Origin of the sequence: Nonomuraea sp. NPDC049695 (assembly GCF_040674955.1) — a bacterium.
GTDB lineage: Bacteria > Actinomycetota > Actinomycetes > Streptosporangiales > Streptosporangiaceae > Nonomuraea > Nonomuraea helvata.
The window spans coordinates 112,331-168,251 of the sequence record NZ_JBFANV010000014.1; the positions used below are offsets into that span (position 1 = coordinate 112,331).

43 protein-coding genes (1 of these 43 only partly in view) are annotated in these 55,921 nt (G+C 70.3%); 14 read left to right on the forward strand and 29 right to left on the reverse strand.

Going from position 1 to position 55,921, the window contains the following annotated elements:
- A protein-coding gene (gene helR / locus AB0J64_RS15520; protein WP_364026517.1) for an RNA polymerase recycling motor ATPase HelR crosses the window boundary here: on the forward strand, positions 1-657 show its final stretch. The gene continues 1,494 nt to the left of window position 1, outside the view; only the last 657 of its 2,151 coding nucleotides appear in the window; the start codon falls outside the window, past its left edge; it ends in the stop codon at positions 655-657.
- Positions 658-684: 27 nt separating this feature from the next.
- Here the strand turns inward: helR and AB0J64_RS15525 are convergent, their stop codons facing one another.
- The 4 genes from AB0J64_RS15525 to AB0J64_RS15540 all read right to left on the reverse strand — a co-directional run bounded on the left by AB0J64_RS15525 (position 685) and on the right by AB0J64_RS15540 (position 3,634).
- The gene (locus AB0J64_RS15525; protein ID WP_364026520.1) at positions 685-888 is read right to left on the reverse strand and encodes a hypothetical protein; all 204 of its coding nucleotides are present in this window, start codon (positions 886-888) and stop codon (positions 685-687) included.
- Positions 889-962: 74 nt separating this feature from the next.
- Complete coding sequence (locus AB0J64_RS15530) at positions 963-1,352, reverse strand: STAS domain-containing protein (RefSeq protein ID WP_364026523.1); 390 nt, start codon at positions 1,350-1,352, stop codon at positions 963-965.
- A gap of 132 nt (positions 1,353-1,484) precedes the next feature.
- Positions 1,485-1,949, reverse strand: coding sequence for a DUF5994 family protein (locus tag AB0J64_RS15535; RefSeq protein WP_364026526.1), 465 nt, complete (start codon positions 1,947-1,949; stop codon positions 1,485-1,487).
- A 356-nt stretch (positions 1,950-2,305) separates the two neighbouring features.
- Positions 2,306-3,634, reverse strand: coding sequence for a cellulose binding domain-containing protein (locus AB0J64_RS15540; protein ID WP_364026529.1), 1,329 nt, complete (start codon positions 3,632-3,634; stop codon positions 2,306-2,308).
- Positions 3,635-3,798: 164 nt separating this feature from the next.
- On the opposite strand from AB0J64_RS15540, the gene AB0J64_RS15545 reads away from it, so the two are divergent.
- On the forward strand, positions 3,799-4,962 hold the full coding sequence (locus AB0J64_RS15545) for a hypothetical protein (protein ID WP_364026532.1): 1,164 nt from the start codon (positions 3,799-3,801) through the stop codon (positions 4,960-4,962).
- A 38-nt stretch (positions 4,963-5,000) separates the two neighbouring features.
- On the opposite strand, the gene AB0J64_RS15550 is transcribed toward AB0J64_RS15545, so the two are convergent.
- Complete coding sequence (locus AB0J64_RS15550; protein ID WP_364026535.1) at positions 5,001-5,186, reverse strand: hypothetical protein; 186 nt, start codon at positions 5,184-5,186, stop codon at positions 5,001-5,003.
- 183 nt (positions 5,187-5,369) lie between these two features.
- Here AB0J64_RS15550 and AB0J64_RS15555 point away from each other — a divergent pair, with 183 nt between their 5' ends.
- The gene (locus tag AB0J64_RS15555; protein WP_364026537.1) at positions 5,370-9,350 is read left to right on the forward strand and encodes an AAA family ATPase; all 3,981 of its coding nucleotides are present in this window, start codon (positions 5,370-5,372) and stop codon (positions 9,348-9,350) included.
- Between the two features lie 80 nt (positions 9,351-9,430).
- On the opposite strand, the gene AB0J64_RS15560 is transcribed toward AB0J64_RS15555, so the two are convergent.
- The 3 genes from AB0J64_RS15560 to AB0J64_RS15570 form a co-directional block, all read right to left on the reverse strand.
- Positions 9,431-10,621, reverse strand: coding sequence for an ATP-binding protein (locus AB0J64_RS15560; RefSeq protein ID WP_364026540.1), 1,191 nt, complete (start codon positions 10,619-10,621; stop codon positions 9,431-9,433).
- A gap of 40 nt (positions 10,622-10,661) precedes the next feature.
- Positions 10,662-11,318 (reverse strand): response regulator transcription factor, encoded by a 657-nt coding sequence (locus tag AB0J64_RS15565; protein ID WP_364026543.1) that lies wholly within the window; start codon positions 11,316-11,318, stop codon positions 10,662-10,664.
- Positions 11,319-11,392: 74 nt separating this feature from the next.
- Positions 11,393-13,099, reverse strand: coding sequence for a carboxylesterase family protein (locus tag AB0J64_RS15570; protein WP_364026546.1), 1,707 nt, complete (start codon positions 13,097-13,099; stop codon positions 11,393-11,395).
- 152 nt (positions 13,100-13,251) lie between these two features.
- On the opposite strand from AB0J64_RS15570, the gene AB0J64_RS15575 reads away from it, so the two are divergent.
- Positions 13,252-13,659, forward strand: a complete 408-nt coding sequence (locus AB0J64_RS15575) for a hypothetical protein (protein WP_364026549.1) — start codon at positions 13,252-13,254, stop codon at positions 13,657-13,659.
- Between the two features lie 319 nt (positions 13,660-13,978).
- On the opposite strand, the gene AB0J64_RS15580 is transcribed toward AB0J64_RS15575, so the two are convergent.
- The 3 genes from AB0J64_RS15580 to AB0J64_RS15590 all read right to left on the reverse strand — a co-directional run bounded on the left by AB0J64_RS15580 (position 13,979) and on the right by AB0J64_RS15590 (position 20,404).
- A complete protein-coding gene (locus AB0J64_RS15580; RefSeq protein ID WP_364026552.1) occupies positions 13,979-17,092 on the reverse strand; it encodes a BTAD domain-containing putative transcriptional regulator in 3,114 nt (1,037 codons plus the stop codon).
- A 135-nt stretch (positions 17,093-17,227) separates the two neighbouring features.
- The gene (locus AB0J64_RS15585; protein ID WP_364026555.1) at positions 17,228-17,464 is read right to left on the reverse strand and encodes a hypothetical protein; all 237 of its coding nucleotides are present in this window, start codon (positions 17,462-17,464) and stop codon (positions 17,228-17,230) included.
- A gap of 66 nt (positions 17,465-17,530) precedes the next feature.
- A complete protein-coding gene (locus AB0J64_RS15590) occupies positions 17,531-20,404 on the reverse strand; it encodes a DUF6493 family protein (protein WP_364026558.1) in 2,874 nt (957 codons plus the stop codon).
- A 181-nt stretch (positions 20,405-20,585) separates the two neighbouring features.
- On the opposite strand from AB0J64_RS15590, the gene AB0J64_RS15595 reads away from it, so the two are divergent.
- Both AB0J64_RS15595 and AB0J64_RS15600 read left to right on the forward strand, forming a co-directional pair.
- Positions 20,586-20,741: a hypothetical protein gene (locus AB0J64_RS15595; protein ID WP_364026560.1), complete on the forward strand. Its 156-nt coding sequence runs from the start codon at positions 20,586-20,588 to the stop codon at positions 20,739-20,741.
- 94 nt (positions 20,742-20,835) lie between these two features.
- Positions 20,836-23,124: a hypothetical protein gene (locus AB0J64_RS15600; protein ID WP_364026563.1), complete on the forward strand. Its 2,289-nt coding sequence runs from the start codon at positions 20,836-20,838 to the stop codon at positions 23,122-23,124.
- Here the strand turns inward: AB0J64_RS15600 and AB0J64_RS15605 are convergent.
- The 7 genes from AB0J64_RS15605 to AB0J64_RS15635 form a co-directional block, all read right to left on the reverse strand.
- Positions 23,114-24,055, reverse strand: coding sequence for a hypothetical protein (locus tag AB0J64_RS15605; protein WP_364026566.1), 942 nt, complete (start codon positions 24,053-24,055; stop codon positions 23,114-23,116). The two genes, AB0J64_RS15600 and AB0J64_RS15605, sit on opposite strands and share 11 nt — an antisense overlap.
- 20 nt (positions 24,056-24,075) lie before the next feature.
- Complete coding sequence (locus tag AB0J64_RS15610) at positions 24,076-24,636, reverse strand: RNA polymerase sigma factor (RefSeq protein ID WP_364026569.1); 561 nt, start codon at positions 24,634-24,636, stop codon at positions 24,076-24,078.
- 237 nt (positions 24,637-24,873) lie between these two features.
- Positions 24,874-26,850: a hypothetical protein gene (locus tag AB0J64_RS15615; protein WP_364026572.1), complete on the reverse strand. Its 1,977-nt coding sequence runs from the start codon at positions 26,848-26,850 to the stop codon at positions 24,874-24,876.
- Positions 26,851-26,967: 117 nt separating this feature from the next.
- Complete coding sequence (locus AB0J64_RS15620) at positions 26,968-27,675, reverse strand: polyprenol monophosphomannose synthase (RefSeq protein ID WP_364026575.1); 708 nt, start codon at positions 27,673-27,675, stop codon at positions 26,968-26,970.
- 9 nt (positions 27,676-27,684) lie between these two features.
- Positions 27,685-29,163: a glycosyltransferase family 39 protein gene (locus AB0J64_RS15625; protein WP_364026578.1), complete on the reverse strand. Its 1,479-nt coding sequence runs from the start codon at positions 29,161-29,163 to the stop codon at positions 27,685-27,687.
- A 59-nt stretch (positions 29,164-29,222) separates the two neighbouring features.
- A complete protein-coding gene (locus tag AB0J64_RS15630; RefSeq protein WP_364026581.1) occupies positions 29,223-29,900 on the reverse strand; it encodes a response regulator transcription factor in 678 nt (225 codons plus the stop codon).
- On the reverse strand, positions 29,897-30,997 hold the full coding sequence (locus AB0J64_RS15635) for a histidine kinase (protein ID WP_364026584.1): 1,101 nt from the start codon (positions 30,995-30,997) through the stop codon (positions 29,897-29,899). The genes AB0J64_RS15630 and AB0J64_RS15635 overlap by 4 nt, the downstream gene beginning before the upstream one ends.
- Positions 30,998-31,127: 130 nt before the next feature.
- Here AB0J64_RS15635 and AB0J64_RS15640 point away from each other — a divergent pair, with 130 nt between their 5' ends.
- Complete coding sequence (locus tag AB0J64_RS15640) at positions 31,128-33,416, forward strand: polysaccharide lyase 8 family protein (protein ID WP_364026587.1); 2,289 nt, start codon at positions 31,128-31,130, stop codon at positions 33,414-33,416.
- A 15-nt stretch (positions 33,417-33,431) separates the two neighbouring features.
- Here AB0J64_RS15640 and AB0J64_RS15645 read toward each other — a convergent pair whose 3' ends face one another.
- Positions 33,432-36,593, reverse strand: coding sequence for a BTAD domain-containing putative transcriptional regulator (locus tag AB0J64_RS15645; RefSeq protein ID WP_364026590.1), 3,162 nt, complete (start codon positions 36,591-36,593; stop codon positions 33,432-33,434).
- 173 nt (positions 36,594-36,766) lie between these two features.
- On the opposite strand from AB0J64_RS15645, the gene AB0J64_RS15650 reads away from it, so the two are divergent.
- Positions 36,767-37,966 carry a cytochrome P450 gene (locus AB0J64_RS15650; RefSeq protein WP_364026593.1) on the forward strand — a complete coding sequence of 400 codons (1,200 nt, stop codon included), beginning with the start codon at positions 36,767-36,769 and terminating at the stop codon, positions 37,964-37,966.
- 61 nt (positions 37,967-38,027) lie between these two features.
- On the opposite strand, the gene AB0J64_RS15655 is transcribed toward AB0J64_RS15650, so the two are convergent.
- On the reverse strand, positions 38,028-38,861 hold the full coding sequence (locus tag AB0J64_RS15655; protein WP_364026596.1) for an NAD(P)H-binding protein: 834 nt from the start codon (positions 38,859-38,861) through the stop codon (positions 38,028-38,030).
- Between the two features lie 47 nt (positions 38,862-38,908).
- A complete protein-coding gene (locus AB0J64_RS15660; protein WP_364026599.1) occupies positions 38,909-39,316 on the reverse strand; it encodes a hypothetical protein in 408 nt (135 codons plus the stop codon).
- 127 nt (positions 39,317-39,443) lie between these two features.
- Between AB0J64_RS15660 and AB0J64_RS15665 the strand changes: the two genes are divergently transcribed.
- Positions 39,444-41,348 carry a histidine kinase gene (locus tag AB0J64_RS15665; RefSeq protein ID WP_364026602.1) on the forward strand — a complete coding sequence of 635 codons (1,905 nt, stop codon included), beginning with the start codon at positions 39,444-39,446 and terminating at the stop codon, positions 41,346-41,348.
- Here the strand turns inward: AB0J64_RS15665 and AB0J64_RS15670 are convergent.
- Both AB0J64_RS15670 and AB0J64_RS15675 read right to left on the reverse strand, forming a co-directional pair.
- Positions 41,274-41,879, reverse strand: coding sequence for a response regulator transcription factor (locus AB0J64_RS15670; protein ID WP_364026605.1), 606 nt, complete (start codon positions 41,877-41,879; stop codon positions 41,274-41,276). The two genes, AB0J64_RS15665 and AB0J64_RS15670, sit on opposite strands and share 75 nt — an antisense overlap.
- A 264-nt stretch (positions 41,880-42,143) precedes the next feature.
- The gene (locus AB0J64_RS15675; protein WP_364026608.1) at positions 42,144-43,004 is read right to left on the reverse strand and encodes a helix-turn-helix transcriptional regulator; all 861 of its coding nucleotides are present in this window, start codon (positions 43,002-43,004) and stop codon (positions 42,144-42,146) included.
- A gap of 44 nt (positions 43,005-43,048) precedes the next feature.
- Here AB0J64_RS15675 and AB0J64_RS15680 point away from each other — a divergent pair, with 44 nt between their 5' ends.
- The gene (locus AB0J64_RS15680) at positions 43,049-43,345 is read left to right on the forward strand and encodes a DUF6745 domain-containing protein (RefSeq protein WP_364026643.1); all 297 of its coding nucleotides are present in this window, start codon (positions 43,049-43,051) and stop codon (positions 43,343-43,345) included.
- Positions 43,346-43,544: 199 nt separating this feature from the next.
- Here AB0J64_RS15680 and AB0J64_RS15685 read toward each other — a convergent pair whose 3' ends face one another.
- Positions 43,545-44,306 (reverse strand): hypothetical protein, encoded by a 762-nt coding sequence (locus AB0J64_RS15685; RefSeq protein WP_364026611.1) that lies wholly within the window; start codon positions 44,304-44,306, stop codon positions 43,545-43,547.
- Between the two features lie 10 nt (positions 44,307-44,316).
- Positions 44,317-44,907, reverse strand: coding sequence for a matrixin family metalloprotease (locus tag AB0J64_RS15690; protein WP_364026614.1), 591 nt, complete (start codon positions 44,905-44,907; stop codon positions 44,317-44,319).
- A 772-nt stretch (positions 44,908-45,679) separates the two neighbouring features.
- Between AB0J64_RS15690 and AB0J64_RS15695 the strand changes: the two genes are divergently transcribed.
- Together AB0J64_RS15695 and AB0J64_RS15700 are read left to right on the forward strand one after the other, a co-directional pair.
- Positions 45,680-45,907: a hypothetical protein gene (locus AB0J64_RS15695; protein ID WP_364026617.1), complete on the forward strand. Its 228-nt coding sequence runs from the start codon at positions 45,680-45,682 to the stop codon at positions 45,905-45,907.
- A gap of 269 nt (positions 45,908-46,176) precedes the next feature.
- The gene (locus AB0J64_RS15700) at positions 46,177-47,112 is read left to right on the forward strand and encodes a cytochrome P450 (RefSeq protein ID WP_364026619.1); all 936 of its coding nucleotides are present in this window, start codon (positions 46,177-46,179) and stop codon (positions 47,110-47,112) included.
- A 6-nt stretch (positions 47,113-47,118) separates the two neighbouring features.
- On the opposite strand, the gene AB0J64_RS15705 is transcribed toward AB0J64_RS15700, so the two are convergent.
- The 4 genes from AB0J64_RS15705 to AB0J64_RS15720 form a co-directional block, all read right to left on the reverse strand.
- On the reverse strand, positions 47,119-48,126 hold the full coding sequence (locus tag AB0J64_RS15705) for an NAD-dependent epimerase/dehydratase family protein (RefSeq protein ID WP_364026622.1): 1,008 nt from the start codon (positions 48,124-48,126) through the stop codon (positions 47,119-47,121).
- A gap of 87 nt (positions 48,127-48,213) precedes the next feature.
- Positions 48,214-48,906, reverse strand: coding sequence for an aspartate/glutamate racemase family protein (locus AB0J64_RS15710; RefSeq protein WP_364026625.1), 693 nt, complete (start codon positions 48,904-48,906; stop codon positions 48,214-48,216).
- Between the two features lie 14 nt (positions 48,907-48,920).
- Positions 48,921-50,321: a UDP-N-acetylmuramoyl-tripeptide--D-alanyl-D-alanine ligase gene (gene murF / locus AB0J64_RS15715; protein ID WP_364026628.1), complete on the reverse strand. Its 1,401-nt coding sequence runs from the start codon at positions 50,319-50,321 to the stop codon at positions 48,921-48,923.
- Positions 50,318-51,274: a D-alanine--D-alanine ligase family protein gene (locus tag AB0J64_RS15720; protein WP_364026631.1), complete on the reverse strand. Its 957-nt coding sequence runs from the start codon at positions 51,272-51,274 to the stop codon at positions 50,318-50,320. The genes murF and AB0J64_RS15720 overlap by 4 nt, the downstream gene beginning before the upstream one ends.
- Positions 51,275-51,621: 347 nt before the next feature.
- On the opposite strand from AB0J64_RS15720, the gene AB0J64_RS15725 reads away from it, so the two are divergent.
- The gene (locus AB0J64_RS15725) at positions 51,622-52,221 is read left to right on the forward strand and encodes a hypothetical protein (protein ID WP_364026634.1); all 600 of its coding nucleotides are present in this window, start codon (positions 51,622-51,624) and stop codon (positions 52,219-52,221) included.
- A gap of 137 nt (positions 52,222-52,358) precedes the next feature.
- Positions 52,359-55,535 carry an amidohydrolase family protein gene (locus tag AB0J64_RS15730; protein ID WP_364026637.1) on the forward strand — a complete coding sequence of 1,059 codons (3,177 nt, stop codon included), beginning with the start codon at positions 52,359-52,361 and terminating at the stop codon, positions 55,533-55,535.
- Positions 55,536-55,921 lie beyond the last annotated feature (386 nt).

A 55,921-nucleotide genomic window follows, 5' to 3' on the forward strand; every position in this document is an offset into this window, starting at 1 on the left:
ATGCTGCACGGCCAGGACCTCAAAGAGGCCCTGGTCGACGACACCGCTCTGCCCGGCGCCGACCAGGACCAGCTCGCCGGCCCCTTCGCGCACATCGTCGTGGACGAGGCTCAGGAGCTGACCGACGCGGAGTGGCAGATGCTGCTGCTCCGCTGCCCGTCCCGGAGCTTCACCATCGTCGGGGACCGCGCCCAGGCCAGGCACGGGTTCACGGAGTCGTGGCAGGAACGGCTCGAGCGGATCGGGCTCGACCGGATCAATCTGGCCTCCCTGAGCATCAACTACCGGACGCCGGAAGAGATCATGGTGGAAGCCGAGCCGGTCATCCGGGCCGCGCTCCCGGACGCCAACGTGCCGACCTCCATCCGCAGCAGCGGCGTCCCCGTCGTACGCGGATCCGTTTCCGATCTGGGCTCGATCCTCGACACCTGGCTCGCCGCACACGCCGATGGGACCGCCTGCGTCATCGGCGATCCCACGTTCCAGGCGACGTCCCGCGTCCGGTCGCTGACGCCGGAGCTGTCGAAGGGGCTCGAGTTCGACCTGGTCGTCCTCATCGATCCGGAGAGGTTCGGCGAGGGCATCGAAGGAGCGGTCGACCGCTATGTCGCGATGACCCGGGCGACCCGGCAACTCGTCATCCTCACGAGCTCCTGACGCCGGCCGCGACCATGTCCGAGATCGTCAGGCAACTCGACGGAAGCAGACGGTCGCACGGTAGCGATTACGGTGCTCCTCCTCCGACTCAGCCTCAGCACTGATGACGTCCAGTTCGGCGTCGGGGCCGAAGAAGTCATGGGCCTGAGCCCTGGCGTTCTCTCTGATCTCTTCTGGAGTCGCTCCGCTGACGGTGACGCGCAGGGTAAGCGGGAACTGTGTCACGCTCATCGGTGACCTTCTTTCGCCGCGACAAAACGGTTAAAAATTCGCATAACCGGCAAACTGACGGCCCATACGAGCAATCACAGCAAACGCCTGCCCCTTCTTGCCGCTCTAAACCCCCAGAGGGCGGGCGGCACCTGCCGGTTGTCCTCGAGCACCGGCAGGCTGCGGCCCAGTCCGGTGAGGTGCAGCAGTCGGGACATGAACGGGCGCGGTGCGGTCAGCACGACGGTGATGCCTTGAACTCGGGCGCGATGCTGGACACCGATCATTACGGCCAGCCCGGACGCATCGCAGAACGTCACCTCTGAGAGGTCGAGGACGAGCAGGCTGGTGCTGTGGTCCAGCGTGTTCAGCAGCTGCTCGCGCAACGCTCCGCTGCTGAAGATGTCGATCTCGCCCGACAGATGAACGGTGGTGGGAGCCGATGGCCCCGCCAGGCCTGGAGGCAGTGCGTCGATGACGGTCATGAGAGTCTCCGATCGGAGAAGGGTAGGGAACGAGGCGCCTGCCGGCCGGTGGCCGGTCAGCCGCCGGACGGCGGTGCCGGCACCGGTCGAACCGGCCGTTGGCAGCACGTGGTCACGCCGGCACGTCATCGGCTAGTTGCCGATGGCGTGCCGGCCCTCGTCGTCCCAGCCGGGCAAGCCGCCCCGCTCTGGCGCGTCGGTGCCCGGCGCGGCGGGAAGGTGCGCGACGGTGAGGAAGTGGGCGGCGGCGAAGCCGCTCCTGCCCTGGTTGGCGAGTATGAGCGCGGCCTGGGCAGTGCCGCTCCCCGCGCGCGGCGGGATCACCAGTAGGACGATCGGCTCGGCGCGATCGAAGCTCAAGGTCACCACAGGGGGATCGGCCTGGCCGAACCAGCCGACCCTGACCTGGCGCCCGCGTGCCGGGATCCGGCGCGGAAGATGGTCCCACGCATGCCGGTACACCGTGACCCGCAGCGTGGTCCTGCCGAGACGCCGATCGACGGCGGCGATCAGGCCGGGCAGCTCGGCAGCGGCATCGAGGGAGTACGGCCACCAGGCCCCGTCCACGATGGCGGACCGGTCCAGCACGGGACTCATGGAGAGCCGGAGCCTCGAGCCGGTGGCGGGAACCGTGGACGCACGAGCGCTCAGCGGCTTGAGATAGGAGAGAAGTGTCGGCGGCATGGCTGCCCAGCCCGTCCGGACCGAAAGGCCCTCGATCGTCTATCGCCGCGGGCGACGCCGACCTGAGTGCCAACGCACGAAGTGTCCTCGGTGATTTGACCTTACCTGCCGGTTCCGGATTCACCAATCCCCAGCGTCAGTACGCGCTCCGCTCCCGCTGGTCATGGCGTGCGTCACGCCGCAACGGGAATGGCCCCACAGCACCCGGCGTCGCGCCAGGTCCGGTACGGCCTGGCGCGCCGACCGCGGTCCACCACGCCGATCAACTGCTAGCCGGAGGAACAGGCGATGCCGGTCGGGCCGGGCGTGGACGGGCCGTTGGCTTGGAAGCCGAAGGTGGCCGTCGCCCCTGGCGCGAGGCTCGTCGCGTAGTTCGGCGCCTTGATCGTCCACGTGGTACCCGACGGTGTGATGGTGGAGCTCCAGGCGTTGACCAGGCTCACACCGGACGGCGCGGTCCACGTGACCGTCCAGTTGTTCCAGGTCGTCGTGCCCGTGTTCTTCACGGTGACGTTGGCCGTGAAGCCGCCCTGCCAGGCGCTGGCGACCTGGTAGTTCACGCCGCAGGAGACACCGGTGCCACCGGTGGGCGTGGGCGTGGGCGTGACGGTGGGGGTCACCGTCGGGGTCACCGTGGGCGTCGAGGTCGAGCCCTCTGAGGTGGTGTAGCTGACCTTGGTGTACGCCGTGCCGCACTGCGGGTTGCAGGACGACGGAAGCGTGAAGCTGTACACGCGCCCGCCGTTGATCAGCTTGTCTGTGACGTCTCGCACCCGGATCTGGAACTGGCTGGAGCCCGACGTGATCCCGCCGATGACGTAGGACTGGCCCATGTCGCCGTTCATCTGGGCCGTCTGCCACGCGCCGTTGGCGAAGTACTCGACGCCGTGGATGCCGTTGGCCAGGTGCGAGACGGAGATGGCCGGCCACCAGACCTGGGCGCCTTGCAGGAACCCGATGTTGATGTCGCCGCTGTAGTTGGGCGCGGGGATGAACGACCAGGTGACGTGCCGGTTGTTCCAGTGGTTGGGATACATGTCCCCGACCGCGCCGCCGTTCTTCACGAACCGGTTGAGCGAGTCCTTGGACAGGTCCAGATGGTAGGGATCGTCACGGCACCAGCCGTTGGAGTCGCCGCAACTGTCGGCGACGAGCATGGTCAGTTTCGCGCCGTTGTAGGCGTCGGAGACCCAGGAGCCGTTGCGGCAGAACGGCTGGTTCTGCGCGCCGTCGTTGGTGCCCGTGCAGAAATCGGCGATCTCCACCTGAACGTAGCGGCCGCAGTTCAGGCCGTTGTTCCATAACCCGGCCTTGCTGAGATTGGCCCCGGTCAGCGGCCGGGGGTAGAAGGTGTAATCGCCGGGCGTGTTGTAGACGTTGAGCGCGACGAAATCCTGTGAGTCGAGATTCGCCTGGGGCACTCCGCAACCGCCGTACGGCATGCCGAGCCCGTCGAAATAGGTGGCGTTGCCCGTCACAGGGCCGGTCGGGTCGCTGACCGCGCTGGCGGACTGTTGCATGAAGGGCACCAAGGCGCAGAGCGCGACCAGGAAACCGGGAAGCAGGATGGCGATCAACCGGCGACGAGCGTGACTCATCGGACTCCCCACTCAGAAAAGGATCGACACGACTCTTTCCGCGTAGCGCTGGCCTGGTCAAGTGCAGGTGCGCGCGAGCTGGGAAAACACGCCAAAGCCTGTGTAACTTTCATCGAGGGAGCCTGCTGTCCGCGCATGCGTCAGGATGTCGGTGAGGAGGCGACATGCAGGAGATCGAGTTCCGGCCGGGCAGCCACGGTCTCATCGAGATCTTGATAGATGGCGTTCCGCTGCTCGATCTCGTACGGACGGCCGAGCTGCCGTATGCGCAGGACGAGCAGCTCGAGCGCGCCGAGGAGTTCGCGCCCGAGCCCGCGCCCCTGCTTGCGGGCGAGTACAGCTACTTTCCACGGCAGATGGTCGGCTGGCCGAGCCGTCACTATCTCGGGGAGCCGGCGGAGACCGCCTACAACCAGGACGACGACGAGACCATGCTGCTCGGGTGCACCTGCGGCATCCCGGAGTGCTGGGCGCTGCTGGCCAGGGTCGAGGTCACGGATGCGGTCGTGCGGTGGTCGAGGTTCGCCAACAACCACCGGGACTGGGACCTGCGGGCGACTCTCGGGCCGTTCGTCTTCGACAGGCGGCAGTACGAACAGGCTCTGCGTGCCACCGCCGCCCGACCGGTTCGGCCACCAGCGCCGGTGGTCCACGATGATGTGCGGCTGGTGCCGGTGATCGACGCGCTCTCCGGCATCCTGACCGACGGCTGTCCGGCACCGCCCGCCGACGAGTCGCTCCGGGACGCCTACTGGCTGGACCGGGTCGCCGCGGCAGGCCTGCCGAGACCGATGCCGGGCAACGCGACGCTGATCCCGCTGTCCGGATTTCTCGGCGGGCACTGCTTGACGACGCTGGTTCGGGCCACGGTCAAGGACGTTGCGACAGACCTGGCAGCCGAGGACGCCCTCGACCACGTCAGCGCTGTGAGCGGGGGATATTGCCTGGTGGCAGCGGGGCGGCCGCTCGTCTCGCCAGGCTGCTGCAGCGACCTCACCGACCTGGCCAACTGGCGCGACGCCGCCCGGCATCGCGGGCCTGATCCGACGATGGTGTGGATCGGCCACCCCTGGGTCCATGTCGCGGCGGACGGCGACAATCTCCTGCTGACCCACCCGACCGAACGCGATCCCGGACCCGAGCTGGCCTGGATCTCGCGCCGGTCGCTGGAGTACGCCGTCCGGCAGGCCGCGGCGGAGGTCCGCTACCTCGCCCGGCCACTCCGAGACGTCTGTGTGGGCCTGGTCGGCCGGGACAGAGCCGACGCGCTGTGCTCGACGCTCCTGGGAGGCTCCTGGCTCAGGGCCGGCGCCGACTGGCTGGAATGACCTGCTCTCGGGCTGCTGCCGCGCCGCGACGACGGCGGTCAGGACGGCTCGTCGTCGCTCCCTGACCTGCCCTGGCTACGTACGAGCAGGGCCAATGTGGCCCGAGCATTGCGGCGCCGAGACGGCGTCCGGCCGTACACCGACACCGCGGCCAGGATGGTGAGCGTCCCGGCATACAAGAGGCCGCCGCCCAGAGCAGCGAGCACGGTAGCGATACCGATCATGAGCGCACCCTTCTCCAGAGCTTCACCACCCCGGCTGGGGGGAACGGTCCCAGTACGCTCGCCACTTGCCAGGTCGGCGAGCGCCTGTGGCGGCGAACCTCCGATATGCGCTGCTGAAGCCGTCTACAGTGGTTGTCCGGTCCGGTCCGCTCCGGATGCGCGCATACCTTGCGGGAGGGCGCTGTGGCCGAGCAGGAGGATCCACGCACCCGGCTGGCGCGCCGGTTGGCTCAGCTGCTCGACCTCGCCGATCTGCCACTCGACCGCATCGCGGCGAGAGCCACCGCACGGCGGGCTCCGGGCCAGACCTGGACGGTCAGAGCCCAGCGAATAAGCGACTGGAAGACCGGCGAGCACCTGCCCAAGTCGGACCAGGCTTTCGCCGCGGTGATCCGCATCCTGATCGAGGCCTGCCGAACCAAGGCGGCCGTCTTGCCGGCCGAGGGCACAAGAGAGTTACTGGACGAGCGCGCGTGGACACGGCTCCTGCGGGAGGCGCGGGCCGCCCCCGCGCGCACCGCCGTGCAGAGCCCGCCGCAGTGGTCCGGCGGCTGCCCCTACCGGGGCCTCGCCCCGTTCGGCAAGGGCGATTCCGCGGTCTTCTACGGTCGGGACCGACTCACCACCAAGCTGATCGCCGCACTCAGAGCCCGGCTGGACCGAGCGGACCTGCCGGGCATGCTGATCGTGAGCGGCGCCTCGGGAGCGGGCAAGTCGTCGCTGCTGCAAGCCGGGCTGTTGCCGTCGTTGCACCTGCTTGACATGGGCGCACAGCACTGGCCGGTGGTCACGATCCAGCCCACCGATGCCCCGCTCGACGAACTGGCGCGCAGGCTGGCCGCCGAGGCCGGGACGGATCCCGCGGTCGCCCGACGCGAGCTGCGGGACGACCCGCGCAACGCCCTGGCGCTGGTACGCGATGTCCTCGCCGCTCATGCGCGTTCGGCGGCACCGGATGGGCACGAGCGGGAGACCAGCCGGCTCATCCTGATCGTGGACCCGTTCGAGGAGATCTTCGCTCCCGCTGAAGGTGCTGCCCGGCAGCGCCACGCCCTCATCACCGCGCTGCACACGATGGCCGGCGGCAGCGGGGGCACGAGCGATGCCGCAGTTTCGGGTCCGAGATCGGCCGCGTCCGCTCCGGCGCTGGTGATCGCCGTCATCCGCAGCGACTTCCTGACGGCCTGCACGGCGTACGACGAACTCGAAGCGGCGCTCGGTCAGGACCTGCTCATGGTGGGGCCGATGTCGGAGACCGAGTTGCGCCTGGCCATCACCGGCCCGGCCGAACAAGCGGGCATTCATGTCGCCCCCGAACTTGTCAACATCATCGTGAACGACTTACGCGCCTCTCCCGAAGACGACACCTTCCAGGTCGGCGCGTTGCCCCTGTTGTCGGAGGCGATGCGGGTCACCTGGACGCACCGCGAGGGTGACCGGCTGACGACCCGCGGATACGAGCGGGCAGGAGGCGTCGCGCGCGCGATTCAGCTCAGTGCCGAATCCGTCTATGCCTCGCTCGGCGGCCGGCGGCAGAAGCTCGCCCGGCAGGTCTTCCACCGCCTGACCCAGGTCACCGTGAACGGCGCGGTCCGGCGCCGGCCGATGCCGTACCGGCGCACCGGGCAGGACCAGTCCGGCCGATCCGACCTTGAGGCGGTGGTGGAGAGCTTCGCCGCCGAACGGCTGGTCGTGGTCGAGGGAGACACCGTTCAGATCACCCATGACGCGCTGCTGCACGCCTGGGATCGGCTGGCGGGCTGGCTGAAAGAGGATCCGGCGCATCGCGCCCTGTACGAGCGGCTGCTGGATGACGCCGAGGAGTGGCAGCGGCAGGAGCGAGACCGGTCCCTCCTCTATCACGGGTTCCGCCTGGACGCGGTCCGGCAGGTCCTGTCTTACTGGCGGGCCGATCCAGAACGGTATCCCGAGTTGCAGGCGCTTCCGCGGGCCTTTCTCGACAACGCCACGGTGGCTGAGAAGCGCAGGGGTCGCCTGCGGCGAGCGGCTGTGTCCACGCTCGCGGGACTGTTCGTCATCGCGCTGGTCGCCGCCGTTGCTGCGGTCCGCGCCGGGCGGGAGTCCGCCCAGCAGCAGACCCAGACACTGTCGCGGCTGCTCGCCGTGCGCAGCGAGTCGGTCGGTGAGAGTGATCCGATGGTGTCGGCGTTACTCGCGGCCTCCGCGTGGCGGGTCGCCCCGACCGGCGACGCCCGTCGTAGCCTGCTCAGCGTCCTGAACAGCCCGTACCACGGGTCGATACCCGGCTCCGCCGTCGACGTGGCGTGCAACGCGGACGGCAGGACCCTCGCCACGGTTGGCCGGGACAACATGCTGCGCCTGTGGGACGCGCCCACCCGCCGCCCTCAGGGCGGGGCCGTCCCCTTCTCACGCGAGGAGAGCTTCTCGGTGGCCTTCAGCCCTGACGGCAAGATCCTGGCCGCTGGGGGCAAGGACGGCATGGTGCGACTGTGGGACGTGGCGACCCGCCGCCCGCTCCATGATCCGCTCACCGGCCACAAGGCCATCATCAGGGACCTGGCGTTCAGCCACGACGGCGCGACCCTGGCCACCGCGAGCGATGACGGCACGGTACGGCTGTGGGACGTGCCCGGCGGCCGGCCGAAGGGAGGCCCGCTGACCGGGCACCGTGGCATCGTCTCCGCCGTGGCGTTCAGCAACGACGGCCGGACCCTGGCCAGCGGGGGCGTCGACAGGACCGTCCGGTTGTGGGACACCCGTACGAGACGTCCCAGAGGCGAGCCGCTGACCGGCCACGAGCTCGGCGTCGCCACGCTGGCCTTCAGCCCCGACGGAAAGACGCTGGCCAGTGGCAGCGGAGACCGCACCGTACGGTTGTGGGACGTGGCACGCGGCCGCCCTGACGGGCCCCCGATCCCGGACGGCCAGGCGATCTACACGGTGGCCTTCAGCCAGGACGGAACCGCCCTGGCCGTCGGCGGCGACGAATCGATCGTCCGGCTATGGCAGCCCTCGACCCGCCGGCCGCTCGGCACGCCGCTCACCGGCTTCTCCGAGGGCATCGTGTGGTCGATGTGCTTCGGCGCGGACGGCTCCTACCTGGCCGCCGCCGGGCAGGGGCACGCCGTGCGCCTGTGGCGGATGGGCAGCCGCTTCCCGCAGGGCAGAACCCTGATCGACAACCCTCCGGACCGCAGATTCGACAGCCTCATCGGCGGTTCGAGCCTGACCTACCGGCCGCGGTTCAGCCAGGACGGGCGGCTGCTGGCCAGCGCCGGCCTCGATTCGCGGATGCGTCTTTGGGACGTCGCCTCGCGGCGGCCGATCGGCGATCCATGGCCGGAGCGCGTGGAGGACGTCGCCTTCCACCCTGGCGGAAAGATCGTCGGCACCTGGAACGTCGACAGCGGTGTCCAGCTGTTCGATCTGGCGAGCCACCGCCCCTTGGGTCCGCCGCTGCCCTGCCGGACACCCGCCGGCGCGCCGGCGTTCAGCCCGGACGGCACGACGGTGGCGGTGGCCTGCCGGGGAAACCCCGGCTATGCCCACTCAGTACGTTTCTGGGACGTACGGACCGGCCGCGAAACGGGGACGCCGATTCACGTGTTCTATGAAGGCGTGGCGTTCAGCCCGGACGGATCCGTCATGGCCGCCTTCGGCGCCGGCGTCCAACTGTGGGATCTGCGACACCGTACGCTGGTGGTCGACCTGCCCAGCCGCGCCGTCGAGGACGTCATCGAGGCGGTGTCCTTCAGCCCGGACGGCCGCGTCCTCACTCTCATGTGGAACGACAGAGTCCAGCAGGTGAACGTCGCGGAGGGCGAGACCGTCGCCCCGCCCTTCACGTTCGGAGCGGAGACGACGGCTATGGCGCTGACCGCGGACGGCAGCGTCGCCGTCGTACGGAACCCCGATGACACGGTCTCTCTGTGGGAGACGACATCGCAGCGACCGCTCAGCGGCTCCTTGCCGGCGCAGGCCAATGGCGTCGTCGGCGCCGCCGTCAGCCCGGACGGCCGGACACTGGCCACCATGGGCAAGGGGGCCGTGGTCCTGCGGGACGTGGACCTCCCCGCCGATCCCGTCGCGGCGGTCTGCGCTCTCGTCGAGCGCAAGTTCACCGAGCGCGAGTGGCAGGGTTACGCACCCGGGGCGCCTTACGTGGCGGCCTGCCCAGGGTGAGGAAGCCTCGGCCAGGCCTGCGGGTAGCGGAGGACGGCGAGTAGGCGGCGTACCTGCCCCGCCGAATGATCCTCCGCGTTCTACGTGGCTGGGGCGGGGATGCCGGCGGTGACCGTGAAGCCTCCCTCGCCGTCGTCTCCCGCGCTGAAGGTGCCGCCGAGCAGGGTCACCCGGCGGTTGAGCCCGGTCAGGCCCATCCCTGAGCCGGCGCCGGTCAGTGTGGGGTCGGCGCTCCGCCGGGGCGCCGCGTTGCGCACCTCGACGTCGGCCCGGTCGCCGGGATAGACGACGGTGACGGCGACCGGCGCCCCGGGGGCGTGCTTGCGGGCGTTGGTCAGCGACTCCTGCACCACCCGGTAGACGGCGCGGGCCACGACCGCGGGCACCGTGCCGGGATCGCCCTCGACGTTCAGGGCCGCCTGGTCGGCCGCCGCCAGCGCGGCCAGGTCGCCGCCGGTGTCGTCGTCGGGACGCCGGGCGGCCACCGGCCGGGCCCCTGTGGTGACCACACGCATGAGGTCGCGCAGCTCGATGAGGGTGCGCGTGCCGACCCGCCGAATCTGCTCCGCCGCCACGCGGGCGTCGTCGTCGCCCGTGGTGACGCGCAGCGCGTCGGCGTGCAGGACGATCTCGGTGACGTGGTGGGTGACGATGTCGTGCAGCTCCGCGGCCAGGCGCTGCCGTTCGGCGGTCTCTGCCCGCTCGGCGAGCAGCCGGCGCTCCGAGTCGGCCAGCTCGGCCCGCTCGCGCAGCTCGCGCACCAGCTCGTACCGGGTCCTCAGGTAAAGAGCGACCAGCGCGGGCAGGGCGGTGGCTGACAGCGCCGTGTAGAGCGTCCCCCACGTGGGCGACCAGATCGGGATGGCCGGCAGCGCCAGGACAGCGGCGAAGGCGAACGCCTGCCGCCAGGGCACCAGGGCGACCAGGAACGACACCACGAGCGGGGCCGCCGCGGGCGTCACGATCGGGTCGTTCCGCGGTGAGAGCACACCCGGCGCCAGACTGGCGCCCAGAGCGAGCACCGTCGTGACCGCGACGGCCAGCGCTCCCACCGCTCGCGGGAAACGGACCACCGCCGGCAAGGACGCGTCGAGCAGGAGGTTCAGGGCCAGCTCGACGGGCAAGCCGGCGCCGCCGGCGTACCCGCCCGCGGCGTGCAGCGCGATCTGAATGACGGCGCACAGCATGGCCGCGCCGATGGCGGCGATGAGCATCATCCTTCGGTCGCTGACGATGAGCTCCGGCCGGGGGAAACGTGGCGGTTTGCGCACAGTGGGCACCTTCAGCAGGCCGGTTGTCGCGGGATCGTGGTCAGCCGGGCCCGTCAAGGAGTCCGGCCTGGTGGGCGATCAGTGCGGCCTGCGTCCGGTGGGCGAGGTCGAGCTTGACCAGCAGGCGGGAGACGTAGCTGCGGACGGTCGTCTCCGACAGGAACAGCCGTTGCGCGATCTCCGGATTGGTGAGCCCCTCACCCAGGCAGGCCAGCACTTCCCGTTCGCGCTCGGCCAGCTTGGCCACCAGCGTGCGCGCCGCGTCGCGCCGCTCGTCGTCCCTGGACGAATGCGTGACCAGTCTCCGCGCGGCGCTCGGTGACATCACGACGTTGCCGTCCGCCGCCACCTTGATCAGATTGAGCAGGTCCTCGGCCGGGGTGCTCTTCACCAGGAAGCCCCCGGCCCCGGCCTCGAGGGCGCGCAGCACGTACTCGTCGGACTCGAACGTCGTCAGCGCGATGACCGCGGGCGGCGATGCCAGCGCCGCGATCTCGCTCGTCGCGGTGATCCCGTCCACGCCCGGCATCCTGAGATCCATCAGCACCACGTCGGGCCGGTTGCGCAGGACCTCCTCGACGGCTTCCGCTCCGTCGCGCGCCTCGCCGACCACCTCCACCTCCGTGCTGGAGCCGAGGATCGTCTTCAGATGCCGGCGCACCATCGGGTCGTCGTCAGCGAGCAGAACCCTGATCACGTCTGCACAGTCTGCCATCCGTCATCGCCCGCCGTGGTGCCCGGCCCGTGCCGGGCCGGGCACCATCGCGGTGATCAACCGGCGAGCCCGCGCCAGAAGGCGCATCGGTGCTCACCGCTGAGGTCGACCGGACCGATGCCGCCCTGGCTTGCGGGCTTCAGACTGAGGACGGTCCGGCCGGACGGTGTGAACGCGGGCCAGGCGGGTGCGCCGGCGGCCTGGGGCTTGCCGGCGTGGGCGAAGGATGTCCAGTAGCCGATCATCTGCTCCGCCAGCCGCCACTGCTCCGACGTGAGCCCGTCCCATGGCCGGCCGTCCAGGTCGAACAGGTACGGCAGGTCGCTGGCGTGCTGGGCGCCCAGCGGGAATTCCGAGGGGGTCTCGAAGATGTTGGGGGCCTTGGCGTCGGCGAACTCGTAGGCGTACACGGTGGTGCGGGCGGCCATCGCCTCGTCGCTCTCCAAGGTCGGGCAGGCCCACGCGCGGTCGCTGCTCACCGTCGCCCAGGCCAGGCCGGGCGAGGAGAAGCCGGTCAGCGGATATTCCCGCATCACCTTGCCGGCCTGCTCGCCGAACGCGTTCTTCATCAACGTCGGGTAGTTCTCGGCGGTCACCGGGATCCCGGCCTGCGCGGTGCCGGCGACGAAGCCGGTGCCCTCGCTCTTGGTGCCGCCGGAGATCACCGGCACGCGCAGGAACTTGCCCGTGCGCAGCGCCTGCGCCGGTTCGAGCGGCAGCAGCGGCGTGCCGTGGGCGAGGGCGGTGCCGAAACTCTCGTTGACCTTCGTCAGCTCGGAGACCGGCTTGGACCGCAGGCACTCCAGCTCCTTGCCCGCCGCGCAGCCGAGCTGCTTGGCCGCGGCCAGGCCGATGTCCTGGCTGGCCTTCAGCGAAGGGTACGGCGTTATCGTCGGCATGTCCGGGACCGGGATGTAGGTGCCGGTCGGCCAGTTGAGCATGCACGCCCCCGACTGGATGACGGCCTTGTCGATCAGGCCACGCGTGGCCGGAGAGGTGAGCAGCGCGCAGGTGCTGATCCCGCCGGCGGACTGGCCGAACAACGTCACGTTCCCCGGGTCGCCGCCGAAGGCCGCGGCGTTGCGCCGGACCCACTTCAAGGCTTCGAGCTGGTCGGCCAGCCCGAAGGTGCCCGAACCCGACAGCCCAGGAAGCGCGAGGTAGCCGAACGCCCCGAGCCGGTAGTTGGGCGTCACCACGATCACCTCGCCCTGGTCGGCCATCCGCCGAGCGTTGTACATGCTGCCGTAGCCGTCGAGAAAGCCGCCCCCGTGCAGCCACACCATCACCGGCAGCCGCTTGCGCGACGACTTGGCCGGCGCGGTGACATCGAGGAACAGGCAGTCCTCCCCACCGATCTGCTTACCTTGGTCCACCTGGGTGCACGGCCGGCCGGGCTTGGTGGCGTCGGCCACCCCCCGCCACGCTGCGACCCGCACCGGATCCTTCCACCGCAGCCTCCCCACAGGCGGCTGCGCGAAGCGTATCCCCGAGTACGTCCTCACTGTGCCATCATCCAAGCCGCGGATCCGGCCCGAGTCCAGCTCCACGACCGACGGCCGCGGCTCTGTCCGCTCCTGCGGTCGCGCGGCGGCTTGCGCGACGCAGAGGGTCATGGTGAGGCAGCCGCCGGCGGTCAGGGCGAGCAACCGCCGAATCGACGGTGATCTTCTATCGAGCATGCGACCAGCTTCGTACCGGCTCCGCACCCGCCGTGAGATGTGAAAGTCGCAGGCTTTCGACAGGTTGTTGCACACGTGCATGGTCGAAAGGTGGGGCGGGGCTACTTCTCGGGTACGGGGGTGCCGTCGCAGCCGCGGGCGACGCGGCGAACGCCTACGAAAGCGGCCTGGTGCGCACAGGCACAGGTGCACCCTGAAGAGTAGGACCAGGCTCCTGGATCCTCTCCAGGGACGTGGAGGCGATCCGCGGGGCGCTGGGTGAAGATCGGCTGAGCTTCATGGCCGGCGGCCTCGGCGGGATCGCGGCCGCCGCGTACGTCCGGTTGTTCCCCCGGCACATCCGGGCCATGTACCTCGACAGCGTCAACAACCAGACCCAAGGCTGGCCCGCACAGGGTCTGCTGAGCCTGCCCGTCAAGCAACGGATGTTCGCCAGGTTCGCCGAGTGGTGCGCGGACACTCCCACCTGCGCGCTGCACGGCGAGGACGCCGAAGCGGTATGGCACAAGCTCCTGAGGGATGCCGATCGCCATCCGATCCCGGTCACCTCGTCGCAGTACGGCCATGGGGAGCTACGCGCGTGTCACGGCGACGCCCGGAACGCTGGCAATGAGCGTCGACCGAGAGCTTCACCGGCATGATCCCGGGATCGGTGACCGTCGCCTACGACGGGCCCGGCTACATCATGTACCTGTCGCGATCCAGCACGCCACCAGGTACCTGACCGACCTGACGCTCCCGCCACCGGGCACCGTCTGCCCCGCCGAATGATCAACGCTCGGTCCGCTGAACTGCGGCCGGCGGCGTGTAACGCGCGAGCTGCCTGCTCTGTGCCACCAGAACGCCGTCCGGCCAGGTCGACGGTGACGACGCCGCCGCCGAAGGCGAAGTGCCGATGCGGTGGCGGGCCCCTGAGCAACCAGCCGTCGCCGATCGACTCCAGATCCTTCTCAGCAGGCATTACTCTCCCATCGGCGTCGAGTCCTCCAGCAGGGGCGCGAGCTTCTCCGCACACGGTGCATGTCCGATCTGCCGGCACAGCCGCAGGACCTGCTCGGCCTTGTACGCCGCCGCCGCGCGGTCGCCGCGTCGCCGTTCCAGCCCGGCCAGCTCCGTCAGCGCGGCCAGCTCCGGCAGCCGGTACGTGTTCTCGCTCGCCACGGCGTGGCCCCGCAGCGCGTGGCGGACGGCGCCCTCGTGGTCGCCCCGGGCATCGAGCAGCCGGGCACGGGCGAGCAGCGCGTAGGCCAGATGCCAGCTCAGGCCGCCTGCGCCGATGAGGTCGTCGGCCAGGTTCAGGCTGTCGGAGGCCTCTGTCGTCAGGCCGAGGCCGATTCCGGCATCGGCCAGGGCGATCAGCGCCGCCGCCTCCACCAGGCGGTCACCCTGGCCGCGGCACACGTCGAGCGCCCGCAGCGCCTCGTCTCGCGATTGCGCCCACCGGCCGTTCTCCCAGTGCAGCCGGCTGATCCAGACCTGCGTCGTGGCCGCGCCGTGGCCGCCTATCGAGTTGATCAGGGCGACCGACTGCCGGAGGCAGGTCTCCGCTTCGCCGTACCGGCCCTGGTCGAGGAGCACGGCGCCCAGCTGCCGCAGGTCGGCTCCCTCGGCGTGGGGCAGATTGTGGCACCGGCTCAACGCGAGTGCCTGCCTGCAGTAGTCCTCGGCCAGGTCGAGCCGGCCCAGGTGGTGGTACTGGTTGCCGAGCGCGTTGAGCGCCCGGATGTGGCCGGGCACCGAGCCGAGCTCGCCGAAGAGCTGCGCGGCCCGGACGTTGTCGGCCATCGCTTCGGTGAGGTCGCCCGTCCACGCACGCGCGAAGCCCAGTCCCATCCTGGCCGCCGCCTCGCCCTTGCGCTCGCCGCTCTCGCGGGCGATGCGGACGGCCTGTTCCAGGTGCACGACGGCCTCCTCACGGCGGCCGGCACGGAAGAGGCCGTCGCCCATACCGGTGTGCAGCATGGCGATCACGGCCGGCACATCGTGGGCGGAGGCGGCCTCCAGCAGGGCCGGCGCGATCTCCATCCACTCGCCGATGCGGCCGGTACGGGCGCAGATCACGCGAACCATGTCGGCCAGGCGCCAGACCCCGGGGCCGGGATCCCGTTCGACCGCGCGCATCAGCGCGGCCATCAGGTTGACGACGTCGGCCGCCTCGGGGGACGGGTGCTCACGAGCGTCCGTGCGCGGCTGCGGGCCGGGGATCAGGAACTCCCCGGGCGCGCACTGGGCGGCGATGGTGGCGCCCAGTTCCAGGTAGTGGTTGAACAGGCGCTGCCACGCCGGCTCACGCTCCGGGTCGCGCCCGGCTTCCGCCACCGCGTAGAGCCGGACCAGGTCGTGGAAGCGGTACCGATCGGTGCTGCGGTGTTCGATCAGGTGCGCCGCGGCCAAGGCTCTGAGTGAGGCGCGCGCCGCGTCCTCGGGGAGGCCGGTGACCGCCGCCGCGGCCGCCACGGTGACATCGGGGCCGGGCACGAGCCCGAGCAGGCGGAAGACCTGCTGCTCGGCCGGGGCGAGCACGCGGTAGGAGGCGGAGAAGGCGATGGTGACGGTGTTGTGCTCGGCGCCGTCCACGGTGAGTCCCGCCAGCGGGTTGCCGGCGGCCAGCTCCGCCGCGACCGCCGCGGTGCCGTCCTCGGGCCGGGCGGCGGCGTTCGCCGCGGCGATGCGCAGCGCGAGCGGCAGCCCGCCGCACGCGCGTACCAGCTCGCCGCGCGCATCCGACTCGGCCCGGCCGCCCGCCGGTCCGAGCACGCCGTCCAGCAGCGCCCGGCCGTCCTCGTCGGAGAGCGGGCCGAGCGAGTGCTGCCTGGCGCCCGCGTACGCGACCAGTTCGCCCAGCCGGTGCCTGCTGGTCACGAGCGCCACGCCGTTCGGGGGCAGGAGCTGCTCGATCTGGGCCGCTGAGCGAGCGTTGTCCAGGACCAGCAGGAACGAGTGCCCCGCCAGCAGCGAGCGGTAGAGGCCGAGCTGGGTCTCGAACCCGCCCGGCGCCCGTTCAGGATCGACGCCGAGCGAGATCAGCAGCCGGGTCAGCGCCGCTGTCGTGGTCAGCGGCTCGTGGTCCGGATCGTAGCCGCGCAGGTCGATGTAGAGCTGGCCGTCAAGGAAGCGCTCCTTGGCCTGGTGCGCCCAGTGCAACGCGAGGGCCGTCTTGCCCATGCCGGCCGTGCCGCTCAGCACGCACACTCCGTCGCCGCCGGCCAGGCACTCATTCAGCCAGGCCAGCTCCGCGTCGCGGGCGACGAACCCGGGCACGTTCCTGGGTAACTCTGCCGGCCGCGTGACAAAAGGTGCGGGCAGCGGAGTCAGGCCCTGCGCTGGGGAGTCCGGTTCGTCGTCCTGCAAGAGCCGCTGGTGTAACCGGCGCAGGTGCGGGCCGGGCTCGATGCCCAGTTCGTCCACCAGCCGCCGTCTCGCGTCCCGGTACACGGCCAGCGCCTCGGCGCGGCGCTCGCACCGGTGCAGGGCCAGCATGAGCTGCCCCAGCAGCCGCTCGCGCAGCGGGTGCTCGGCCACCACGGTGTGAAGTTCGCCGACGATCTCCGCGTGCCGCCCGGACGCCAGCTCCGCGTCGTACAGCTCCTCCAGGGCGCAGACCCGCCTGTCCTCGAGGCCGGGGCGTTCCTGCTCGATCAGCGTGGCGCTGGTCCCCGCCAGCGCCGGGCCGCGCCACAGCTCCGCCACCGCGCGCAACCGCGCCACGGCGTCGGCGTGGCGCCCCTTCTCGGCGTCGGCGCGCGCGGCGGTTCTGTACCGCTCGAACAGACGCAGGTCCAGCTCGTCCTCGCCGGCGTGGATGCGGTAGCCGGCGCCGACGCGGCTGATGCGCTCCTTGCCGACCAGAGCCCGCAGCTCGTGGATGTAAACCTGTAAGCGGGCGACAGCCGTGCGCGGCGGGTGCTCACCCCAGACCAGGGCGACGAGCCGGTCGTCCGGCACCGCGCGGTTCGCATTGAGCAGCAGGGCGGCCAGCACGGTCCGCTGCTTCGGTGAGCCGAGCGCGACCGGCCCGTCAGGCCCCTCGACCGATACCGGCCCGAGAAGCGCGAACCGCGCCTCCGACTCCATGCGGCCCCTTCACATCCCCCGGTGATCCCGCTGTGATGCTACCGAGTGATGATCCTGTCGCTCAGGGGATTGCATGGAGACGCCGCTCCGCCGGCTGCCGGCGGCCAGGCGTGAACGTGAGCGCGGTCCGGCAGGTTACTTCAGGACCCAGAGTGCCCAGAACGGGCTGTCCCAGTTGCAGTCCCAGTATTCGTGGTCCCCCGAGTACCGGTAACCCGCCGTCTCACACTCCTTGAGGGTCCTGTGGACGCTCTTGATGTAGCCGGCCTTGGGCGTCACCACCTCCGCGCTCGCGGACGCGCTGGCGCCGAGTGTCGCAGCGATCGCCAGAGCGGTCGCCGGGACCACCACCCTCAAGATCTTGTTCCGCATGGAGAACCTGCCTTCGCTCGATTATGCGGAAAGCGTCGCAGCCACGGCTTCCGTAACTCTTCTCCTTCACTCCCGGCCCAGGTGTTCGTGCAGGCGGCGGGCGGCGCGGACGAGCCCGCTCGACCCCTTGCGCGCGGCGATCGCGGCGACCTTGGGGATCGTGCCGTGCGCACCCGCCCAGCGGGCGGCGTCGGCGGCGAACTCCAGGGCGCGGGTGTGGCCGCTGTGGGCCCGCTCACCCGGCGCCGGCAGGAACGCCGGGAGCAGGCCACGCATGATCTCCCAGACCTCCCTGTGCGCGCCCTTGCGCGCGACGTCGTCCAGGGCCGAGCTCACCTGACTCATGGTCATCCCGGTCCCGCGCAGCCACCGGCCCAGCTGCCGGCCGCACTCCTCGGTGGGCAGGCAACCGGCGGCGGCCGCGCGCAGCACCAGGTCACGGCAGCGTTCGGCATGCCAGCCGCGCTCGGCCAGCAGCACGCCGAGGACCAGCGCCGTCCCCTCGCCCACGGGTCCGTCCTGGTAGCGCAGCGGGGTCATGTACGTGTGCAGATAGCCCGGGTTCGACCAGCTGTGGGACAGCTGCGGGAGGAGTTGCATGGCCACCACCTCCCGGTCGGAGGGCAGCGCCATCCGCCACGCCGCCAGGTCGCCGCCGGGGGCGCTCAAGGCCGAGTGGGGCGGGTCGGACAGCAGCGCGTCCACGAGCGGCATCCCCGTCGGTTCCAGCCGGACGCGGGGGCGCGGGAAGGGCGCCGACCATCCGGCGCGGTGCCCGAGGGGGGCGTCGGCGGGCGGCCATTCCACCTGTGTCTCGGGCTCGGGCCGCTGCCTCAGCCAGCGCTCCAGCGCGGCGCCCGCCTCGCAGGTGCGGGCCAGCCGACCGGCGCGGGCGATCACGTCGGGATCCACCTCGCGCGGCAGCCGCAGCAGCGCCTGCGCCAGGTCGGCGGGCAGGGGGCGCACGTCCGCGCGCTCGTAGCCCTCGATCCGGGCGACCAGCGCGGCCGGATCGACGTGGCCGGAGGTGTGGGTCGGGATGGCCAGGAGGTACGGCGGCAGGGTTCCCGCCTTCAACGCGCTGTGGATCTCGGCGCAGCGCAGGAGCATGGCCCAGTGTGGCGGTGAGACCAGCCGCCGGTCGGGCAGCCTTTCGTGCGGTGTGGTCTCCTGCGGGCTCGGCTCCCGCTTGCGCACCGCGGTGAGGAAGACGCGCTCCCCTTCCGGCGGCGGGCTGGTGAGCCGCTCGGCGTTCGGAAGGGTCAGGCCCAGGCCGGCCAGGCTCGCCGCGAGATTGTGGAGCATTCCTGGAGCCATGCGGCCGGAACGGGCCACAGCGTTGCGAGCGGAGGGAGACGGCTCCCGGCCGGGATTGGTGGCCTCGCGCAGCAGTGCCTCGGTCCAGTGGGCGAGGCTCGACCACTCGCCCAGGGCGTACAGGTCCGTCGGTCGGGGCGGCGGCTTCCTGGTCTGCGGGTGGCGGACGAAGCCGTCGAGCCAGCGTTCGATGGAGAACTCGTGGGGCAGCCGGTCGAAGGTGCCGGCGAGGTCCTCGATCGCGCCGGGAAACGGCCGGCGGGCGGGCGCCTTGAACGCCGGCAGCTCAACGGCCTCGAATCCGTCGGTCTCCAGCTCGTCGGCCGGCGCAGGGGCAGCGCCGTACGCCTCGGCCAGGCGGACGGCCAGATCCGGAGGCAGGACGCCGGCAGCCTCCCGCACCGCCTCGGCCCCGGCCGGGGTGAACCGTCCCGCGTGCTTGACGGCCAGGCGGACCGACCTCTCCCTGACCTCGTACGACTCGCACAGGAACGCCGACGCCAGCGCGGGCGCCAGCTGGTCGAGCTCGTCCCCGGCCTGACGGGCGGCCTGGTCGAGCAGGGTGAGCCCGGCGCGCACGAGTTTGCCCTCGGAGCGGAACAGCAGCGCCGCCACCGCCTCGTTGACCTCGTCGCCGCCCAGCGCGGCGTCGCGGGCGCGCAGTTGCCGCAGGGCCAGCTCGGCGACCGGCCCCGGCGCGGCGGGCAGCAGCCGCAGGTAGTCACGCGCGCGCTCCGGGCTGGGCCCGGAGCCGAGGAGGTCGTGCAGGCGGACGAAGAAGCGCAGGTCGGTGGCGCTGCCGCCGCGCAGGAAACGGCGCACGCACCCGTCGACCAGCGCCTCGCGCTCGATCCGTCCGGCGTCGGCCAGGTCGCGCAGCGCGCGCAACCAGGACCGCCGCCCCTGCCCTTCGTCGTCCCGCTCCTCGCGCAGCACCCGGCCCACGCCTTCGGCCTCGAAGAGCCGCGGGATCAGGTGCTCCGCCAGCGGATCGGCTTGGAGATCGGGCTCGGTGGACGCCCAGGCGACCACGAGCGGCTCGTGGTCGGGAGGCGGGGCTCCGGTGCGGCGCAGCAGCTCCAGCGCCAGCGCGACGGTGCCGTCTTCCAACTGCCGCCGGGTGCCGCGCAGGCGTCCTGCCACGCGTACGGCGAGGTCGGCCTGCCACTCCGCCGGGCGCGCGGCGATGACCCGCAGCAGCGGCTCCAGAGGAAGGTCGTCGCGCCGGCCGGAGAAGTCGCGCCGGAAGATCCAGGTGGTGACCGCGGCCGCGCCTCCCAGCGCGCCCGCGCCCGCGACCCGCAAGGGCGCGATCCAGTTGTCGCGCATCCTCCAGTCGACGTGGCTGTGGTGGACCTCCGTCGTCCACCAACGGTGGACCGCCTCCTGCCTGGGCAGGCCACCGGCCACCGCGGCTGCGACGAACCTCTCGCGGGCTCGTTCCTCCTCCGCACTCAGCTCGTCGAAGCGTGCGTGCGCGGCGTCCCTGGCCGGGCCGATGTGGCGGGGCAGCCGGAGTGCCACCTCACGGCGCTCGGCCGCGTCGAGGCGTAACACCTCGTCGGCCGTTCGGGACGCGTCACCCGCGCCCACGGCCTCCGCCACGCGCTCCCATCCGTTCACGCGCCCACCCCCGCGATGCCGTCGCACCGGTGCGCGCGTGGATGGGGGGCGAGGAGGCAGGCGGCGCCGGGCGCCGACACGGCAGTCGTCATGACGCAGGACAATAGAGATCGTCGCCGACAGAACCCCGTCCGCGGCGCCCTGCGATCACATGATCGCCAGCCGGCCCCGTCGACTCGCCATGGGACAGAACCTGGGACACGGCATCACCGCGTGGAGCCCCTCGGCGGCGCCGGAGTATCAGGGCCGGCTGGTCAGTCCGGGCGTCAAGGTCGGGGACAAGCCCGCCGGGTACGCCCCCGCCGTACGGAACTGGGCACCCGAAAGCCGCGGCTGACGGACGTTATGCGGCCGATATTGATCGTCTTTGTGGTGGCTCGCTAGGGTTGGGCGCCTTCGTACACCCTTTCGGATTCCGCTGAGGATGTCCCGTGCGCCGCTATCGTTTCGGCAGGATCGCCGCGCTGCTCGCGTCCGGCTATGCGCTCGTGGCCGTCGCGTTCGGCGTCATCGCGCTGGTCACCGGCGACCCCGCACTGCTGCGGCAGCTCGTCGTCGGTTACTGGGAACCGGACCTGATGCCCTTCACCTGGTGGCTGGAGATCGTCCTGGTCGCGGGCGGGATGCTGCAGGGCTGGGCGTACTGGCAGGTGCTGCGCGGTCGGTCGGTGGGCGAGCCCCCCGCCGGGGGAAGGCGCGTCAGGCTGCTGCGGGCGGCCCTGTATCTCAACGTTGCGTCCGCCCTGCTGTTCCAGCTGCCGATCCCGTACCAGTGGTGGCTGGGCGTGTCCGGCGACCTGCTGCACATCGCCGTCGTCTGGCTGTTCTTCCTGGTGCTCGCCGGGGTCCTGCCCCGGTGGCTGCGGATCGTCGCGCTGGTGGCGGGGATGGGCGATGCCGTCATCACCGTGGCCGACACCGTGGCCGTCGCTCTGGGGCGCTACGACTTCATGGCGCCCTTGTGGCGGCTGCCGCTGGTCGACGCGATCCATCTGGTGTGGCTGGCGCCGGTCCTGGCCGGGCAGGTCAGGGATCCGCGCTGGAGCCGGGCCACGGTGGTGGCGGGCGCGGTCTCGGCGGCGGTGTCGTTGTCGCTGCCCAGGTCATCTATGTACGCCTCGATCGGGGGCGGTCTGGACCCCTTGACAGTGGTGCACGCCATCGTGGGCGTGCTGGGTGTCTTCTGGATGGTGTGGGCGGCGCGCTCGGCACACGACCTGGGCGGCCCGCCCCAGGCCGTACCGCCGTCCCCGGTGCCGACGGCGCGGGCGGCGCGGCGGCCGTGGCCGCTCGCCGTGGTGGCGGTGCTGCTCCCGCTGATCCCCGCGGCGTTCAACATCGCCGGCGGGATGCCGGTGTGGACCGGCCCCAGAGGCGTGGTCGAGCACTTCTTCAGCGCGTACCTCTCCCAGCCGGCGAGGCTGCTCTGGGTCGGCGTGGACCTGCTCGTCGGGGTCGGCGCGCCCGCCGTGCTGATCCTGGTCGCCGTCGTCCGCAGGACCAGGCGGCTGCTGCGGGTCACGATGGCGGCCCTGGTCATCGCCGCGGCGGCAGGCGTCGCCTCCGCGCTCACCGCGCGGCCCGAGAGGGACCTGGACCTGTTCCCCGACATGGTCAAGGCGCGGCTGTCGCCCTACCCGCCGGGGCTGTTCGACACGGACGAGAGCGGCCGCGTCCTGTTTGGCCTCTCGCCGCTGTGGTACAGCGCCGCGCTCGCCGTTTCCGCCTTCGTCCTGTTCCTCCTGTACGCCGCCCCGCCCGCCGCCCGCATGCGCCACCACGTCCTGGTGACGGCGCTGGCCACGTCCGTGACGCTGTGCTTCCTGCCCGCCGCCGACCATTCGCGCGGCCCCGCCACCACGGCCGCGGACTGCTCACCGCAGGAGTCCTGGGCGCAGGTGGCCGAACCCCAGCCACGTACGGGCACGCGGGCCTTCATCTGCTCGGTACGCGAGAACCGCGCGCTCGCGTTCGCCGACACCACGCCCGATCAGGTGCTGCTCGCCCACGGACGTCGCCTGTGCGGTGCCTACACCCGCAACGACCCGGCCGAACTCGCGCGCATCAAAGCCGTGGAGAAGGTGGACGTACGCGGCCTGGAGGGCGTGCTCGCCCCCATCTGCCCGCCCGCCGACGCCGTGGTCCAGGCGGCGCAGGACGAGCAGGACCGTGAGTACGAGGAGTGGGAGGCGGAGGAGCAGCGCAAATGCGACGCCACCCCACGCCACCGGCCCCGGATCCGGCCCGCGAAGGCGATCCGGCTCAAGGAGCCGGAATGGCCCGAGGCGGGATTGGAGCTGTACGAGGAGACGGAGGGCAGCGACCCCGCCAACGACGGCGTGTACGGCGCGGCCCCGGCCAACGGCCTGGTCTCCGTGGGCCCCAGTCACCTGATGGTGGACACGCATTCCGATTTCCACGTCTGCGTCACGCTGGAGACGTACGGGCGCCGCCCGCCGGTGGAGACCAAGGGCTGGGACCACGTGGTCGAGGTCGGCTACGAGAGCCCGGAAGGTCAGATGATCTTCATGGACGGGCTCGGCGGCACCGAGCTTCCCGACCTGTCGCTGAACGGCCGCAAGGGGCACTACCGCATCCGCGTGCACTTCGCCTGGTTCCCCTGGGAGGGAGACAAGTACGGCACCCAGCGGCTGCTGATCATGGCGTACCCGGGAGAAGGCGACAAGATCATCACCTATCGCAAACCGTCTATTCCTTGATGATCGCGTCCCGCGGTCCGGCGTAAACTGGGTTTTTGTCCAGCCGATTCTCCGTCACGAGCAGTTGGATCACTCCCTTGGCGTTCTCCTCCGCCTCCCAGACGACCCAGTTGTCGCCGACGGGCTCCTTCTGCGTGCGGACTATGCCGAACCCTCCCGGGTTCCCCGGCGGGACGCTGATGACGGCGAAGATCACCTTCTTGCCACGGCTCCTCAGCTCGGGCAGGACCTCGCCGACGGTCTTCTCGTCCACCCGCAGCCCCTCCAGCGAGCGGCCCTTGATGGTCGCGAGGCGGAACTCCGGCTCGATGATCTTCGGCGTGGGCGCGGCCACGGGCTCGCAGGGCGCCACCGGGCCCTCCATCAGGTACGTGGTGGTCGTGCCGCCCTTGCCGCTGATGGTCCAGACGAACGTCTGACCGGGGCCGAACAGCTTGGTGTTGATGCGCATCTGCCAGCCCTCCGACTCGCCGGGGATGTTCTCCGGCACGCTGTACAGACCGCGGGGGATGTTCTCGACGAACTTCCCGCGCGGCTCCCGGCACATCATGCCCGTGGGGACGTGGTCCACCATCGCGGGCACCTTCAACTCCTGCAGCCGCTGCCGCAGCCCGGCGGCGTCGTCGAAGTCGCGGATCTGGATCGTCACCATCCCGTCCTCCAGGGTGACGGCGTACGAGCTGGGCACGCCGTCCTGCAGCACGATCGGGACCGCCACGATGCCCGCGGCGAGCGCGACCGAGGCCGCCAGCCCGAACGCCAGCCGCTTGGGCGTGTACCGGCGGCGAGCCTGCGGAGCGGTGCCCGGCTCCTGGGCGATGATCGTGGCCAGCAGCGCCCGCGCCGCCGCGCCGGAAGGCTCACCTCCCCGGCCACCGGGCTCGACCCGGGCCAGCGGCTTGATCGCCTCGATCTCGTCGATGTCCTTCACAGCGTTCCTCCCAGCGTTCCTCACGACGTTCCTCGCAGCGGCCTGTCCGCCGACAGCAGGCGGCTCTCCGCGGTGACGTGCACGCCCGCCTCGGCGAGCGCGCGGGACAGGCGCTTGCGGGCACGGTGCAGCCTGATGCGTACGGCGTTGCGGGACAGGCCCAGCGCCTTGGCGATCTCCTCGCGCTCCAGGCCCTCCCAGGCGACCAGGGAGAGCAGCTCCCGGTCGTCGTCGGGCAGGCTCCTGAACGCCCGGCCGATCGCGTCCAGCTCGACCTCGGTGTCCGGGGAGTGCCCGTACAGGTCGGCCAGCTCTGCGTCGAGCTCGGCCGTGCGCTCCCGGCGGCGGTTGTCGCCCCGGAAGTGGTTGGCCAGGACCTTGCGCGCCACGCCGTACAGCCAGAGCGTGGCCTCGGCGCCCTCCGGCAGCTCGTCCACCCGGCGCCAGGCGACGGTGAAGGTCTCCGCCACCACGTCGGCGGCGTCCTGCGGCGAGTCGCAGCGGCGCGCGGCATAGGCCGTGATCTGGCCGTAGGCCCGGTTGTAGGCGGCCTCGAACTTGGCCGGCCGCTCGTCATCCACGGGCGGTTCCCATGGCTGATCTCCTCATTGGCTCATTTACTCGGACACCTATGCCTATGTGCGTGCATCGCCCAGCATTTCCTTCAGGACGCCGCAGAACAGGCGGACGGCCCGCCGGGATCCCGGCGGGCCGTCGTGTGAGCGGTGTCGTGTGAGCGGTGCGGAGGTCAGCCGTCCGTCTCCGGCGCCGGCAGGTAGCCGCCGGGCGGTACGCGCCCGCCCGGCGGACCTTGGTCCTTACACCCACTCCTCGTCGGTTATATCGGTGATGTCGTCATTGTCATCGATGCTGGGTTCTTTGCATGGATTGCTCGGTTGGGTCTTCAGGGAGAACTGCACCATGAGGAGGTTGATGGGCAGTTGCAGGCCGCCGCCGCGCACGACGGAGGCCTGGACCTGCATGGCCCAGCCGCCCGAGACACCCGGGTCCACGGCGGTGGGCTGACAGGGATCGCCGGTGGGGGTGTTCGTCGCCCCGCCACCGCCACCGCCCGTGCCACCAGTGCCGCCGGTGCCTCCGGTCCCGCCAGAGCCGCCGTCGCCTGAGCCGCCGCCATCACCGGAGCCGCCACCGTCACCGGAGCCGCCGGAGCCGCCGGTCCCGCCAGAGCCACCGGAGCCACCGGAGCCACCGGAGCCACCTGTGCCGCCGCTACCACCTGAGCCGCCCGTACCGCCGCCGCCCCCACCGCCGTAGCCACCGGATCCGCCCGATGGGTAGGGGTAGGAGGCGGGAATCCAGGTGCTCGGTGACGGAGGGCTGCCGTTGACTCCGCCGCCGCTGACCACCTCGGCCCCGTCGATCGGTGGCAGCGGGATCGGATCGGTCACCACGTCGACAGGGAACTTGATCTGGCCGTCCGGCCCGATGAAGTGGCAGATGCTGTCGATGCCGGTGCCGTCGCACATCTGGTCAGGATGCTCGTGTGCCCATTCCTCAAGCTCCTGGTCGGCGTCCGGATCATCGGCCGAGGCCTGCGCGTTGATCGTGAGAGCGGAGAAGTCGGGCCCGTTCGGGAACCACTCGGGGAACTGACTGGCCAGGAAGGTCGCCAGCGCCTGGCCGATGGCCACGGAGCCCAGCTCGTTCGGGTGGAAACTCTCCTGGAGCGACTTGAACACGCCGTTCGCCGCCGCGTACCTCTTCCCCCGGAACTTCGCCCCGTTGAAGTACGGCTGCGCCGTGCCGAGCTCGTGACCGGCCACCACGCTGGCGCCGTTCGGCCCCGCCGTGTTCGGGTCGAACACGACGACCTTGACGGTGGGGTTCTTGGCACGGAACCGCGCGACCGCGTCCTTGATCGCCTGGTTCACCCTGGCGGCGAACGGATACATCAGGTCCATGGTCTTGGCGGCGATGTGCGGCGAGTCGGTGTTGCCCGACGGCTTGACGCCCAGCGGGTAGAGCGCCACGACGATCGCCGCCTTGCCGGCCTCCGTGTGCGTGTTCACCAGGGCCTGCTCGACGTTCGCCGAGACCTGCCCCACGCGATGCTCCAGCTGCTTCAGCTCAAGCCTGACGGCCCACTCCTGCAGATCCTTCCACGAACCGTTCTGAGCGAAGATGTTCTCCCGGGCCTGCAGCGCGGTGGCGACCAGCGGGCCGAAGCCGGCGTCGTTACCGCCGAAGCCGAAGTAGACGATGTCGGCGTCCGAGACGCCGTCGAGCTGGCGCGGGTTCCTGATCGCGCTGTTGGGGTCGTCGTCATCTTCCCGCTGCGGGTTCTTGAGATGTTTGGTCTCGGCTCCCGACGAGGCGTTGAAGATGAACCGGTCCTGGGCCCAGGTGGAACGGATCTCCCACGGCAGGAGCGAGTACGTACTGCCCGGATGGCGGCCGGCTTCCAAGGCGCTCACCGCCACATGCACCGGCGCGAGCCCCGACTGATGCCGGTGGTCCTCGGAGCCGTCCGACTTCCCCTTGTAGACGCTGCTCTTGCTCGCGCCTTCACCGCTCGTGTAGCTGTCACCGAGCCCCGCGAAGACGAGCGGCCCGGTCGCCGTCGGCGGCGGGGTGGGGGCGACGGTGATGGGAGGGAGCGTCGGGACGGGTTTGAACGTCGGCTTGGTCGGCGGCGTGGTCACGACCGGCATCCCGGCGTTCGCCGGGCCGCTGGTGAACACGGCCGTGGCGAGCGCTGTGACCAGCGCGATCAGGCCCAGCAAGTAAGGCGTGAGCCATCGCCGTAACCGGCGCGGAGGGTGCATGGACATGCCTTCCTGTTCCGTGCGATCGAAAAGGGACGGGCATTGCTCCCCGCATCATCCGCTGTCGCGCGAGCGCTAACATCAGGTGATCAACGCGCGACCACCCCTACATCCCGCGCCCGCTCACGCCGAGGCGGCCAGGCCCCATACGGTCACCCGCCAGAGCGCCTCGAAGAGGACGCCGGCGCTCATCTTGCTCGCCCCGCTCGTACGATCGACGAACGTGATCGGCACCTCCGCCACCGTGCATCCGTGACGTACGGCCCGCAGCGTGAGATCCACCTGGAAGCAGTAACCCCGCGAGCTCACGCCTCCGAGCAGGATCTTCTCGAGTGCGGCGGCCCGGTAGGCGCGGAACCCGCCCGTGGCGTCGGCGACGGGAAGGCGGAGCACCGCCCTTACATAACGGTTCGCGAGCCGTGAGAGCAGCTCCCGTCTCCGCGGCCAGTTCGCCACGCGGCCGCCGGGCACCCAGCGTGAGCCGATGACGAGGTCGGCCCGCTCCGCCGCGTCCAGCAGGGCGGGGAGCCGCTCAGGAGGGTGCGAGCCGTCGGCGTCGATCTCCACCAGCACGTCGAACCCCCGGGAGAGTCCCCAGCGGAAGCCCGCCAGGTACGCGGCGCCCAGCCCTTCCTTGCGCTCCCGATGCAGGACGTGCACGCCGCCGAGTTCGGACGCGAGCCTCTCCGCGATCAGGCCCGTCCCGTCCGGGCTGTTGTCGTCGACGACGAGAATGTGGGCGGTGGGTACGGCTGCGCGGATCCTGCCGACGATGCCGGGGAGGGTCTCTCGTTCGTTGTAGGTGGGCGTGATGACCAGGACAGTGCTCATGATCGCTCCTCAGCTCGCGTGCCGGAAGTCGGGCCAGGCGGTCTTCCACGAGGTCCGCGGGCCTGAGCAGACCGTGATGGGCAGGCCCTGCTCCTCGTTCGCGACCCCGGTGCCGTGATCGATGACCCCGGCGGATGCACAGCTCGCGAAGCGCGGCCGCAGCTGCTCTGGCGGCAGCCCCACGGCGACCACCGTCCGCGCCGTCTCCGGTGGTGTCCCCTGGTACCACAGCTCGTTGTGGCCGCTGTAGACGGGGATGGCCGGCGCGAACCGGTTCAGCGCGCCGGCCTCGCCGTAGTTCGAGGTGAGCACGATGGTCCCCGGTGGCAGCGTCCGGTGTACGGCGGCCACCTGCGCGACGAAGCGCGGCCAGCCCACCGACTCCCTGGACACCTCGTTGGGCGAGTAATCGAGCGCCGAGAGGGGCAGCAGCGGCAGCGCCACGGCGATCCCGATGACCGAGGTGCCGAGCAGTCCCCACCACACCGTTCGACGCCGGGCGACCCGGCTCTCCATCCACGCCGCGGCGGGCACGCAACCGGCCACGAAGGCGAAGATCAGGCTTCCTGCGACATAGTCCGCCCGTCCTCCTGACGCCCAGCCGAGCAGGATCGTCACCAGGGCCGCGATCGCCAGTGGCCGGGTCTCGCGCCGCCCACGCAGCCAGAGCCACCCGACGACGGCGATCACGAAAGCCCCCATGCTGAGCAGCGCCACCAGCATGGGCACGAACATGATCCGATTCACGGATTCGCTGAGCGTGGCGGCCATGGTGAGCTGGGGCCATCCGTGCGTGGCCTGGTAGAGCAGGTTGGGAGAGGCGATGAGAGCGGCGAGGAGCGCCCCGGACCAGAACCATCTGTCGCTGAAGACGGCACGCGGCCCCTTCACGGCCAGGCCGACAGTGATGAGCAGGCCGGTGGCCAGTCCCGTGATCAGCAGGACGATCAGGTGCTTGTTGAACGTGGCGGCTCCCGCGACGGCGCCGGCCGCCACCCACCATCGCCCGTCGCCGCGCAGCAGGGCCCGCAGCACGAACAGCATGCAGGCCGTCCAGAACACGAAGTCGGCCGATTGGGTCAGCAGGGTGTGCCCGGCGAGCAGGGGGAACATCCCGGTGCCGAGGCCGGCGGCGGCGAGCGTCTGCGCGTTCCGGCGACCGCCGAGCTCCCTCGTGATCGCGGCGCCGATGAGGATCAGCACTCCCGCGCACAGCGCGGGGACGACCCGGAGCCCGACGATGGTGTCCCCGAACAGCGCCGTGGACAGCCGCGCCAGGAGCGGGGTCAGCGGTGGCTGGTCGAAGTACCCCCAGGCGGGAGAGTGACCGAGCATGCGGAAGTAGAGCTCGTCGCGGTGGTAGCCGTACCACGGGCTCAGCATCAGCAGGGTGACCACGACGGCGCCCGCGATGGGACCGGTGGTCCGCCAGGCGATCGCCGGGAGCGAGGGAGCGGTGTTCCGAAGACGGGGGGCTTGAAGAAGCATGCCTCCACGGTTTCCGATGGCACCCCTGCCTGTCGTCTGGCCGTGAACAGAACGTGGAGTCAGACCCCAGGCATAGGCGGCGGCTCCCCAGGGCGGACCACGCCGTGGTCGAACGCGAAGACGACCGCCGCGGCCCGGTCGCGTACCGCAAGTTTCATGAAGATGCGGCCGACGTGGGTCTTGATCGTGCCCTCGCCGATCACCAGATGACGGGCGATCTCGGCGTTCGTGAGCCCCCGGCCGATGAGCTTGAGCACGTCGAGCTCGCGAGAGGTGAGGTCGCCGAGCCGCCGGGCCGCGTCGGGGTCGGTCACCGGATCCGCGCGGTAACGCCGCAGGACGCGCCCGCAGACAGCGGGATCCAGCCAGCCGTCGCCTGCCGCCACCGCCCGTACGGCACGCTGGATGTCCTCGGCCGGGGCGTCCTTGAGGCAGAATCCTGACGCGCCGGCCCGCAGAGCCGCCGCGAGCACGCTGTCCTCGCCGAACGTGGTCAGCACCAGGATGCGCGAGGCCGGATCCGCGGCCAGCAGCGCACGGGTGGCCTCGACCCCGTCCATCCGCGGCATGCGCATGTCCATGACCACGACGTCGGGCCGGACACGCGCGACCTCCGCCAGCGCGTCCCGGCCGTCGGCCGCCTCGCCCACCACGTCGAATCCGTACGGCTGGCGCAGGATCGTCCGCAGTCCTGCCCTGGCGAGTTCCTGGTCGTCGACGAGCACCACCGAGATCATGCCGGCAGCTCCGTCCGCACGACCCACCGGTCGTCCTCCGGGCCGGCGGTGACGTGGCCGCCGACCATGCGCACCCTGTCGGCCATCGCGCGAAGTCCCATGCCGCCATTGTGCCGAGACGGGCGGTCAGGCAAGGGATTCGTGACCGTGGCCCGCACAGTGCCTTCCTCCGATATGCGCAGTCGTACCTCGACGGAGCCCTGAGGAGCGTGGCGGCTCGCGTTGGCCAGTGCCTCCTGCACCAGCCGGTAGAGCACCATCCCGGTCGTCGGGCCCACCGCCGTCAGCTCGCCGTCGATGCTCGACTCGAGTCCCAGACCCGCCGTGCGGTACTCCTCGAAGAGCTCGGGAAGCTGGGGAGCGGTGGGCTGGGGAGCGACCATGGCGAGATCGGAGCCTTCTTCCGCAAGAACACGGACCACCTTGCGCAGCTCCGCCATGCTCTGCCGGGCAAGGCGCTCGGCCTCGGCGATCCCCGCCGCCGCTTCCTTGGGATCGTGCTCGAGCGCCAGCCGTACACCCCCCAGATGCAGCACCGTCACGGCGAGCGTGTGCGCGACGATGTCGTGCAGATCCGCGGCGAGCCGCTGCCGCTCGGCCAGAGCGGCGGCAGCGGTGGCGGCGCTCTCCGCGCGGTGCAACCGGTCGCCCACCTCGATGCGGTAACGCGCGGCCCAGACACCCCAGAAGACCAGCGTCAGGGCGGCCAGCCAGTTCGGCCAGCCGGGGTCCGGCGTGGTGACCGCCGCCACGCCCACCACGGAGAGCGAGGCCAGCCACACGACGATGCCCGGCCAGAGCCGCAGGGCCAGCGCGACGAAGGCGATGTAGAGCACCAGGATGAACCAGCCGACGCTGTTGACCGCGAGGCCCGTGAGCGCCGCTATGGCCGCGGGAGCGAGCATGCCGGCCACCTCGGCGGGACGGCCCGGCAGCGTACGCACGATGACGAGACAGAGAACGACGAAGGCGCCCCCTCCGGCGAACGGCCACACGCAGTCGCAGCCACGCGTGATCGTCTGCGCCCACGACAGTCCGACCAGCAGCATCAGCAGCCCGAGGCCGGCCTGTAAGAGCCGGCGGGGAGTCACCACCACCCGCCCATCGTAGGAACAGGGTGGTTCCACCCGCATCTGCCCAGAGGGATACCCGCCGGGTCCGGCTCGGGTTCCTCCCGGACATATGATCCTTTGATCTGGTATTTGCCCGATTGTCGGAGAGTCCTCCATGCCCAACCCCCTCAGTCGGCGGTCCACCCTGCTCGGCGCCGCGGCCGTGGCCGGCCTCGCCCTGTGGGACAGACCGGCCGAGGCGGCCGGCGCCGCCGCGTTCGACGCCGCGCGTGAGCGGTGGGTGAGCCTGCTGGCCGGCGGGTCGTACGACGCCGCCTACACCGACAAGACACAGGCGATCGAGGGCTCGGCCAATGCGGTGCTGCGCAAGCTGAAGCCCACCCCCGACCGCCCGAGCCTCTGGCCCGACCTGCCGCTTGACGACCCCCGGACGGGCAACTTCAACCGCGCCTACAACCGCATGCGCACGCTGGCGCTGGGCTGGGCCACGCCGGGCACCGCCATGCACGGGGACAGGCAGGTCGCCGAGATCGCGGTCAGCGCGCTGGACTTCCTGTACGAGCACGCCTACCACGAGGGGCTCGACCAGCGGGGCAGCAACTGGTTCTGGTGGGAGATCGGCGTCCCCCGCTCGCTGACCGACACCTGCGCCCTGCTCTACGACGGCCTGCCCAAGGACCGCCTCGAGCGCTGGCTGCGCCCGTTGAGCCGCTGGTGCCCCGACCCGGAGCGCCGCGTCACCCATCCCGGCGTCATCGAGACCGGCGCCAACCGGGCGGGCAAGGCCATGGCGGTGGCGATGCGCGGCTTGCTCACCCACGACGCACGCCTCATCAAGCGGGCCAGGAATGCGGTCTCCGACCTGCTGCGGACGACCGCGGGTCCAGGTGACGGCTTCTACCGTGACGGGTCGTTCATCCAGCACGGCGTGTACCCCTACAACGGCAGCTACGGCGTGGACTATCTGGAGAGCGTGGCCAAGCTGATCGCCATGCTCTCCGGGTCACCGTGGGAGATCCCCGGCATCGGGAACGTCTACGACATCGTGGATCGCTCGTTCGTGCCGTTCATCTTCGACGGGCTGATGATGGACTGCGTACGCGGCCGGCAGATCTCGGTGCAGGGCCACCGCGACTACCACTCGGGGCAGAAGGCGGTCGAGGCCATCCTCACCTTGCTGGAGGCGGCGCCCGAGCGCCATGCCCGGCGCTGGAGACCGCTGGTGAAGGGCTGGCTCACCCGCAACCAGGTCATCCCCTTCGACACGCTCGCGCCGCTGGCGAGCATCGCGAAGGCCAAGGCGCTGCTGGAGGACCCGTCGGTGCCGGTCGGCCCGCGCACGACCGGCACGTACGTCTTCGCCGACATGGACCGGATCGTGCACCGCCGTCCCACCTGGGCCTACGCCATCGCGATGAGCTCGGAGCGGATCGGCGCGGCCGAGGCCATGAACCAGGAGAACCTGCACGGCTGGTACACCGGCGACGGCATGACCTATCTCTACACCGGCGACCTCACCCACTGGAACGACGACCTGTGGCCCACGATCGACCCGTACCGGCTGCCGGGCACGACGGTCGACACCCGCGGCCGCGCCGACCTCCCGCACGGCGCGCGTCGCCTGCCGCAGACCCCGTGGGCGGGCGGCGTGGCACTCGACGGCGAGTACGGCGTGGCCGCCATGAAGCTCATCGCCGACGGCTCCTCGCTGCGGGCCAAGAAAGCGTGGTTCCTTCTCGATGACGCGGTGATCGCCCTCGGCACCGGCATCCATGCCTCCGACGGCCGCCGCATCGAGACCGTCGTGGAGAACCGCAACACCCATGACACGCATCCGCCGCTGACGCGGGGCGACGGCTGGCTCCACCTGTCGGGTGTGGCCGGATACGCGCTGCTCGACGGCGTCGAGGCGAAGGTGATCCGCGAGCAGCGCACCGGCCGCTGGCGCGACATCGACAAGGGCGCCACCACCGGAGGCGACGAGACCCCTGTCACCAGGCACTACACGACGATCCTCCTCGACCACGGCGTCGACCCGCGCAAGGCGCGCTACGCCTATGCCGTACTGCCCGACGCCTCCGTCGAGCAGACGGCGGCTTACGGCCGGCGGATCAAGATCCTCGCCAACTCCGGGACGGCGCAGGCCATTGCCCACGGCAACCTGCTCGCCGCCGTCTTCTGGCGCGCGGGTACCGTCGAGACCGCGCATGGGCCGCTCACCGCCGACGGACCGTGCACGCTGCTGGTCCGCCGCGACCACAAGCGGGTACGGCTAGCGGTCTCCGACCCGTCCAGGACCGCCGACGAGGTGAAGATCACGCTGCCCTGGCCGGTGAAATCGGTCAAGGAACACGACCGCGGCGTGCGCAGGGCCAAGAGCGCGGTCAAGGTGGAAGTCGGCGGCAGCCGCGGGCACGCCCGCACCGCGGTGGTGCGCGTCTGAACCGCCGGACCTCGATCACCCGCTCGACGTTCGCCAAGCGAGGGTGACCTCGGCCAGCTCCCGCCAATCCTGCTGCCGGCCGTCACGGGTCGCCTCGGTGAACACGGTTTCACCGAGACGACCCCGCGTGTCCGCGGCGATCCTGCCGGCGTCCGGCTGCGAACGGTCCGGCGTACCGCGCACGGCGTCGCTTGCCGCGAGCAGTCGTACGGCCTGCTCGTCCTGTCCCTGGCGGAGCGCGAGATCCGCGATCCCGATCAGCACCTCGGCGATCAGCGGCGGATACGTCGTCTCCGCAGCCGCGCGGAACGCCTCGCTCCGATGCGCGCCGGCCTGCTCGAGATCCTCGGTGAGGTAGCCGTACAGGTCCATGGCCTTGGCGCGGGCCAGGTCGCTCAGCTCCCCGTTGTCCAGCATCGCCCGCACCGTGGCCAGGTGCTGGTGTGCCTCCTCCGGCTCGCCGCGCCAGCGCGCCACCTGCGCCTTCGACAGCTCCAGATCGGCAAGGGTGTCCGGCCAGGCGATCCCGTCCGCGTACCGCTGCGCCTCTGCCATGGCGGACGTGCTCGATCGCTCATCGCCGAGCAGCCAGTACAGCTGGGCCTGGCGTGCCCGCAGGCTGACCACGTCCTCGGTCGAGCCCAGCTCGGTCAGCGCCGCGACCGCCTCTTCGTAGTGCTCACACGCGCGTGCGATTTCCCCGCGCATGGCGAGCCGATCGGCCAGGAAGGTCAGCGCGAACGAGATCCCCATCCGGTCACCCAGCGTGCGGAACTCGGCAAGGGCGATCTCGGCGTCGACGTCCACGTCGGTCTCGTCGCCCCCGAGCGTGAGCCGGAATCGGCCACGAGCGAGCCTGGCCTGCGCGCGTACCCAGGGATCGTCGTCGGCGAAGAGCGGCTCGAACGTGGCCAGGAAATCCGTCGGCTCGTTCAGCATCCGCTCCCACAGCTCGACGAACCTGAGATTGGGGTGATGGCGATTCCCAGTGCGCTGGACGAGCCGGTGCGCCTCGTGGATCCACTCCTGCGCCTGATACTGATCGCGGCCGGGCCCGGAGGTCATGAACACTGTCACGGTGGCGCACGCCATCGCCCGCACCTCATCGGTCACCTCACCGTGCAGGGAGGCCGCCGCGATGCTCAACTCGGTGCCCTCGGTCCGTTTCCCACTGAGGTACCAGTACCAGCCCACGGCCGCGACCAGCCGCATCGCCTCCTGGGCCCACCCTTCGGCGATCGCCCCGCGCAGGGCCGCACTGATGTTGTCGTGCTCGGCCTCGAGCGTGGCCAGCCATTCCAGCTGCCCGGCCCGGCGCAGGTGCGGCTCGGCCGTCTCGGCCAGCTCGGTGAAGTAGGCGAGGTGCGCCCGGCGTGCCTGCTCGCTCTCCCCGGCTTCGGCGAGCCGGTGTGCCGCGTACTCCCTGATGGTGTTGAGCATCCGGTAGCGCGGCGTGCCCTCGGCGTCGGCGAGCAGCAGCGACTTCTCGATCAACGCGGTCAGCACGTCGAGCACCAGTTCCTCGGCGAACATCTCGCCGCCGCACACCCGCTCGGCCGCATCCAGGCTCGCCCCGCCGGCGAACACCGAGAGCCGCCGCAGCACGCCGCGTTCGGCCTCGGACAGGAGATCCCAGCTCCAGTCCACGACCGCGCGCAGCGTCTTGTGCCTTGAAAGCGCCGTACGGCTACCGCTGGTCAGCAGCCGGAACCGGTCATCGAGCCGGCGTGCCAGCTGATCGATGGACATGGTGCGCAGCCGTGCCGCGGCCAGTTCGATCGCCAGCGGCATCCCGTCCAGCGCCCGGCAGATCCGCACCATGGCCGACAAGGTGTGCGCGTCGGAGCCGATGTCCTTGCGCACCAAACCCGCGCGGTCCCGCAGCAGCCGCACGGCGGGCGAGGCCCCGACCTCCGCGGGGTCCGCTCCCTGCGCGGGCAGCGCGAGTGGCTCGACCTGCCACAGCACCTCCCCGGTGATGCCGAGCGGTTCCCTGCTCGTGGCCAGGATCCGCAGCCTCCGGCACTCCCCCAGCAGCCGATCCGCGAAAGCCGCGGCCTCCTCGATCATGTGCTCGCAGTTGTCCAGGATCAGCAGCATCGAGCGCTCCCGGAGCGCGGTGATGAGCCGGTCCATCGGTTCCCCAGCCCGCGCGTCACCGAGCACTGCCTGATCACGCAGGCCGATCGCGGCAAGGGCGGCCTGCGCCGGCTCACCGCCTGCCCGCACGGAGGCCAGTTCGACCAGCCACGCCCCGTCCGGCAGCTCGGCGAGCATCGTCCGCGCGGTCTCCGTGGCCAGTCTTGTCTTGCCGGCGCCACCCGCCCCCGTCAAGGTGACCAGCCGGTGCCCGATGGACAGAACGGCGACCGCGGCGATGTCGTCGTCCTTGCCGACGAAACTCGTCAGCTCGGAGCGCAGGTTCGTCCTGCGGTTCTCCGCGCGCTCGCCCAGCTCGCCACGGAGCAGCGCGGTGTGCAGCGCGGAGAGCTCGGCCGACGGATCCACGCCCAGCTCCTCAGCGAGCCGCTCGCGCGTCCGCTGGTACACGGTCAACGCCTCGTTCCCGCGCCCCGCCTCGGCGAGGGCCCGCATCAACGCCGCCACGAACCCCTCCCGCAGCGGGTACGTGGCGACCAGCTCGGTCAGCTCGGAGACCAGCTCCGAGCCACGGCCGAGGCGGATGTCCGCATCCACCCGATCCCCGAGCGCGGCGACATGGAGTTCGTCCAGACGCGCGACCGCGGCGTCGAACACTTCGCTGTCTCGCAGTGCGATGTCCGCCATGGCCGTACCGCGCCACAATGCCAAGGCCGAGCGCAGCAGATCCGCCCGCGCCTCGGGCTCGGCGGCACGGGCCTGACCGACCAGGTGCTCGAACCGGTACGCGTCCACGGCGTCAGGAGCCACGGCCAGCCGGTACCCGCCGGAATGCGCCTCGATCACACCGTCCGGCAGCACCCTGCGCAGCCTGGACACCAACGCCTGCAAGGCGTTCACCTCGTCCGCGGGCGGCTGTTCCCCCCAGATCCAGTCCACCAGCCTCGCACGCGTGACGATCCGGCCGGGTTCGAGGGCGAGTGCGGCGAGCAGTGCGCGCAGCCGAATCCCAGGAACCTCGACCACGGCACCGTCACGGTTATGGACCTCGAACGGTCCCAGCAATCCGACTCGCACACGGGTAATTGTGCCGAACCGTGACGACTGGCCGCGACCGCGGGCAATCCGCGAACACGTGCGGTGTCGCGTCAGCGGCCGTGTCAGCACGGCGACAGCCCGATATCAGGGCGGTCCGCGATGGTGGACGACACCGGCGAGAAAACCTGCTGCTAGAGCCCAGAGGAGTGACCATGGAACACACCGTCACCGCACTGCCGACCACGCGTCAGCCCGGCTGCCCCTTCGACCCGCCCAAGGAGCTGATCGAGGCCCGCGAGCAGAGCCCGATCAGCCGCTTTCCCTTCCCCGACGGACACCAGGGCTGGCTGGTCACCGGGTACGACCTGGTCCGGTCGGTCCTGGCCGACCCGCGGTTCAGCTCACGCAAGGAGCTCATGAGCCACCACCCGCTGGTCGACCTCGGCGACATCGAGGTCCCGCCGGCGCCGCCCGGCGAGTTCCTGCTGATGGACGATCCGCAGCACAGCCGCTACCGTAAGCCGCTGGTGGGCAAGTTCACCGTACGGCGGATGCGGCTGCTCACCGAGCGCGTCGAGCAGGTCACCGCCGAGCACCTGGACGCGATGGAGAAGGCCGGCCCGTCGGTGGACCTGGTGACCGCGTTCGCCAAGCCGATCCCCTCCGTCATCATCTGTGAGCTGCTGGGCGTGCCGTACGAGGATCGGGGCTCCTTCCAGGAGAACATCGACAAGTTCCTCGGCGGGGAGGTCAGCGACGAGGAGCTGATCGCGGCCTACACCGCGACCCAGCAGTACCTCGCGGAGCTGGTGGCCGCCAAGCGCGCCAACCCCACCGACGACGTGCTCAGCGACCTGCTCGACAGCGACCTGACCGATGAGGAGCTGCAGGGGATGGCCCTGATCCTGCTGTCTGCCGGGTTCGACACCACCGCGAACATGCTGGCGCTGGGCACCTTCGCGCTGCTGCAGAACCCGGAGCAGCTGGCCGCGCTGCGCGCCGAGCCCGAGCTCACCGACGGGGCCGTGGAGGAGCTGCTGCGGTATCTGAGCGTCGCCAAGACGTTCATGAGGACGGCGCTGGAGGACGTCGAGCTGGGCGGCCAGACCATCAAGGCCGGTACGGCGGTCATCCTGTCCTACAACACCGCCAACCGCGACCCCGAGCGCTTCACCGACCCCCACGTGCTCAACCTGCGCAGGCAGGAGGGCGGGCATCTGGCCTTCAGCCACGGCATCCACCAGTGCCTGGGCCAGCAGCTGGCCCGCGTCGAGCTGCGGGTCGCGCTCCCCGCGCTGCTCAACCGCTTCCCCACGCTGCGCCTGGCCGTACCGGCAGAAGAGGTCGGCCTGCGCCCGGAGACCGCGGACATCTACGGGGTCAAGAGCCTCCCGGTCACCTGGGACGTGTGACCACGACCTGCGTCACTCCGGGTCCTGGCCACCTCGGCCGCCACAGTGTGGAAGGCGACGGTCAGCGAAAGGCGTCGGCGTGTGCTTCCGCCCACTGTTCGAAGGTACGGGGCGGGTGTCCCGTCACCTCCCGTACGGTCGGCAGGACGTGCGACTCATCGAGTGTGCCGTCGACGTAGAAGCGGAAGAAGGCATCGACGTACTCGGCCGGCATGGTCGCCTCCATCTCGGCCCGGGCCTCCTCGTCCGGCAGGGCCTCGCAGCGCAGGTCCCTGCCCAGCACCTTCGCCAGTACGGCGACCTGGTCAGCGGGCAGCAGCGAGTCCGGGCCGGTCAACTCGTGGATCCGGCCCTCATGCCCGTCACTCGTCAGCGCCAGGGCCGCCACGGCCGCGATGTCGGCGGGGTCGATGGCGGCGGCCGCCACCCCGGCGAACGGTACGCGCACCAGGTCGCCGGCCCGAAGCTGCGGCAACCAGCGCAGCGCGTTGGACATGAACGCCCTGGGCCGCAGGAACGTCCAGGGCATGCCCGCCTCCCGTACGGCGCGCTCGGAAAGCGTCATGTAGCGGGAGATCGCATTGCTCATGTCCGCAAGCGCGGCCGAGCCGCCCGTCAGCAGCACGACCCGTTCCACCCCGGCGCGGCGCATCTGGGCCAGCAGGCCGGGCATGTCCGCATATCCCGGCAGCAGGAACACTCCCCGCACGCCGATCAGCGCATCGGACAGGCTGTCGGGCCGGTTCAGGTCGCCGGTGACGGGCTGGACGCCGGGCGGCAGAGTGACGCCCCGAGGGTCGCGTACCAGCGCGCGCACCCGCTGCCCCGCCTGGGCCAACGCGGCCACCACGTGCGAGCCGGTGTTGCCGGTGGCGCCGGTCACTAAGATCATCATCAGTCCTATCAGGTCATGGCGTGCGGGGGTGAAGAGCTCCGACGGCGCTATGCGGCACCGACGAGACCGACGGCCAGGGCGATCAGCGCGATGGCCAGGAGCAGCGCCCCTCCTCGCGTGAGCATCGTGCCAGGCGAGCGCGCACCCTGCTCACCAACCGCCACATGCAGGAAGAATCCACCTGACTGCGCCAGTACTCCGGCCAGGAGGACCCCACCGGCCAGCCACTCCAGGCCGTCGGAGAAACCGGCGCGGGGCAGGTAGAGGAAGTAGACGAGTGACAGCACCAGCATTACGCCGGCGTGCGCGTGGCCGGCGCGGAAGAACCGCTCGCGGAACTCACCCAGCTTCTCGCGATCGGTGGTGACGAAGCGGAGCAGCGCGTGCCCGCCGAACTCCACCGTGACGACCGAGGCCAGGGCGATGACCGGCAGGATCTCGGCAGCCTTTCCCATCCGACCCCCTCACTGTGCGATCTTGCTGACTTGACGCAAGAGATCGTGACATTCGGCGAAGAAGAGCCGATAGTGTCCCTGTCATCGGCCGAGTATGCATTTTGCACGGCTCATCGGGAGGCACCGAGTGGGGCGCATCGCGGACGACCTCCCGCTCCGGCTTGCCCGGGGCATGTTGTGGGCCACGTTCGGCATCCTGTTCTACATCCGCGCGGCCGGCGGGCTGGACAACGGCGCCGGCGTGCTCGGGGCGCTGCTCGCCATGGCGTCATATCCGCCGCTCGTCGCGCTGGTGGTGTGGCGCTGGAGCACGGCCGTCCGATACGGGCTCCTCGCGGCCGTGGTGCTGCTCTACTGCGTGCCGTTCCTGGTGGTCGGGGAGCGCTGGGACTGGGTGCCGTGGACCCTGGCCGCCGCGGTCTTGTGCGCTCTGCCCGGCCGGGTCGCCTGGCCGCTGTTCATCCTGGTCGTGGCCGGGTCCGGCGTGGCCGTGCTCCTTCTCGGATACGACCTCGTGCCTGGGTACGAAGGACAGGTCAGCGTCGGCTACATGATCATCGCGGCGGACGACGGGCTCATCCTGTTCGGCCTGTCCGCGCTCGTCAGGGCCGTCGAGCAACTGCACGGCACCCGGGAGGAACTGGCCAGGATGGCCCTGGCCAGGGAACGCCTGCGACTGGATGGACAACTGCGCGACGTACTCGGCGGGAAGCTCCAGGCGATCGCGTTCCGGATGCGGAAGGCGGCCCGGGAGGAGACGGAGGACGCACGGCGCGACATCCAGGAAGGCGTCGCGCTCGCCCGGCGCTCCTTGGCAGAGGTACGTGCCGTGGCCGGGGCCTTCCGGGCCGACCCGCCCGCGGAGCTGCCGCCGATCGAGTCGACGCGACTGGCCCGGCGCGTGCTGCTCGCGGTTCTGGTCATTCAGTGCGTGCTCGTCGTGAGGGTCCTGGCCTACCTGCACCCCGCCGACTGGCCGGTTCTCGGCGTTGCCGCGGCTCTGCTCGCCGTCATCGTGATCCTTCACATGCTGCCGCAGTCGCGAGTGGTCCTGGTCGCGCAGAGCCTGCTGATCCTGCTACCTCTGGCGATCTTCCCCGACGCGTGGGACCGTCTGCTGAGCATCTTCACGGGCAAGCTGCTGCTCAACGTGCGGCCGCCGCGCTCCTGGGCGGTCGTCGGGGTCGTCCTGACCGGGCACCTGACCTGGCTCCTGTACTCCATCGACGGCAGCACCCTTTTCATCGACGACCTCGCCGCCGCACTCAGCACTTTCGGCGGTCACGTCATGATCATGTGGTTGGTGTACTGCCTCGGCCGGCTGAGCGGGCTTCTCACCGTCCTGGAGCGGGCGCGGCACGAACTCGCCGAGGCAGCGGTACGGCGCGAACGGGTGCGGATCGCCGGTGACCTGCACGACGTGCTGGGCTTCAGCCTGTCGGCGGTGGCGCTGAAGGGCGAGGTGGTCGAACGCCTGCTGGACACCGACCCTACGCGGGCCAGATCCGAGATCGCCGCACTCGTGTCGCTGGTCGAACGGGCCCTGGTAGAGCTGCGGTCCATCACCGACGACGGAGTCGCATTGAGGTTGGCGGCCGAGCTCGACACAGTGCGTGAGGTGCTGAAGGCCGCCGGAATCGAAGCGACGGCACGGCACGAGACAGGCCCGCTACCGGCCGAGGTCGACACGGCGGTGGCCACCGCGCTCCGTGAGACCATCACCAATGTCCTGCGGCACAGCCGGGCCCGGACGTGCGAGATCACCGTCTCCGGCACCGCGGAGTTCGTACGGTTGCGCGTCGTCAACGACGGCGCCACGTCCGACGCCCGAGCCTCCACGCCGGCGCGGCCAGGTCGGCACGGATCCGGGCTCGGCAGCCTCGCGCAGCGCACCGGCGGGCTGTTGGCGGCAGCGCATCACCCCGGCGGCAGGTTCGAGGTGGTCGCCGAGTTCAGGTCAGATCCAGCCGGACTCGGTGGCGATCCGGATGGCGTCCACCCGGTTGCGGGCTCCCAGCTTGGTGACAGCTGAGGTGAGGTAGTTGCGGACAGTGCCGTAGGTCAGGAAGAGCCGCTCGGCGATCTCCGCAGGCTGGGCCCCGCTCGCCGAAAGGCGCAACACCTCGGTCTCCCGCTGGCTGAGCGGGCTGTCCGGCGCCTCCAACGCCACCACGGCCAGGGCTGGGTCCACCACCCGTCCACCTGCGGCGACGGTCCTGATCGCCGCGGCCAGCTCGGCCGGGCGGATGTCTTTCGGAACAAATCCGGCGACCTGGGCGCCAAGCGCCCTGCGCAGGGTGCCCGGCTTGGTCAGCGCCGTCAGGATCAGAACGCGGCAGTCGGGCAGCTGCTCGCGCAGCTCGGCTGCCGCCGAGATGCCATCCAACCCCGGCAGGTCGATGTCGATCACGGCCACGTCCGGGCGGTGCTCCAGCGCGGCAGGAACGATCTCCAGACCGGAGGCCACCCCGCCCGCCACCGTGATGTCGTCCTCGAGCGACAGCAACTCGACCAGTGCTTCGCGAAGGAGGTGCATGTCCTCCGCGATCAGGATCCGGATCACGCCATTCCCGATCACGGCCGCCCGAACCCGTCTGCGAACGCCCGCAGCGCCTGGACCGCCCGTGGGGGCGTCGCCGACGAGTCCTGGGACTCCCCAGGGCGGAGGAGGACGTCACATACGCGCGAACGCCATTTCATAGCGATCTGCCTGCTCCCCAATTGACGATCTACGTGACCCAGGAGCGGGTCGGCCCGCTCCGGATCTCCCTGGGCGCCGGCGACCAGCCAGAGCGCGCCGATCGGCGGTGCCGACGGTCCGGGTGGTTCAGCCGGTGGGCGTTTCTTGGCCGGCGGCCCAGGCGGCCAAGAGCTGGAGCGCGGTTTGGGAGGGAGATCCCTCATCGGCGGTGTGCACCAGTAGGGCCAGCCCGGGGTCGTCGGGCAGGCGGAGCGTCTCGTAGGCCAGCTCGAGGTCGCCCACCAGGGGATGCCGGTACAGGTAGCGTCCGTGTCTTTTGTCCTTCACCTGGTGCTCGGCCCACAGCTCACGGAACTCTGTGCTGGCGGCGGAGAGCTCCTTGATCAGGGCTGCCGTGGAGGGGTCGGCGGGCTGGCGGCCGGCGTCCAGCCGGAGAAAGGCGACCACGTCGCGGGCCCGTGCCGGCCAGTCGGCGTAGAGGTGACGCATGCCCTCGTCCAGGAAGTGCAGCCGGGCCATGTTGCGCTGCGCGGGCGCCAGCGTCCCGAAGTCGGTGATCAGCGCGGCGGCCAGCCGGTTCCAGCCCACGACGGTGGTGTTCTGGTCGACCAGGTAGGCCGGGACGTCGTGGATCGAGGCCAGCAGGCGGTGGATGCCCGAGCGCAGCGGCGGGCGGCCGGCGGGTTCGGGTGCGGTGGCCGGGGCCGGTCGGGCCAAGCGGTGCAGGTGCGCGCGTTCGGCCGCGTCCAGTCGCAGCGCTCGGGCCACCGCGTCCAGGACTTCCGCGGAAAAGTGCAGGCTGCGTCCCTGCTCCAGCCGGATGTAGTAGTCGACGCTGACCCCGGCCAGCTGCGCCAGCTCCTCGCGCCGCAGCCCGGGGACGCGACGCCGCTGCCCGTACACTGGCAGGCCGGACTCCTCCGGACGCAGCCGGGCTCGCCGAGATCGCAGGAATTCACCCAGCTCGGCGCGTCGATCCAACACCATGCATCCCAGTATGTCCGAAAAACAGCAGGTAAGCCTGCTGCGCCATCGAACGCCGCGGCTGGGACCGCTTCATCGCCGAGGCCGGCCTGGCCCAGATCGGGCCCGCCGTGCCCGACCCCGGCAACCCGGGCCAGACCCTCACCCTGCACGACGTCCCCGAAGGCATCTACACCACACACGTGCGGGTCCTGCTGTGCACCGACGGCACCGTCGAACGGGACGGCACCCGCCGCCGCTTCGGCCTCACCGTCCCCGCCGACTGCAGCGACCCCCTCCAGGCCGCCGCCTGGACCTACGGCCTCACTCCGGCGCAGTACGCCGCGGCACAACGACGATCCTGACCCCCGCCCACCGGCGAAGGAGCCCAGAAGATGCTGACCATCGAACAGGCCATCGCCACGTTCGGCGTCACCTTCGACGAGCACCTCGACCGGCAGGCCGAGATCCCCATCCTGTCCGGGTGCCCCAAGGAGGGGCAGCGCGGCGCAAGGCACCCCTTGGGAGCACCGTCGTACCGCTTCGGCCCCTCCTGGAAGCGTGTCAGCAGGTGGACTGGTCTGTCGCCGTGCCTGTCTCGCAGGCTGAGTGCTGGGCGCGGCCACGGAGCTGGGCCAGCGTCGTAGCGTCTGCCCCTACGCTTCTCGTCTGCGCGCCGCCGCCGAGGAGCTGGGCGGCACGCTCCCTGTCGGCCAGCGGGGCGATCAGCGGCGTGCCGGGCTTCTCCTCGATGAAGACACCCTGGCCGATCGGGAGCTGGACGTTCGCCTGGTATGCCTGGGCCGCCTGTGAGGCGGGCCGCCGCCTGGCTCGGTCGAGGGCGCTGTCGACGTAGAAGATGCCGCGCCCGGCCGTACCGAGGGACGCGCGGAGCCCGTCGAGCGTCGTACCGGCGGGCTGCTCCATCCTGAGCCGGATCTGGCCCGAGGCGAAGCCGCGAGCGAGCTTGCCCGCGTGGACCTTGTCGACCTTGATGACGACGCTGGCCCAGCGGATCGCCGCCTCCTCGCTGTCGTAGGGCACGACCCGCGGCGTGACCGAGTCGTCGCCCGACGCGTAGGCGATGCCCGGCTCCACGCCGACGACCGTGCCCTCGACGATCGCGGCGGCCGGGCGGAACACGCCGGACGGCTTGGCACCCGGGGTGACGTCGTCGAGGGAGTCGAAGAGGTACTCGCCGGTCCCACTGTCGGCGTGGAGCTGGGACCAGAAGGAGGGGGTCGCCGGCTTCGCGGCAGGCGCCTGGGCGCAGCCGCCAAGGACGGCGAAGGCGGCGACGGCCGTGAGGAGTTTGAGGTGTCTCATCGCCGGTCTCCTAGTAGCGGCCGTTGATGTGGGCGACGTCATGCGTGCCGTACTTGGTGACAGTGTGGGAGCCGGTACGCAGGCAGGAGCCGGACTCGGTCGAGTGGTCGAGGCCGACCGTGTGCCCGATCTCGTGGCAGGCCAGCGCCTGCCGCTGGGTGGTGCTCATCCAGTCGATGTCCTTCAGGTCGTAGCGGACCTCGTACTGGTCGCAGCGCCAGGCCTGGGTGCTGTCGGCCGGCGGGATGTTCTTGACGCATTTCGAGTAGGCGAAGAGGTTGTAGCCGGTGCTGGAGCCGTCCCAGTCCAGGTCCCAGTAGTCGACGTAGTAGCGGTCGAACGACTCGACGTCGGTGCTCGGGTCGGGGGTGCTGTCGTAGGCCACGGTCATGTCGGTCTGGGAGTCCAGTTTCAGCATGGCGGCCTTGGCCGCACTCTTGGTACGCGTCTCCAGCGTCTCGGAGGTGTACCAGTGCTTGGCGTTGTCGGCGAAGGGGCAGCAGCCGTTCTCCGAGCCGAACCCGTTGGCGGCGGCAGGAGCGGCCGTCATGGTGACCGCCGCCGCGAGGACAAGCAGCGGCAGTAGCGTTCTGTAAGACATGTGATCCTAAATAAGGACAAACGGACGCCCGATATCCTGCCCGCAAGTCAGGCGGCGATCAAACTGGCGTCAGGTGCGCCGGTCAGCACGGAAACGGATTCGCCCCCGGGCCGGCTCGCAGTGTCGCCCCTGCTCGCCACGGGTGGAAACCCGGTGCCGGGAGCTCGGATGTCATCGCGTACGTTCTCCATCTCACCCAGAAGGCCCACTTCGTCGTCGGCAGACTCCTCGACCTGGTCCTCGGGTAGTCCGCGGACGCGGCAAGCGCCGGTGTGGCCCCCGATCGGCGGCTCACCGGACTGGCGACCACGCTCAGCCGTGAAGGTCCCGAAGCGTTCGGCCGTGATCGGTGGCAGGCCTTTCTGGCAGCGTCCAATGCCGCCCTGCGGACGTGGAGACCCCGGAACGTGCGCGAGCCCGTGGACGGGACGAGCAGGAGGCATAGCGGGCGTTTGATGGTCATGGCTGTCTCCGTGTTGTGACTGCCTCCTTGTACGCGGTCCTCATCCGCCCGAGTTCAGCCCGTACGGGTGCCATGCCCGTATGGTTCGAAAGGGTTGCGCCCGCGCTTCCTGACCCCCACCGTCTGCCATGCCGCCGAGTGCCTCAGGGCCGGAAGTGGCGGCTCAGCAGGCGGCGCTACCGCGTGTGTTCAGGCGCGTCCATATGCGGGAGATGCCGGGCTCCGCAGGTGTCGGCCGCTCGATCGCGCGCTCGCGGCCGACCGGCTGATGCAGCCTGCGCCGTTGATCACTAAAGAAAGGGATTATGCATGACAAATCCGGAAAATGCCACCACTAGCAATTTCCGGACCGCAGATTTAGCATCGGCGCTACCTGAACAGCCACATCTGCCAACACACGGGACGCACGATCGCACCCCGGCAAATGTTGCCGGTTGCTCGCTATCGGCGACGCTGCTATGGGCGCAGCCGACCATCGCCGCCATTTCCGATGACATCGCCGGGGTGATGTCCGGCTCGAACGGGAAAGCGCAATGAGTACATCCGAGCACGACATAACCCCGACGCCGACCTTCCCGATGGTGCGGTCCTGCCCGCTCGCACCGCCGGACGAGTATCAGCGGATGCGTGCCACCGCGCCGGTCGTCCGAGCCACCCTGCCCAACGGCGCGCCGGTCTGGGCGGTCACCCGCCACGCCGAGGCGCGGCAGATCCTCAGTGACCCGAGGATCAGCTCGAACACGGGACGCCCTGAACGGCCTCGCGGACCCGACGACGATCGCCCTGACGACGGCTTCTTCGTCGACATGGATCCGCCGGAGCACAGCCGGTTCCGTCGGTTGCTGATCTCAGAGCTCGGCGCCCGTCCGATGGACGCCATGCGGCCGGCGCTCCAGCGAATCGCGGATACGGCCATCGACGAGTTGCTGGAGGCCGGGGCGCCTGCGGACCTCGTCGGCATGTACGCGCGCCGGGTCCCGTCGCGGGTCCTCTGCGAGTTGTTCGGTATCCCGGCCGGCGACCACGAGTTCTTCGAGTCACGGCTGCGGATGTTGTCAGTCACGAGTATGAACCCGAGTGTGGCGGCCGAGGCGTCCAGAGACGTTCGCGGCTATTTGCGGGAACTCATCAGCAGCGCGGAGCGTGAACCGCACAAGGGAATGATCCGGCGGCTGGCCGCCAGACACCTGCCCACCGGCGAGCTGACCACGGACGAGCTGATCAACATCGGTTTTCTCATGCTGCTCGCGGGTTACGACTCACCGGCGAACACGATCTCGCTGGGCGTACTCACGCTGCTGCGGCACCCAGCGCAGCTCGCCGCGTTGCGCACCGATCCCGGCCTGCTGCCGGGCGCGGTCGAGGAGTTGCTGCGCTTCCACTCGGTGCAGGACTGGGTCAGCTTCGACCGGATCGCGGCCGACGACCTGGATATCGGCTCTGCGCACATCCGCGCCGGTGATCGGTTGACGGTGCTGGCCGCATCCGCCAACCGTGATGCGCTGGCGTTCGAGAACCCCGACGAGTTCGACATCCGCCGGTCCGCCCAGCACCACGTCGCCTTTGGTTACGGGATACACCAGTGCATCGGCCGCAACCTCGCCCGCGCCGAGCTGCAGATCGCCCTCGGCACGCTGCTGACCCGGATGCCGACGCTGCACCTGGCGATCGCGGCCGAGGAGTTGCCCTTCGCCGACGATGCCCCTTTCTTCGGGCTGCACGCGATGCCCGTCGCCTGGTAGTGCCGCCTACGCTCCGGCGACATAGGCGTCCTCGGCCGCATAGGGGAACCAGACGTCGGGGCCGTGGCGAACAATCAGATCAGGGAAGACATCCTGCCAGCCTCCGCCGCCCGCCTCGGCCTCGGCCACGGCGGCGACGGCCCATTCGATGTCCTGGCGCAGCGCGTCGTCGTAAGAGATGGCATGGCGGTACCCGAGCTCAGCACGGGCCCTGTCCATGCTGAACACGATCGGCTCCGGCACATTCCACGGATGGAAACCCAGGCCGTCCGGACGCGACGGGCCCGGGAAGGTGACGATCTCTGCCTCGTGGCCCATGACAGCGAAGATCCTGGCGCCGATCTCGGCGACGGTCAGCGGGTCATCGGCGACGTTGAGGACTCGGGGCGCCGGGTGCTGCGCGCACAGACCTATCAACTCGGCGACGTTCGCGACCGCCGAGGTGGGGAACCGGCTCTGCCCGTCCTGGGCGAGCACGACGTGCGGCCGCTTGTCCAGTGCCCGCTTGATGAACGACCAGTGATCCAGCGATGTGCCGTACGGGCCGTGCAGCACGCCCGTCCGCAGAATGCTGACCGGCAGGCCGGGCGTCGCCAGCAGGTGGCGCTCCAGCGCCGCCTTCCCCGCCGCATAGTCGTGAGTGTCGCGCTCGACCGTCGGCCACGTCTCCGGGATCGGCACCGGCAGGCCGGGAGCCTGGTAGACCGCTCCCGTCGAGATGACCACCAGCGAGCCGACGCGGCCGGCCAACTGGGCGAGTTGCGCACCGTGGTATGGGCTGAAGGCGACCGTGTCCACGACCAGATCGTGGCCCTCGAGGGCATTGAGCAGCGCCTCGGTGTCGTTCCGGTCGACCTGGACCGACACCGCCCCGTCCGGCTCCGCGGCGTCCGGACGGAGCCGGCGGTGCCCGAGGGTCACCGCGTAGCCGGCCTCGGTGAGCCGGGCTGCTGTGGCCCGGCCGATCTGCCCCGTGCCTCCGATGATGAAGGCACTTCGGTCGTGAACCGTCACCAGTCGATCTTAACCCGCCGTACTCGAAACCCCAGGTGCGTCAGGAACGAGCGCACCAACGCGGCCAACATCCCCCGGACGCCACTGTCAGTCGGCCAGTGCGAAGCCGGCCGCGGCCTCCGCGTGCAGCCGGGCGCTCGGCAGCACCGGGATGGCGGTGTCCTTCTCGCTGATCAGGAGCTCGATCTCCGTGCAGCCGAGGATGACGCCTTCGGCGCCGTCGTCCGCGAGATCGGCGACCACCCGGGCGTACGCCTCCCTGGACGACTCCCGGATCACCCCGCGCACCAGCTCGTCGAAGATCACGCGATGGACCAGTTCCCGCTGCTCACGCCGCGGGACGACCACGTCGAAGCCGTGGGCGGCCAGCCGATCCCGGTAGAAGGACTGCTCCATGGTGAACTGAGTGCCCAGCAGACCGACCTTGCGCATCCCCCTGGCGCGGACCTCTGCGCCCACGGCGTCGGCGATGTGCAGCACGGGCACGCTCGCGGCCCGCGCCACGTCGTCGCTCACTCGGCTGAACGTGTTGCTGCAGATGAGCAGGACCTCGGCGCCGAGATCCTCCAGTTTCCTGCCCGCCCCGGTCAGCAACGTACTCACCTCCTCCCAGCGGTCGGCGAAGATGAGCTCCTCGACGGTCGTGTAGTCGACCGACCAGATGAGACTGTTGGCGGAATGGCTGCCGCCGAGCCGCTCGCGTACCCGCTGGTTGATGATCTGGTAGTAGATCACCGTCGATTCCCAGCTCAACCCGCCGATGAGACCGATGGCGCGCATGAAACTCCGTTTCGTTAGCTTGTGCCGGCAGGCAGGTCGGTGCCGGCCAGCGCACGGGCGCAGGCACCGAGCCCGATCTCGCTGGAGGCCTTGACGAACACCACGTCTCCCGGTTCGAGAAGCGCGGTGGCCAGCCTGATGGCCCCGGCCACGTCCTCGACGGTATGGACGGCCATGCCCTGGTTCGAGGACGCCGCCGCCCACGCCATCGCGAGCGGATCCCCTGCTCCGACCGCGATCAGCACGTCGAAGCGGAGCTCGGCGACGAGCCGGCCCATCTCCGCGTGCCGGGCGCGGGAGGCGTCCGCCTGCTGCCCCATCGCGCCGAGCACGGCGACGGTACGACGGGTGCCGGCCCGGGCCTTCACCGCCCGCAGCCCGGCCCGCATGGACTCGGGGTTGGCGTTGTAGGCGTCGTTGACGATGGTGATGCCGTCAGGTCGTTCGACGATCTCCAGCCGGCCCGCGGAGCGCCGTCGTGCGGCGTTCAGCCCATCGGCGATGTCGGCGACGCCCAAGCCGAGTGCGGTGGCGACGGCGGCAGCGGCCAGGGCGTTGCTCACCTGGTGCTCGCCTATGAGGTCGAGCTTCACCTGGGCGCGGCCGGAGGGCGTCACCAGCTCGAACGCCGTGCGCGCCCGATCGTCCATCCGCACGTCTTCGGCCCGCACCGACGCCTTCGCCGACCTGCCGTACCACAGGATCTGGGCCTTGGTGCGGCCGACCATGCCCATGACGTACGGGTCGTCGGCGTTGAGCACTGCGAACCCGTCCGCCGGAAGTGCCTCGACCAGCTCCCCTTTGGCCTCGGCCACGTCGGCGAGCCTGCCTCCCATGCGCTCCACGTGTGCGGTGCCGACATTGAGCACCAGCCCGACCTGGGGCGGTGCGAGGCCGGTCAGATACGTCAGGTCGCCCTTCCGGCCCGCACCCATCTCCAGCACCAGGTATCGGGTGGTGGCATCGGCGCGCAGCACGGTGAGCGGCAACCCGAGCTCGTTGTTGAACGACCTGTCGGTGGCGACCGTCGCCGCGTGCCGTTCGAGTACCTGGGCCAGCAGGTCCTTGGTCGTGGTCTTGCCGACGGAGCCGGTCAGGCCGATCACGGTCGGGTTGATGCGTTCGAGCAGGTGCTTGGCCAGCAGGCCGATCGCGAGCTGGACGTCCTCGACGACGAGTGCGGGCACGCCGACGGGCCTTGAGGCCAGCACGGCGACGGCGCCGCCCGCGATGGCACCGGCCGCGTAGTCGTGACCGTCGACGTTGGCGCCGCCCGTCGCGACGAACAGGCCACCAGGCGTCACCTCGCGGGAGTCGACCGCTGAGGGGGCCGTCACCAGCGCCTGCGGGTCGCGCACGTCGTGCAGGCTTGCGCCGACGACCTGCGCGATCTCGTTCAGCGTCATGGGGATCATGAGCCGCTCCTGGCGAACGCCAGGTCGATGAGGCGGCGCAGCAGGTCCGGGTACGGAACACCGCTTGCGGCCCAGGCCCTGGCATAGACGGAACGGGCGGTGAAGCCGGGCATCGTGTTGATCTCCAGCACGTACAGGCGTCCCGTGTCCTCCTCATAGAGGAAGTCGACACGGGACAGGCCGTAGCCACCGATCGCCCGGAAGGCGCGCACGGCCAGCTCCCGCATGTCCTCGGCCACCCGTTCCGGCAGCACGGCAGGGATCGTGGCGATCTCGGCCTGGCTGAGGTACTTGGCCTCATAGTCGAGCCAGTCACCGGGCACGATGAGCTCGCCGGGCACCGAAGCATCCGGCGTGTCATAGCCGCCGAGCACGCCACAGATGAACTCGCGCGCGGTCACACCCTGCTCGACGACCACCACCCGGTCGTGGGCCAGCGCCAGCTCCACGCCCGTGCGCAGCTCCTCCATGGAGGTGACACGTGAGATGCCGATGGAGGAGCCCATGCCGGCCGGTTTGACGTACATCGGCCAGTCGAGCGACTTCACCAGACCCCAGGGGTCGGTGGCGGTGCGCCATTCGTGCTCGGTGAACCACACATGCGGGGTGACCGGAATGTCCTCCGCCAGGAACGTGCGCCGCATCGCCACCTTGTCCATCGCCACGGCAGAGGCCAGCACGCCGCAGCCCACGTACGGGATGCCCAGCGTCTCCAGGTGACCCTGGACGACGCCGTCCTCGCCGAATGGCCCGTGCAGCACGGGGAAGACCACGTCCACCTGATCGCGGCGCAACTCCACCGGCCACCTGCCCCGCCGGTCGATGATCACGGCGATGGGCTCGTACAGATCCCGCGGCAGAACATCCAGCACAGCCTGCGCCGACTGCAGCGAGACCTCATGCTCAGCGGACGGCCCACCCGCCAGCACAGCCACGCGCACGCGTTCAGTCACGATCAATCAGCCTTCCTCAGTGGCACGGAGACAGCCGGACCCATCGCCAGGGAACAGGCGCCGGTCAAACCCCATCCACTGTCGGCCGACCGTGTCCCCGCCTCGTCAGCGCCGTGTCATGGTTGTGTCACGGTCGCGCCGACCGCCGTCATCTTGCTGAGGCATTTGCCGGATCCGCCATCATCCGCGACCGGGGATGTCGCGGGACATGGGCCTTTGAAGCAGATTCCTTGGTCAAGTCATGGATGAACGGCCGTCCATTACGGAATCCTTGAGCAGGCGAGAACGCCGCAGCCCACCATGCCGGCTGCTCCCCCGAAGCGATCAACAAGTGCGATGGCGGATCCGTGGAACAGCTGCAATACCGAAGGCTCATCAAGGTGCTGGAGCACGTGGCCGGGGCTCGGGAAGGGGAGCTCTATCCGGTGCTGGCCGAGGCTGTGGCCGTACATCTCGGGTGGATCGACGCATTCGTGGCCGAGAACCCCGCGTATCTGGCGCTGGAAAGCGATGGTCAGGAGCAGTACCTCACCATGTTCCGGCCGGACTTCGTGGAGGAATACGTCGAGCGCTGGCGCTTGAACAATCCGTTCGCCTCACGCGACGGTATCGCCTGCCTGACCCGCCGCGGTGTGGCGACCCTGGGACAGCTCCGCCTGCGGGCGACCGAGCCGGAGCGCGACTTCGCCGACACGTTCCTGCGCCGCAACGGCATCGACGACATGCTGAAGATCGTCATCAGGTCCCCGGCCACGGGCGCGGTCAGCACGCTGGGGGTGCCGTTCGACGGTGACCGACGCGCCATCGAGCCGAGCGACCTGCTGATGGCGGCGACGCTGGGCCCGTTGCTGAGCCCGTACTTCAACGCGAACGTCGTGCAGTCCCCCGTGCGGGACCTCACCTCAGCCGAGCCCACGACGCGATCCCGTCCCACCGGCTGCTCTTGACCAATTCTTTTGACCAACGTATGTACATTCCTATGCACTTACTTTGGTCCAGCAGGTCCCACTGGGCTCAATGAGCACAAAGGATGTCAGCTCGATGGCTATCTGACCATGCGTGAATAGTGGAGTGAAGGTCCCCGATGTCTCACTCACCGGTTCCCCCCAGCGTGTTCACCTCCACCTCCGGATCGATGTCACGCCCGTCCCGCCGGGCCGTCTTGGCGGGCGGCGGTGCCGCCCTCGCCGCGGTGCTCGCCCCGGCCTCACCGGCGAGGGCCGGCGTCGCGGGGAACGCCGGTAAGACCTCCGTCGCCTCCGGCACCGACTTCGCCGTCGCGCCCTCGCCCGACGGCCGCCTGCTCGCCCTCGACCTGCTCGGCGTCCTGTGGATCTGCTCCGCCTCCGGCGGCACCGCCCGCAGGCTCACCAGCGATCTGTACGACATCGCCCAGCCCGACTGGTCCCCGGACGGATCCACCATCGTGTTCCAGTCGTACCGCGACGGTGTCTTCAACCTGTGGACCATCCGGCCCGACGGATCCGCGATCACGCAGTTGACCACCGGTCCGTTCGATCATCGAGAACCCCGCTACAGCCCGGACGGGCGCACCATCGCCTACTCCTCCGATGCGGGGGGCAGCTACGGGATCCACCTGCTCGACGTCGCCACCGGAGCGAGCCGCGTCCTGACCGACACCTCCGCCGAGGAGTACGAGCCGGCCTGGTCACCCGACGGGAGCAAGGTCGCGTTCGTCGTCGCCGACACCAGGATCGACGTCATCGAGGTCGCCACCGGCACGCGCACCACCGCGGTCACGGTGCCCGCCGGTCAGGTCATTCACCAGCCGTCCTGGCTGCCGAACGGCACCGACCTCGCCTACCACCTCTTCCACTCGGGCGCCAATGATCTGGCCGGCACCGCGGGCACCCTCGTCACCGGCGAGGAGGTCTTCCCGTTCCGTGCCCGGTTCGCCCCGGACGGACGCTACTACTACACCTCCGCAGGCACCATCAAGGTCCGCCGCCTCAACTCCGCGTCCGTCGGCACCATCGGCTTCACCGCCGCGCTGACGACGACGACTCCGAAGTACCAGAAGAAGGTCCGCGTATTCGACGAGCCCGGGTCATTCCCCGTCGTCGGAATCGGCAGCCCGGCCGTGTCCCCGGACGGGTCCGCCATCGCCTTCCGCGCGCTCAACGACATCTATCTGATGCGCAGTGGTGGCACGCCGGAACCGCTTTTCCGCGACCGCTGGTGGAAAGCCGACCCGGATTTCTCCCCGGACGGGCGGCAACTGGCATTCGTCACCGACCGCACCGGCACCCTCAATATCTGGGTCCGCGACCTGAGCACGGGCGCCGACCGGCAGGTGACCCATCTGACCGACTCCGCCGCCCTGTCGGTCCGGTGGTCACCCGACGGCAGGGAGATCGCCTACCTGGACCAGGACGGCGCCCTGTGGGTGGTGGACGTCTCCACCGGCGACATCCAGAAGATCTTCGACGCCACTTTCGAACCAGGCCGCCCGACCTGGTCACCCGACGGCAGAACCCTTGCGCTGGCCGCGGTGGTGCCGTACTCACGACGCTACCGTGAGGGACTGTCCAAAATCCTTCTCGTCGACCGGGCCACGGGCGCCGGCACGTACATCGACCCCGCGCCACACCGATCCTTGCAGACCCGTGGTGACGACGGCCCCGTCTGGTCACCTGACGGCACCATGCTCGCCTTCGCCATGGAATCGCTCCTCTGGGTGCTGCCCGTCGACAAGACCGGACGACCCACCGGCAGCGCCCGTCAGGTCACCCGGGACGTCTCCGACGCCCCCGTCTGGGCAGGCGGCTCGGCCGCCCTCCTCTACCTGAACGAGGGACGTCTCAAGAGCGTGCGCCTCGACGGCAAGCCCGCCCGGTCGATTCCGATGCGGCTGACCTGGCGCAACGACACCGGCCCCGATCAGGTCGTCATTCACGCCGGCCGCATGTGGGACGGCGTCTCCGGCAGCGTCGTCCGCGACGTCGACATCATCGTACGAGGCCAGCGCATCGCCGCGATCGAGCCGCACCGGGACGGAAGGCCCGGCACCCGGATCGACGCCCGCGACAGGTTCGTCATGCCCGGCCTGATCGACATCCACCATCACCGTGAAATGCAGGGCTACGCCTACGGATCGCGACAGGGTCCGCTGTGGCTCTCCCTGGGCGTCACCACGACGCGCTCACCCGGCTCACCTGCGTACCACATGGTCGAGGAGCGCGAGTCGGTGCAGTCGGGCGCCCGGCTCGCACCGCGCTACCTGGGCACCGGCGAGGCCATCGACGGGGCGCGCATCTACTACAACTTCATGCGCCCGACGTACTCCCACGACCAGCTCCGGCTCGAACTGCGGCGGGCCGCCGCCCTCGACTACGACATGATGAAGTGCTACGTGCGGCTGCCGGTCGTCTGGCACAGGGAGGTCATCGACTGGGCCCACCGCCAAGGCAAGCCGGTCAGCTCGCATTACCACTATCCGGCGATCGCCATGGGCGGCGACCAGACCGAGCACGTCGGCGCCACCAACCGGTTCGGCTACTCACGGACCGTCACGAACGTCGGCTCCGCCTACTCGGACGTCATCTCCATGTTCAACGCCTCGAAGATGGCCAGAACCCCCACCCTGTTCAACTCCTCGACCCTCTACAGGGACGACACCTCGCTGGTCACCGACGAACGAGTCCGCCGGCTCTACCCGAACTGGCGGATGGCGCAGCTCCAGGCGACGGTCACCACGGCGCAGACCGCCGACCCGACGGCGGTCCGGGTGGTCCGGACGAACCTCGCCAACCAGGTCGCGCAGCTCACGGCGATGATCCGCGGCGGCGGCGTGGTCACCGCCGGCACCGACGCACCGATCGATCACCTCGGGATCAGCCTGCACATGAACCTGCGCGCCATGGTCAAGTACGGCCTGACCCCGCGGGAAACACTCACCGCCGCGACCAGCACGTCCGGGGCCTACCTCGGCCTCCCGCTGGGCAGGATCGCCAAGGGCATGTACGCCGACCTCGCCATCATCGACGGCGACCCGCTGTCCCGCATCGAGGACGCCGCCAACGTCACCGCCGTCGTCGTCGGCGGGCGACACCACACCGTCGAGCAGCTCCTCGCGCCTTACCCGTCCTCCACCACCACCGACCAGGCGACACCCGCGGCCTCCGCGCCTTCCGGCAAGGTCAAGGACCGCGTCCCCGTCCACCCGAGCACAGCGAGCCACTGGTGGAACGACCCCACCCAGCTCGAGGGAGCCCGAACTGCCTGCTGCCACGACCACTGAGCGCGGGTGCGATAAGCTGAGGTCTTTCTGACGGGTGCTGAGCCGCACCGTGACTATTACGCCCCGAAACTCCCCCGACAGCTTCTCCACTCCCCCGTACCGCGCCAGTGGCTGGACAGGCGACTGAAGCGAGATGATGAGGCGCTCGGTCACCGCCTGGCTGGAACGTCTGACGAGGCCGCCTGGCACGCCCAGCGGGCCCTGGACGTCTTCTCCCGCGAACTCGCCGACGTCGGCGTCTCCGCGCGTGCCCGCCTGCCCAAAGTGGACACACGCTGGTTCGTCGACACGTTCTTCGACAACATCATCACCGATGTGCTGAAGCATCAGCGCATCGAGAACACCCGCGCCGAGGTCGAGCGGACAGCCCGATGGGTCCAGGGCAT

What these genes read in the sequence shown, in the direction of transcription:
- AB0J64_RS15660 (WP_364026599.1), bottom strand. Translation starts at nt 39,316, where the DNA reads ATGGGAAAGGCTGCCGAGATCCTGCCGGTCATCGCCCTGGCCTCGGTC.
- AB0J64_RS15700 (WP_364026619.1), top strand. Translation starts at nt 46,177, where the DNA reads ATGGATCCGCCGGAGCACAGCCGGTTCCGTCGGTTGCTGATCTCAGAG.
- AB0J64_RS15690 (WP_364026614.1), bottom strand. Translation starts at nt 44,907, where the DNA reads ATGTCTTACAGAACGCTACTGCCGCTGCTTGTCCTCGCGGCGGCGGTC.
- AB0J64_RS15650 (WP_364026593.1), top strand. Translation starts at nt 36,767, where the DNA reads ATGGAACACACCGTCACCGCACTGCCGACCACGCGTCAGCCCGGCTGC.
- AB0J64_RS15545 (WP_364026532.1), top strand. Translation starts at nt 3,799, where the DNA reads ATGCAGGAGATCGAGTTCCGGCCGGGCAGCCACGGTCTCATCGAGATC.
- AB0J64_RS15595 (WP_364026560.1), top strand. Translation starts at nt 20,586, where the DNA reads ATGGGACAGAACCTGGGACACGGCATCACCGCGTGGAGCCCCTCGGCG.
- AB0J64_RS15630 (WP_364026581.1), bottom strand. Translation starts at nt 29,900, where the DNA reads ATGATCTCGGTGGTGCTCGTCGACGACCAGGAACTCGCCAGGGCAGGA.
- AB0J64_RS15550 (WP_364026535.1), bottom strand. Translation starts at nt 5,186, where the DNA reads ATGATCGGTATCGCTACCGTGCTCGCTGCTCTGGGCGGCGGCCTCTTG.
- AB0J64_RS15585 (WP_364026555.1), bottom strand. Translation starts at nt 17,464, where the DNA reads ATGCGGAACAAGATCTTGAGGGTGGTGGTCCCGGCGACCGCTCTGGCG.
- AB0J64_RS15535 (WP_364026526.1), bottom strand. Translation starts at nt 1,949, where the DNA reads ATGAGTCCCGTGCTGGACCGGTCCGCCATCGTGGACGGGGCCTGGTGG.
- murF (WP_364026628.1), bottom strand. Translation starts at nt 50,321, where the DNA reads ATGATCCCCATGACGCTGAACGAGATCGCGCAGGTCGTCGGCGCAAGC.
- AB0J64_RS15625 (WP_364026578.1), bottom strand. Translation starts at nt 29,163, where the DNA reads ATGCTTCTTCAAGCCCCCCGTCTTCGGAACACCGCTCCCTCGCTCCCG.
- AB0J64_RS15655 (WP_364026596.1), bottom strand. Translation starts at nt 38,861, where the DNA reads ATGATGATCTTAGTGACCGGCGCCACCGGCAACACCGGCTCGCACGTG.
- AB0J64_RS15695 (WP_364026617.1), top strand. Translation starts at nt 45,680, where the DNA reads ATGACAAATCCGGAAAATGCCACCACTAGCAATTTCCGGACCGCAGAT.
- AB0J64_RS15580 (WP_364026552.1), bottom strand. Translation starts at nt 17,092, where the DNA reads ATGGAGTCGGAGGCGCGGTTCGCGCTTCTCGGGCCGGTATCGGTCGAG.
- AB0J64_RS15685 (WP_364026611.1), bottom strand. Translation starts at nt 44,306, where the DNA reads ATGAGACACCTCAAACTCCTCACGGCCGTCGCCGCCTTCGCCGTCCTT.
- AB0J64_RS15710 (WP_364026625.1), bottom strand. Translation starts at nt 48,906, where the DNA reads ATGCGCGCCATCGGTCTCATCGGCGGGTTGAGCTGGGAATCGACGGTG.
- AB0J64_RS15640 (WP_364026587.1), top strand. Translation starts at nt 31,128, where the DNA reads ATGCCCAACCCCCTCAGTCGGCGGTCCACCCTGCTCGGCGCCGCGGCC.
- AB0J64_RS15530 (WP_364026523.1), bottom strand. Translation starts at nt 1,352, where the DNA reads ATGACCGTCATCGACGCACTGCCTCCAGGCCTGGCGGGGCCATCGGCT.
- AB0J64_RS15730 (WP_364026637.1), top strand. Translation starts at nt 52,359, where the DNA reads ATGTCTCACTCACCGGTTCCCCCCAGCGTGTTCACCTCCACCTCCGGA.
- AB0J64_RS15570 (WP_364026546.1), bottom strand. Translation starts at nt 13,099, where the DNA reads ATGCACGTGTGCAACAACCTGTCGAAAGCCTGCGACTTTCACATCTCA.
- AB0J64_RS15540 (WP_364026529.1), bottom strand. Translation starts at nt 3,634, where the DNA reads ATGAGTCACGCTCGTCGCCGGTTGATCGCCATCCTGCTTCCCGGTTTC.
- AB0J64_RS15675 (WP_364026608.1), bottom strand. Translation starts at nt 43,004, where the DNA reads ATGGTGTTGGATCGACGCGCCGAGCTGGGTGAATTCCTGCGATCTCGG.
- AB0J64_RS15525 (WP_364026520.1), bottom strand. Translation starts at nt 888, where the DNA reads ATGAGCGTGACACAGTTCCCGCTTACCCTGCGCGTCACCGTCAGCGGA.
- AB0J64_RS15615 (WP_364026572.1), bottom strand. Translation starts at nt 26,850, where the DNA reads ATGTCCATGCACCCTCCGCGCCGGTTACGGCGATGGCTCACGCCTTAC.
- AB0J64_RS15620 (WP_364026575.1), bottom strand. Translation starts at nt 27,675, where the DNA reads ATGAGCACTGTCCTGGTCATCACGCCCACCTACAACGAACGAGAGACC.